The organism is Dactylosporangium sp. NPDC000555, from assembly GCF_040300025.1.
Classification (GTDB): domain Bacteria; phylum Actinomycetota; class Actinomycetes; order Mycobacteriales; family Micromonosporaceae; genus Dactylosporangium.
Genome location: NZ_JBEPDB010000070.1, coordinates 1 through 49,027, shown reverse-complemented (window position 1 = coordinate 49,027; position 49,027 = coordinate 1). Strand labels below are relative to the sequence as shown.

Genomic DNA, 49,027 nt, shown 5'->3' with positions numbered 1-49,027 from the left:
CGATCTCCGACCCGCCGACCCGCCGACCCGCCGACCCGCCGACCCGCCGACCCGCCGACCCGCCGACCCGCCGACCCGCCGACCCGCCGACCCGTTGGCCCCCTGGCCCCCTGACGCGCCGACGTGCTGGCCCGCCGACGTGCCGACCTTGCTGACCTGCTGACCCCGGTCGCGTTCCCTGGCGCGCTGACCCGCCGACGTGCTGACCTGCTGATGCGCTGGCCCCTGGCGCGCCGACCCGCCGACGTGCTGACGCGTTGGCCCCCTGGCCCGCTGACGCGCTGACCCGTCGACGCGCTGACCTACTGACGTGCCGGCCCCTGGCCCGCTGACCCGCTGACGACGTGCTGGACGGCCGTGCTGGAGAACTGCTGGGCCGCCGCGCCGCATCGGCAATGGTCCGAACCTTTCACCTCGTGCGGGCCGCGGACCGATGCGACGTCTCGGGCCAGCCGAGCGCAGCACGTCGCCGGGGACACGGCGGTGGTCGGTAGAGCGTGCGTACCAGTTGCCGCGGAAACGTGGTGCGGGAAATGAGTTCGCCGATCGGGGTTGCTGCTGATCGCCCCGACCAGACATCCGCGGCTCGGCGGCATCGCGCTCGCCGTCGGCCGGGCCGCGGTGCGCGCTTCCGCGCCTCGTGCGGGGGAGAGCAGGCATGAGGCGCGAGCGGCGCGTCCACCCGGACGATGCAGCCGTGCGCGGCCGGACCGCGCGGCGAGGGGACCGCCCTGCACGACGCCGAGCCCGGGCCGAACCAGGCCAGGTCCGGGCCGGCCGCGAATTGGCCCGGACCAGCGACACGGCCAACGCGGCCCACGCCACCGGCCGGATCGCTCCTGACCGCGGTCCGGGCCGCCGCCCAGGCCAAAAGCGCGGACAGCGACCCGATCCGGCCGGCCCGAACCGGCGGCGGAGCAGACGGGCGGCGGAAGGTCAGCGCGAGTTCTGCCGAGGGATGACGACCTCGCGGATGAGGAGCTGCACCGCCGCGACCACGGGGATCGCGACGAGTGCGCCGACGATGCCGAGCACCGCGACGCCGATGAGTACCGACAGGATCGCGGCCAGGTCGGTGACCTTCACCGCGCGGCGCATCACCGTCGGGTAGATCGCGTAGTTCTCGATCTGCTGATAGATGATGAAGAACACCACACATGCGATGCCGGCCTGGATCGATGTCGCGAATCCGACGATGCTCACCACGACCGCGCCCAGCGTGGCGCCGATCTGCGGGATCAGGTCGGTGATCGCGACGAGGACGGCGAGGGCGTACGGATACGAGACGCCGATGATCAGCAGGAACACGAACGACGACAGGCCCGCGACGACCGCGATCGCCAGTGCGCCGCCCAGGTAGGCGCCGACCTTGGTGAGGATCTCGTCGCCGAGCAGCCGGACGCGTTCGCGGCGCGACGCCGGCACCAGGCGGTAGCCGCCCTCCTTCAGCCGGTCGAAGGCGGCCATGAAGTACAGCGTCAGCACGATGACCATCACGATGTTGAACACCGCCGAGAACGCGACCTGCACGCCGCCCCAGACGCCACCGAGCGCCTTGGTGACGTTACCCGCCGTCGCGACGTCCTTGAGCCGGTCCAGGAGCTGATACTGCTCGTTGAGGCGGTTGAGCTGGTCGTTTCGTTGCAGGTTGTCGATGTAGTGGGGGAGGTTCTCGATCAGCGCGTTGCTCTGCTGCACCAGCGGCGGAATGAGCGCCACGATGCCGCCGCACAGCATCAGCATCGCGCCGATGCCGACCGCGGCGACCGCGAGCCCGCGTGGCACGCCCCACTTCCTCAGCCGTACCACCGCGGGATTGAGGCCGATCGCGAGGAACAGCGCGATGAAGATGAGGATCAGGATCGAGCGGATGTTCTGCACCGCCAGATACGCGGTGTACGCCAGAGCCAGGCCCAGCCCCGCGGTGAACCCGATGAGCAGCGGCGAGCGGCGCATCGGCGGCCCGGGCCGGCCGAACCGCGGCGGCGGCTCGACGACCACCACGCCGATGTCGACCGAGATCTCCGGCCCCACCGGTGCGGCGGGCGCCGACGTCTCCAGTGGCTCCAACGGCTCGGCCGGCTTGGATGGCTCGGGTGGTGACGAAGGTGGCGCCGGCGGGTCCTGCACCTCATCCTGCACTGTGAACTCCCTGGAATACACCTGTCCTTGAGGCAGGGTACCGGGTGCGCTCCACCGCGGACCGCTAGCGTATGGTCATGGCAGATCTGGTGTACCCGCCGGTTATCGCGCTCGCGCGGACCATGTTCCGGCTTCTCGACATGAGGATCACGATCGAGGGCGAGGAGCACGTGCCGGCTGACGGGGGAGCCGTCATCGCCTGTAATCACGTCTCATATCTGGATTTCATCTTCTGTGGCCTCGGTGCTCGCCGCTCCAAGCGCCTTGTTCGGTTCATGGCCAAGGACTCGATCTTCCGCCACGGCATCGGCGGGCCATTGATGCGTGGCATGCACCACATCCCGGTCGACCGCGACGCGGGCATGGCCTCGTACAAGGCCGCGCTGTCCGCGCTCAAGGCCGGCGAGGTCGTCGGCGTGTTCCCCGAGGCGACGATCAGCCAGTCGTTCACCGTCAAGGACCTCAAGAGCGGCGCGGCCCGCCTCGCCGCGGCCACCGGCACGCCACTGATACCCGTGGTGCTGTGGGGCACCCAGCGGTTCTGGACCAAGGGCCATCCCCGCGATCTCACACAGCGCGGCGTGGCGGTCACGATTCTCATCGGGGAGCCGTTGCACCCGGCGCGCCGCGACAACCAGGACGCGGTCAACGCCGAGCTACGCGCCCGCATGACGACCATGCTCGACCGGGCCCAGCGGGAGTACCCGCAGTCGCCGAAGGGCCCGGACGACGCGTGGTGGCTGCCGGCCCACCTGGGCGGCAGCGCACCGGCACCAGCTGTTTATGAACCGGAGGCCCAGTGAGCCCAGCCGAACCCACCGACCTGCTCGTACTACTGCGGGAACTCGAACCCGTCGTCGAGGAGAACCTCAACCGGCACCTGGCCACGGCCAAGGAGTGGTTCCCGCACGAGTACGTGCCGTGGAGCGAGGGCCGCGACTTCGACGGGGTCCTCGGCGGCGAGGCGTGGGAGCCGGGGCAGTCCAAGCTGTCCGAGGTCGCCCGGATCTCCCTCGTTGTCAACCTGCTGACCGAGGACAACCTGCCCAGCTATCACCACGAGATCGCCAGCGTCTTCGGGCGTGACGGCGCGTGGGGGACATGGGTCCATCGGTGGACGGCCGAGGAGGGCCGGCACGGCATCGCAATCCGTGACTATCTGCTTGCGACTCGTGCCGTCGACCCGGTCGCGCTCGAGCGGGCGCGCATGGCCCACATGGAGGGCGGCTTCCGAAACTCGTACGAGGGGCTGATCGAGTCGGTCGCGTACGTGTCGTTCCAGGAGCTCGCGACCCGCGTCTCGCACCGCAACACCGGCACCGTCTCCGGTGACCCGCTCTGCGAGCAGCTGCTGGCCCGCGTCGCCGCCGACGAGAACCTGCACATGATCTTCTACCGCAACCTGCTCGGCGCCGCGTTCGACCTCGCGCCCAACACCGTGATGCGTGCCGTGACCAAGGTCGCCTCCACGTTCCAGATGCCCGGCCACACCATCGAGAACTTCGGCCGCAAGTCGGTGCAGATCGCCAAGGCCGGCATCTACGATCTGCGACTGCACCATGACGACGTGCTGACCCCGGTGCTGCGTCAGGTCCGCGTGTTCGACCGGTCGCTGTCCGGCGACGGCGAGGCGGCGCGCGAGGAACTCGCTGCCTTCATGACCGACCTCGACGCCCAGGCGTCACGCTTCGTCGAGCGCCGCGAGGCGCAGCGTGCACGGGCCGCCGTCTGACGGCGTCCGCCTCCCGCACCCTTTCCGGGCGTCCGCGTTCTGCGGGCGCCCGTCCCTTTGGCCCCGCGCTTGAACGGGACGTCTCGAGCGCAGGCGGCGGGGGTTGTCGACCGTGTGTTGTCTCGGTTGGCGCGTTCGTTCAATACGACTGGTCGACGGCCGACCTAGCGTGAGGGGCGCAACGAGACGATGACAGGAGCGGCGGTGGAGGATTTCGCCAGTGCGGTACTGGTCTCGGCGGTACGGCACGTCTTGGCCGAGGACGGTCTCGCGCCCGTCGTGCCGCCACCGTCGGGGGCGTTGATGCCGTTGGAGACCAAACGCCGGTTGCTGACCGACGTCGCCGACGCCTATGGACTGCTGCCTCTGCTGCGTGTCGGCCGGGCGGTTGCACGGCTACCGCCCCACCCGCTCATCTCCGCGTTGCGCGCCGCGGACAACCCTCTCGATCTGTTCGGCCGGTGGAGCCGGTTGGAACGGTTCGCCCATTCGCGCCACCGCGTTGTCGTGCGTCACGCAGACGCGACCTGCGTCATCGCCGAGCACGTGGGAGCACCGGCGTCACCCCCGCACCCAGCGGAGGACGCGCTGATCCTCGGTGTGCTGATCGCGCTGCTGGAGGACATCGGTGCACAGGAGGTCACGGTCACCCTCGACCCTGATCCGGTCGTGTTCGCCGACGGCGTCTTCACCGCGCCGCCACCGGGCCACCACATCGCCCGGTGGCGCTTCGCGTGGTCGTCGCACGTGCCGCCGGTACGAAACACCGGGCGCCGCACCAGCGATGACCTGACCGCCCGGGCTCGCGTGCTATTGACCACCGACCTTGCCCGGCGGTGGACCGTCAGCGACCTGGCCGCCGAGGTGACGGTGTCGGTACGCACCCTGCAGCGGCAGCTGCGTACCGCCGGTGGTTTCACCGCGCTGCTCGGCGCCGTGCGCGCGGACCGGGCCGCCGACCTGCTCACGACCAGCGCCCATTCCCTGGGCGTCATCGGCTTCGCCTGCGGATACGCCGATCAACCGCACTTCACCCGTGACTTCAAACGCCGCACCGCGATGACCCCGGCGGCCTACCGGTCGGCGTTCCCCGACGCCCCGCCCCGCCCGGGCGGGCCTCACGACCAGCAGAGGCGACCCTGACATGAACCCGGCAGGCAGCACGATCCTCATCACCGGCGCCACCCGCGGCATCGGCCGCGAGCTGACCCACCAACTGCTCGGACTCGGCGCGCACGTCGTAGCCGTGGCACGCGACCGCGGGCAGCTGAAGTCTCTGACCGCCACCCACGGCGACCGCGTGACGCCCTGGTCGGTCGACCTCGCCGACCCCGCCGCCGTCGACGCGCTCGTGCACCAACTGCCCGAGCGGCACCCCACCCTCTCCATGGTGATCAACAACGCCGCCGTACAGACGATCACCAGCCTGTTCGCCGACGAGCCCAGCGCGATGCGACCGGTGCTGCGGCGTGAGATCGCTGTCAACCTCGACGCCGTCGTCGCGCTGTGCACGGGCCTGTTGCCGCACCTGAGCCGGCAACCGTACGCCGCGATCGTCAACGTCACCACCGGCCTCGCGCTGGCCCCGAAAGCCTCCGCGCCGGTGTACTGCGCCACCAAGGCTGCGGTGCGTACCTTCACCCGGGCCCTGCGCTACCAGTGCCAGGACACCGCCCCCCACGTGCGGGTCACCGACGTGATCTTGCCCCTGGCGGACACCGGCATGACCCGCGGCCGGGGCCGCGGCAAGATCACCGCTGCCGCCGCCGCGGGTGCCGTCGTCGCCGGCGTTCGCCGCGGCTCGGCCGAGGTGTACGTCGGCAAAGCCCGTGCCCTGCCCGCGTTGATGCGGGTGGCACCGGCACTGGGGTATCGGATCCTGCGCCATGGCTGACCGTGCGACCCCGCCCGCCCGCCTGTGCCCGGCCTTCGCGCGGGCGTCCGATCGCCGCGCCGCGCGGCTGTGTGCAGTGCTCGTGTGACTGCCGGATTACTCGGTGTAGATCTGGGCGGGGTGTCCGATAGCTCAGGGCGGCAGTTGCCTTCCGTGAGCGTTGCAGTAGGCTGCGACGACCGTTCCGTGCCCGTCACTGCCCGTCTGACCGATTTCACCGTGTCCGGCGGCGCCGTGTGGGCTGCGGAATTTCACTCCCCGTATCGGAAGGCAGTATCGCCAATGGCCAGACGCGTGATACATGAGCTGATCGACGATCTCGACGGCGGGCTCGCCGACGAGAGCCTCAGCTTCGGCCTCGACGGCGTGCAGTACACCATCGATCTGTCCGCGAAAAACGCGGCCGAACTGCGGGACGTGCTCGCGCCATTCGTCGCGGCCGCCGCGAAGCTCGGCCGGACGTCCGCGCAGGCGCCACCGGCGCGGGGCGGCCGTGGCCGTCCGGTCCTGACCGCCCGCGCCGAGCGGGAACAGAACCGGGCGATCCGCGAATGGGCGCAGAGCAAGGGGCTGGAGGTCTCCGACCGCGGCCGGATCCGCGCCGACATCGTCGAACGGTTCCACGCCGAAGCGGGAAGCTGAACACGGGGGCGCCCAGGTCTGGGCGCCCCCAACGTCGGCGGTCCAGCGGCTGGGGTTGCCGTCCGAGCCGGCTCAGGCCGAGTCGAGCGGATCGGCGAAGAGCGGCTCGAATGCCAGCTCCGCGGCGCCGAGCAGGGCCGCGTCCTGACCCAGCTGCGGGGTACGCAGGCGGACATGCTCGCGGCAGGCCGGCAGCCCGTTGCGGTTGAGGCGGCTGCGCACCTGGGCGGCTGAGGCGAGGTACACCTCCCGGAGCGTGCCCCCGAAGATCACCATTTCCGGGTTGAAGATGTTGACCAGATTGGCCACGCCGAAGCCGAGCCAGTCGCCGACCTGGCGCATCGCCGCCTGCGCGGCGTTGTCGCCCCGCGACGCGGCGTCGACCACGGTCAGGATGCCGTCGCGGCCGGCGGTCGGGTTGCGCCCGGCGGCGGACAGCAGCGCGTGCTCGCCGATCTCGGTCTCCCAGCAGCCGCGGGAGCCGCAGCTGCACGGCTTGCCGCTGGGGTTGACGACCATGTGGCCGACCTCGCCGCCGTATCCGCCGTGGCCGGTGACCGGGCGGCCCGCGGCGATGATGCCGCCCCCGACGCCGGCGTCACCGTAGAGGTAGACGAGGTTGTCGCAGCCGGCGGCGGCGCCGCGGGTGTGCTCGGCGAGCGCGGCGAGGTCGGCGTCGTTGCGCACGGCCACGGGCCGGCCGTCGCCGATGAGGTCGCCCAGGGCCTCGCCGAGGGGCTGGTCGGCCCAGCCGAGCTGGGGGCCGAGGCGGACGAACCCGTCCTCGCGGCGCGCCATGGCCGAGACCGCGGCGCCGCTGCCGATGAGCCGGGCTCCGGCGGGGACGGTGAGCCGCATCTTGCGCACGAAGTCGGCGATCGGCGCGACGACGGTGGCGGCGTCGTGCTCACCGCGCGGGCGGGCGGACTCGAACCGGTCGAGCAGCACCCCGCCGAGCCCGACCCGGGCGGCGACGATCCGGTCGACCTGGACGGCGAAGGCGTACACGTAGACCTTCTCCGACTCGGGCCGCACCACCAGGGAGGGGCGCCCGGCCCGGCTGCGCTGCTCGCGTGGTACCCCCTCGCTGACCAGACCGGCGGAGGTCAGGTCGGCGGTCAGCGCGCCGATCGTGCTGCGGTTGAGTCCCAGGCTCGCGGTGAGGTCGGCGCGGGACATGGCGCCGTGGAGGTGCACGGAACGCAGGAGCGCTCCGAGATTGCTCCGGCGGATCTCCTCCTGGCTGGGGCCAACGCGCATGCTCGGCTTTCTTGTGGGGTGCGGAACTGAGCCTAGTCGTTGCGTGTCATCGCAGTCCTGCCGCGGCCGCGCGTCGCCGCGTCACTGCGTCGATACCGGCGGCGAGCAGGAGCACGACGCCGGTGACGATGTACTTCGTGCCAGGGCTGTAGTCCATCAGGCCCATGCCGTTCTCGATGACGGCCACCACCGCACCGCCGAGGACCGCGTTGAGCACCCGGCCCTTGCCCCCGAAGAGGCTGGTGCCGCCGATGACGGCCGCGCCGACCGCGTACAGCAGCACGTTGCTGCCGCCGGTGTTCGGGTTGACCGAGGCGTCCCGCGACGCGGCCACGATCCCGCCGACGGCCGCCATGGTGGAGCAGATGACGAACACGGAGATGCGGATCGCGTCGACGTGGATGCCGGCGCGGCGGGCGGCCTCGCGATTGCCGCCGACGGCGTAGATGTGCCGGCCGAACGTGGTGCGGTTGAGCACGAACGTGCACAGCGCCAGCAGGACGCCGACGATGAGCACGATCATCGGCACGCCCCGCTGCGAGATCGTGTCGCTCTTGGAGCGCTCCAGGTTGAGCGTCCACACCGCGCCGCCGAGCAGCACGGCGACGGTGACGACGCGGATCGCGATGACCGACGCCGGCTCGGCGGTCAGCCCGTGGCGGACCCGGCTGTAGCGCTTCCACAGGTGCAGGGCGAGCATCCCGGCGACCGTGACGCCGTAGAGCGCCCAGCCCTGCTCCGGGGTGAACCGCCCGTCGAAGTTGATCTTCTTGATGGTCGGGTCGTCGACGGCGACGATCGTGCCGCCCTTCATCAGCAGCAGCACCGCGCCCTGGAAGGCGAGGAACGCGGCGAGCGTGACGACGAACGACGGTATGCCGAGCTTGGCGACGAGCAGGCCGATGAGCAGCCCGATCGCGGCGCCGGTGAGGATCGCGCCCAGCACCGCCACATACCACGGCAGGCCGAAGTTCGTCAGCAGTACCGCGAGGACGGAGGCGCAGACCCCGCTGGCGAACCCGGCGGACAGGTCGATCTCGCCGAGCAGGAGCACGAACACGAGCCCCATCGCGATGACCGTGACGGCCGCGCCCTGGTTGAGCAGGTTCGCCAGGTTGCCGGCGGTGACGAACCGCGGCCGGGCGACGGAGAACACGATGGTCAGCGTGAGCAGCCCCAGCACGGCCGGCAGCGCGCCCATGTCACCGCCGCGCACCCGGGCCACGTAGTTTCGGGTGTACGCCGAGAAGCCGTGCCCGGCCCGTTCGCCGGCGCGCTCCTGCGTCTCGAGAGTCGTCGACGCGTTCACGCCGTCACCTCCGCTTCGCTCCGGCAGCGGCATGAGCTGCACCCGCGTCCCTGATGAGCGGCCCCAACGCCCGGTCTGGCTCGATGAGGCTTCGCGCTGATCGACCCAGACCAGGCGCCGCTTCGCTCCGGACCGCTCATGCCGTCACCTCCGCTTCGCTCCGGCTGCGGCATGAGCTGCACCTGCGTTTCTGATGAGCGGCCCCAACGCCCGGTCTGGCTCGATGAGGCTTCGCGCTGATCGACCCAGACCAGGCGCCGCTTCGCTCCGGACCGCTCATGCCGTCACCTCCGCTTCGCTCCGGCAGCGGCATGAGCTGCACCTGCGTACCTGATGAGCGGCCCCTGCGCTCCGCTCCGGACCGCTCATGCCGTGGCTCCGTTGCGGCGCAGGCCGAGCTCGCCGCTGCGGCCGGTCGTGATGAGCTCGACCACCTGTGAGTGGGTCACGTCGGTGGCCCGGACCTCGGCGGCCATCTGGCCGAGGTACAGCGCGGCGATGCGGTCCGCGACGGCGAACACGTCGTTCATGTTGTGCGAGATGAGCACCACGGCCAGCCCGTTGTCGGCCAGGCGGCGCACCAGCTCCAGGACCTGGGCGGTCTGCGCGACGCCGAGCGCGGCGTTGGGCTCGTCGAGGATGACGATGCGGTTGTTCCACAGCACGGCCTTGGCGATGGCGACCGTCTGCCGCTGGCCGCCGGAGAGGCTCGAGACCGGCTGGCGGACCGACGCCACCGTGCGCACCGAAAGGCTCGCCAGGGTCTCGGCGGCCCGCTGCTCCATGGTGATGTCGTCGAGGACCAGCCCCCGGCGGATCTCCCGGCCGAGGAACATGTTCTGCACGATGTCGAGGTTGTCGCACAGCGCCAGGTCCTGGTACACGATCTCGACCCCGAGCGCGGCGGCGTCGCGCGGGCCGTGCACGGACACCGGCCGGCCCTCGAACAGGTACTCCCCGGAGTCGATCGAGTAGATCCCGCCGACGCACTTGACGAGGGTCGACTTGCCGGCCCCGTTGTCGCCGACCAGGGCGGTGACCTGCCCGGCGTGGACGGTGAAGTCCACGTCTCGCAGCACCTGGACGGGTCCGAAGTTCTTGCTGAGCCCGCGGATCTCCAGCAGGGGTGTATCGGTCACGATGCTCCTTCGGGCCGGCCCGCGGTGGCGGGCGCGGCGTCGCCCCGTCGGTCGCGACCGGCTCCGGTGCCGCCGTGTCCGCCGGGCTGGCAGATCCCCAGGTGTGAGATCCGGTACCTTACTTGATACCCGCCGCGGAACATTTCGCGGCGAAGTCGCCGGCACACACCTCGCTGGCCGCGACGTATCCGTCGTCGATGACGTCCTTGACGTTGTCCCTGGTGATCGCCTTCGGCTCGAGCAGGATCGCGTCCACGTTCCGCTTGCCCAGCGGGTCGTAGACCTTGCTGTCCGTGACGCCCGTCTCACCTCTGGCCAGGCCGATGGCCAGCTTCGCGGCCGCGGCCGCCTCGCGACGCACGTCCTTGTAGACCGTCATGCACTGGTCGCCGTTGAGGATGTTCTGCAGGCCCTGCGCGGTCGCGTCCTGCCCGGTGACCGGGATGCGCCCGTTGAGCCCCTGCTTCTTCAGCACGTTGATGGCCGCGTTGGCCAGCCCGTCGTTGGCGGCGATCACCCCGCCGATGTTCGGCTGGGCGGTCATCATCTGCTCGAACGCCGTCCCGGCCCGGGTGTTGTCCCACTCCTCGATCCACTGGTCCGGGCCCTTGATGTACTCGCCGGAGGCGAACTTGGGGCGCAGCACGGCGTCGTAGCCGTCCTTGAACAGCGTCGCGTTGTTGTCGGTCTGCGAGCCGTTGAGCTCGGCGACGACCGGCCGGCTGATCTTCGCGTCGGCGAGGCAGCGGACCAGGCCCTGGCCCTGGAGGGTACCGACGGCGGTGTTGTCGAACGACACGTAGTAGCGCGCCGAGCCGCCGAGTGTGAGCCGGTCGTAGTCGATGGTGGCCACGCCGGCGTTGCGGGCCTTGTCCAGCACCGCCTTGCCGGTGCCGGAGTCCAGGTTGACGATCATGAGCACGTCGACGCCCTGAGTGATCATCTGCTCGGCGAGCGTGGTGAAGGCGCTCTTGTCGTTCTGCGCGTTCTGGATCTCGTAGTCGACCCCGGCGGCCTTGAACGCGGCGGACAGGTACTTGCGGTCCGCGGTCTCCCAGCGCGCCGAGGACTTGCTGTCGGGCAGGATGACCCCGATGCGCGGCCGGGTGCCGCGCCCGCCGACGCCGGACACGTGCTCGGAGCAGGCGGCGAGCCCGCTCGCGGCCAGCACGCTCACCGCCAGCAGGGAGAGGATCCCTCTGCGCATTGCACGGGTCCTTTCGGTGTCGATCGGGGGTTCGGCGGTGCGTGTTGTGTCGGGCAACGTATTGCGTGCTGCCCGCGCACACAAGGGAGCATCGCCGGTCCACGGTCGCCGCCCGTAACGATTCCGCAAAGCGTCGGCGATCACGCCCGCTCACGTTGTGTGACAGATCCGAACTATTGTGGAGGCTCAGCGAGATTCGATGCGCACGGGGGCGCGCATGCGGCACCATGCCGAAGAGACCGCGGTCATCGTCGCCGTACCGGAGGCGGAGCCGGTCGTCGGCGGGTTCCGCGCCGCACACGACCCGGCCGCGGGCTGGGGCGTCGGCGCGCATGTGACGGTGCTCTCGCCGTTCCTGGCGCCCGACGCGCTCGACGCCACCGCACTGGCGGACCTGGCCGCCGCGATCGCCTCGGTGCCGCGGTTCACCGCCGAGCTCACCGCCGCCCGCTGGTTCGGCGACCAGGTGCTGTGGCTGGCCCCGGAGCCCGGCGACGCGTTCCGTGCGCTCACCGCCGCCGTCTGGGCGCGATTTCCGGCATGCCCGCCGTACGAGGGCCGCCACGCCGACGTGATCCCGCACCTGACGGTCGGCGACAGTGCCCCCGTCGAACGGCTGCGCGCCGCCCAGGCCGCGATCGAGCCGCTGCTGCCCGTGCGGTTCGCCGTCACCTCCGCCCGGCTGATCCGCGGCCGAGCGGCGCCGGACTCCTGGACGACGGTCGCCGAACTGCCGCTGTGCGCGCCACGGCCCGGCTGGAAGTCCGGCACCGGCCACCGGCACTTCGAGAGACCCGCGTAGATCCCGTTGCGCCGTTCGGATGACCCACGATCGGCTCATCGACCCCATACTGTGCGCATGTCACGTGTGAGTCTGTTCCGGCTCCTGGTCGCGGGGATACTGGTGCTCATCGTCGGCGGCATCGCGACGACCGCGTATGCGCTGCGCAGCGCCGGCTCGAGGTGGACCGCTCCGCGCACCGAGGCCGGGGCGCCCCAGGCCGTATCCGCCCCGCCGTCGTCCTCACCGTCGTCGCAGCCGCCGCCGTTCATCGGCTGGTCCGACCCGGCGCTGGTCGGCAAGCCGTACGGTACGAAGGTTCAGGGCCTGCTGACGTTCCGCGGCAACCCGACCCGCACGTACTACGGGCAGGGCCCCGTGCCCCGCACGACCCCGGTGCACAAGTGGCAGTTCCCGCGGTCGGGCGGGATGTGCTCGCTGTCGACGGACAAGGGCAAGACGACCGAGTGGTGTGGCAACGGCTGGACCGGCCAGCCGGCCGTGTTCGAGCGCGACGGGCGTACGTGGGTCGTTTTCGGCGCGTACGACCGCAGCATCCACTTCCTCGACGCGGCGACCGGCGAACGCATCATGCCCGACTTCAAGACCGGCGACATCATCAAGGGCAGCGTCACGGTCGATCCGGACGGGTTCCCGCTGCTGTACTCCGGGTCACGCGACAACTACTATCGCGTCATCGCGCTGGACCGGGGCACGCCGACCGAGCTGTGGAAGCTCTCCGCGGACGCGGTCAAGCCGACGCTGTGGAACGACGACTGGGACGGCTCGGGCCTCATCATCGACGACTACCTGCTCGAGGGCGGGGAGAACAGCCAGTTCCACATCGTGAAGCTCAACCGCTCGTACGGCCCGGACGGCAAGGTGACCGTCGACCCGAAGCTGGTGTTCCACACGCCCGGCTGGGACGACCAGCTGCTCAAGGACTTCGGCGACACCAACGTGTCGATCGAGAACTCGGTCGCCGTCTACAAGGACACCGTGTACTTCGCCAACTCCGGCGGCCTGGTGCAGGGCTGGGACCTCTCCGGCCTCAAGGAGGGCCGGATGCCGACGCGGACCTTCCGGTTCTGGACCGGCGACGACACCGACGCGTCCGTGGTCGTGGACTCCGACGGCTTCCTGTACATCGGGTCGGAGTTCGAGAAGGGCAACGCCCGCTCCCGCGAGGTCGGGCAGATGATCAAGCTCGACCCGTCCAAGCCCGACAACCCGGTGGTGTGGTCGGTGAAGGACCAGGGTTCCAAGCCGGCCGGGATCTGGGGGACGCCGGCGCTGTACAAGGACATCGTCGTCTACGACACCACGGGCGGCGACGTGCTGGGCATCGACCGGATCACGGGGGAGGTGCGGTGGCGCTTCCACGTGCCGGGCGGGGAGACGTGGCAGTCCCCGGTGATCGTCGACGACACGCTGTTCATCGGCGACTGCGCGGGCACGATGCACGCCTACGACGTGGCGGACACCCACGCCGACCCACGCCCGCTGTGGGAGGTGAAGATCGGTGGCTGCATCGAGTCGACGCCGGCGGTCTGGAAGGGCGCGTTGTACTTCGGCACCCGCGCCGGCGCGGTCCACTCGCTGTCGACGTCGTGACCGGGCGCCGCTGTCGGCTGCTGTCGGCCGCGGCGCCCGAAGTCTCATCCTAGCATCCTAGGACGCCGTAGGGGTGGGGCCGGTGCCACGGTCAAAGAACCCCTGACGGCCGGGGTGTGCGGGGCTGCGGAATGATGGTTCGCATGACGCTGGAGCGCAAGCCCGCGGAGCGGCTCGGCGACTTCCTCACCTCCTGGGTGCAGCGCCTGCCCCCGCGATTGCGCCGCGTCCTGCCGCGCGAGCTGGTCGGCTTCGCCATGCTCGGCGCCTTCACGTTCTGCATCGATCTCGCGGTGCTGGCGATGCTGCGGCGCTGGACGCACCTGCCGATGCCGGTCGCGGTCTCCATCGCGTACGTCGGCGCGTTCGGCCTCAACTTCGTGCTCAACCGCACGGTGAACTTCCGCTCGCACGCGCCGGTCGGCGGGCAGATCCTGCGGTACGCGGTGGTGATCCTCGGCGACTTCCTTATCACGGTCACGGTGACGACCGGCCTGTCGACGCTGGGCCTGGACTTCCGCGTCGCGCGCGTCCTGGCGTCGTTCATCGTGGCGGTGTTCACGTACTCCGCGTCGCGCTGGTGGGTCTTCCGCGACCGCCCGGCCCGCACCGAGCCCTCGGTACCGGCCGCCGCGACCGCCGGCCCGGCCGACGACGCCGTCGCCCCTTAGCCCAGCCCCTCAGCCATGGCCCGTGTAGCTCCTGGTCCGCGGCGCCGACGTCATTTCCTAGCATCCTAGGACGCGGTACACGACGTGGCTTCGCCACGTCTGAAAAGCACAATCGAGCCGCTGCGCGGCAGACTTTCGTTTTTCGGCGCGGTGCGTGGGCTACCTCGCGCTCGGGGAATGGGATTGGCCCCCGGACGGCGTGACCTGGTTCTGGCAGGCCACGACGGCGTCGAGGTACCAGCCGGCGCGCTTGTCGGCGCGGAACGTCAGCACGGCGACGGTCCGCGCCTGATGGTCGAAGCCGATGTCGACGCGGTCGGTGCTGTCGAAGAGCTGGCGCTGTCCGGCGATCAGCTCGGGTGCGCGGGTCCGCGCCCATGCCGCCGCGAGCTGCCCGGGGTCGCGGGTTTCGTGCGCGGTGGGGGCGGCGGTGGCCCGGGCGCCGGCGATTTGGGTGCCGTGGGCGCAGTGCAGCTGCGCGGCCGGGTTGAAGCGGGCGGCGTCGCGGTCGCCGCTCCAGTTGACGTAGGTGATGAGTGCCGTGACGGCGAGGCTGATGCCGAGAAGGCGGAGGATGGTGCGGCGCACCTACTCAGCGTGCTCTTTTCGCCACCAGTCGGCGCCGGTTTCGGGCAAGGTGTCGATGGGGTCGTAGTAGGGGTAGGTGCGGTCGAGCTGGGTGGCGTCGTCTTCGATGCTGGTCCGGTAGTTCTTGGTCCAGTAGCTGATGCCGCGTTCGCGGTCGTACTCGGTGACCATGTGAACCCAGCGTTTGCCGACGTAGGGGACGTCGCAGACGATGCGGGGGGTGGCGTATCCGGGCAGGTAGCCCATGATGTCGTGCTGGAGTCGCTGTGCCTGCCAGACGGCGACGCGCCAGTGTTCGGCGTTGGGGATCATGTCGCACATGTAGAAGTAGTAGGGCAGGATGCCGGCCTCGCCCTGGAGGGCGAAGCAGAGGTCGAGCAGGTCGGTGGTGGTGGCGTTGACGCCGCGCATGAGGACGCCCTGGTTGCGGACGTCGCGGACGCCGACTTCGAGGGCCGTGTGGGCGGCCTTGGCGACGAGTGGGGTGAGGGACTGGGCGTGGTTGACGTGGGTGTGGATGGCGAGGTTGACGCCGCGGCGGGCGGCGGTGCGGGCGACGCGTTCGAGGCCTTCGACGAGGGTGGGTTGCAGCCAGTGCTGGGGCAGGCCCATGAGGGCCTTGGTGGCGAGGCGGATGTCGCGGATGGTGTCGATGGCGAGCAGTTGCATGAGGAAGGCTTCGAGCTGGTGCCAGGGGAGGTTGGCGACGTCTCCGCCGGAGACGACGACGTCTCGGACGCCGGGGTGGGTGCGGAGGTAGTCGAGGATGGCGGTGTGGCGGTCGGTGGGTTTGGTGGCGAGTTTGAGTTTGGTGACGGTGGGGGTGTTGTTGCCGACGAGGTCCATGCGGGTGCAGTGGCCGCAGTACTGGGGGCAGGTGGCGAGGAGTTCGGCGAGGACTTTGGTGGGGTAGCGGTGGGTGAGTCCTTCGGCGACCCACATGTCGTGTTCGTGGAGTGAGTCGCGGGTGGCGTAGGGGTGGGAGGGCCAGTCGGTGAGGCGGTCGCTGGCGATGGGGAGCATGTAGCGGCGGATGGGGTCGTTGCGGAGGGTGTCGTCGGTGGGGGTGGTGGCGGGCACCATGGTGTTGATCATCTGTGGGGGGATGAGCATGGACATGGTGGCGTAGTTGGCCTGGTCGGTGGCGAGGTCGTCGTAGAAGGTGTCGGTGATGTGGTCGCCGAGCACGGTGCGGAGCTGGTTGATGTTCTTGACGCAGTGGGCGCGTTGCCATTGGGCGGATTCCCACTGTTCGCGGGTGATGTTCGTCCAGGCGGGGAAGCGGCGCCAGTCGGGTTCTTCGAGCGCGTGGCGCTGGTAGATGTACGGCTGCACGTTTCGCTCCCTGGTTTTCCGTCTCGTCGTGCTTGAAAGATATCCTGCCTTTGCGTTATTCTGCCGGAAAATCTTCGGCTTGTCGCGGGTGGTGCGGGAAATGAGTTCGCCGATCGGGTTGCATCGGGTGATTGCTCCGGCCGGGGTGCTGCCGCAGGCGGCGCTGCGCCTGGACGCGTCCCCGCGGATCGCCGACGACGAGGTCCGCGTCGGCGTGGAGCGGCTCAACCTCGACGCGGCGAGCTACCGGCAGCTGGCCGCCGAGCACGGCGGCGACGGGGACCGCATCCGCGCGGCGGTGCTCGGCATCATCGACACCCGCGGCAAGATGCACAATCCGGTGACCGGCTCCGGCGGGATGCTCATCGGCACGGTCGAGGAGGCCGGGCCCGCGTCGCCGCTCGGGCTGCGGCCCGGTGAGCGGGTCGCGACGCTCGTGTCGCTCACCCTGACGCCGCTGGCGGTCACCGACGGGCTGCGTCGCTGGGACGGTCTCGGTGAGCAGGTGCCGTGTGAGGGCCACGCGATTTTGTTCGCCCGGTCGATCGCCGCGGTGCTGCCCGCCGATCTCGATCCGCGGCTGGCCCTGGCCGTGTTCGACGTGTGTGGCGCGCCGGCGTTGGTGGCGCGCGGTCTGCGCGGCATCCTGGCCGTGCGTGACGGGCCGGTCCGGGTCGTGGTGCTCGGCGCGGCGGGCAAGAGTGGCAGCCTCGCTCTGGCCGCGGCCCGGGCTGCCGGTGGTGAGCGGGTGGTGAGCGTCGGGGTGGTTCGCGACGACGCCGAGCGTGACCTGCTCGCCGGGTCGGGGCTGGCGGGGTCGGTCGTGGTCGCCGACGCCCGGGACGCTGTCGGTCTGGCCGCGGCCCTGGAGGGGTGTGGCGGGCCGGGCGATCTGACGGTGGTGTGTGTCGATGTTCCCGGCTGTGAGCATGCGGCGATCCTGGCCACGGCGCCCGGGGGGACGGTGGTGTTCTTCTCGATGGCGACGTCGTTCCCGGCGGCGGCGCTGGGTGCGGAGGGCCTCGCGGCGGATGTGACGATGCTCATCGGCAACGGCTATGTGCCCGGCCACGCGGAGTACGCGCTGGGTTTGTTGCGGTCGGATGGCGGGGTGCGCGGGCTGTTCGAGGCGCGGCTGGGGCCGCGGTTGGCAGACTGGGCGGCATGAAGACCCTGTACCGCGGTGGCCTCGTCCACACTCCGGCCGATCCTTCCGCCACCGCGCTGCTTGTCGATGGTGGCCGTATCGCCTGGCTCGGTGCCGACGCGGACGCGCCGGGCGGCGCGGATCGGGTCGTCGATCTCGAGGGTGCGCTGGTGACGCCGGCGTTTGTCGACGCGCATGTGCACCTGACGGCGACCGGGCTGGCGTTGCGGGGTCTGGATCTGTCGGGTGCCGGGTCGGCGGCGGAGGTGCTGGACGCGGTCGCGGCGCATGCGGCGGGGCTGCCCGGGGATGCGGTGGTCATCGGTCATGGCTGGGACGAGTCGGGGTGGGCGGATCGGCGCACGCCGAGCGCCGCGGAGCTGGGCCGGGCCGGTGGTGGCCGGCGGGTGTATCTGACCCGCGTGTGTGTGCACGCGGCGCTGGTGTCCACGGCGCTGCTGAGCGATGGGGTGAGGGCGGCGGACGGGTATGACGAGGGTGGCTGGCTGCGCCGTGATGCCCATCATGTGGTGCGGGAGGCCGCGTATGGGTCGATCGCGGCGGCGCAGGTGGGTGTCGCGCAGCGGGCCGCGTTGCGTCATGCGGCGGCGTTGGGTATCGCCGCGGTGCACGAGTGTGGCGGGCCGGGCACGTCCGGGGAGGACGATTTTGTCGCGGCGCTCGGGCATGGGCCGGGGTTGCCGCTGGTGGTGGGTTTTTGGGGGGAGGCCGGGGCGGCGGCGAAGGCCCGTGAGCTCGGTGCGGCCGGTGCGGCGGGTGATGTGTTCGTGGACGGGGCGTTCGGTGCCCGTACCGCTCACTTGCGTGCGGATTATGCCGACGAGCCGGGTTCGTGCGGTCGTGGCTATCTCACCGTCGAGCAGGTCACCGATCATCTTGTGGGTTGTGTGGCGCACGGGGTGCAGGGCGGGTTCCACGCGATCGGTGATGGGGCGCTTGACACGGTTGTGGCGGGGTTCGCGGGTGCCGCGGCCAGGGTCGGTGTGGAGCGGCTGCGGGCGGGGCGGCACCGGGTCGAGCATGCCGAGTTGCTGGACAAGGCGGCGATCGCCCGGTTTGTCGAGTTCGGGGTTGTCGCGTCGGTTCAGCCGGCGTTCGATCGGTTGTGGGGCGGTGAGGACGGCATGTATGCGCGGCGGCTCGGTGCGGTGCGGGCGTTGGCGGCGAACCCGATCGGGTCGATGGCGGGTGTCGGGGTGTTGCTGGCGTTCGGGTCGGACAGTCCGGTGACGCCGCTGGATCCGTGGGGTGGTTGCCGGGCTGCGATGCGTCACCACAATGCGGTGCAGCGTCTGGGTGGTAAGGCGGCGTTCGCGGCGCATACCCGTGGTGGGTGGCGGGCGGCCGGGGTCGATGACGAGGGTGTGCTCAATCCTGGTGGCAGTGCCACGTTCGCGGTCTGGGACACGACCGAGGGTCTGGGTGTCGTTGTCGGTGGTGAGGTGGCTCCGGCTGCCCGCACGACGGTGTTGCGTGGCGTTGAGATTCATACGACATGAGGGGGAGGCGGCGGTGAGCGGGAAACTCGGGCTGGACGGGCGGATGGTTGCTCGTGCCCGGCGGCTGGCCGCTGCCGCGGGCGCGCCGGTGGTGGAGTTGGCCAGGACGCATACCACTGTCGCTGTGGAGCGTGCCACGTTGCGTCTGGCCGGGATCGCCGGTGCCGATCCGGACGGTATTCCGTGGGTCAATCGGCTTGTCGACGCGGTCGCCGCTGACGTGGGTCTCGGGCATGGGGTGTTGTTGCCGGTGTATGACGCGTTGGTTCGTGATGGGCACGCCGATCTGACGCTGCTGGCGCAGAAGGCGGCGGCGGGCAGTGTGCGTTTCGGGGTACCGGATCCGGTGAAGAGCGGGCGGGCCCGGCGGGCGGCGGCGGCGGCCGTGGGGCGCGGTGTTGCCCGGATCGACCGCAGGCGGCGGGAGCGGGAGCGGCTGGTGGCCCGGCACGGTGATCCGGGTCGCCGGCCGTGGGTGTATCTCATCGTCGCGACCGGGGACATCTTTGAGGATATTCCGCAGGCGCAGGCGGCGGCGCGGGCCGGCGCCGATGTGATCGCGGTGATCCGTTCCACGGGGCAGTCGTTGCTGGACTTCGTGCCGGAGGGTGCGACCCGGGAGGGGTTCGCGGGCACGTATGCCACGCAGGAGAATTTCCGGCTGATGCGGGCGGCGCTGGATGTGACGTCGAAGGAGGTGGGCCGGTATGTGCGGTTGACGAACTACGCGTCGGGGTTGTGCATGCCGGAGATCGCGGTGCTGGCCGGGCTTGAGCGGCTGGACATGATGCTCAACGATTCGATGTACGGGATTTTGTTCCGGGACATCAACCCGGTCCGCACCTTCGTGGATCAGCGGTTTTCCCGGCAGGTCCATGCCCGGGCGGGGATCATCATCAATACGGGTGAGGACAATTATCTGACGACTGCCGACGCGGTCGAGGCCGCGCATACGGTGACGGTGTCGCAGCTGCTGAACGAGTTTTTCGCGCGGGAGGCGGGGCTGCGGACGTGGCAGCTGGGGCTCGGTCATGCGTTCGAGATCGATCCGGATCTGCCGGAGTCGTTCCGGCTGGAGCTCGCGCACGCGTTGCTGGCGCGGGAGTTGTTTCCGGGTGCGCCGCTGAAGTGGATGCCGCCGACGCGGCACATGACCGGTGACGTGTTCCGCGGCAATCTTCTCGATGGGTTTTTCAATCTTGCCGGGATGCTTACCGGGCAGGGCATTCTGCTGGTCGGGATGATGACGGAGGCGGTGGTGACGCCGTGGCTGTCGGATCGTGACATCGCGTTGCAGAACGTTCAGTACGTGATGCGGGCGGCGGGGAACCTCCACGAGGACTTCACGCCGGGCGCGTTCATCAGGGACCGGGCGGCGGTCGTACTGGGGGAGGCGGTCGGGCTGCTGGAGCGGATCGTGGACGAGGGGTTGCTGTCGGCGATCGCCGACGGCACGTTCGGGATCATGCGTCGGCCCGCTGATGGGGGTAGGGGTCTCGACGGTGTCGCGCGGCGTGAGCCGGGCTACTGGAACCCGGCGGAGGCGTTGCTGAGCGAGGCGCCGGCGGTGCGGAAGGAGGGCGTGGGGTGAGCGATGTCGTCCGGCCGTACGGGGACACCACCGGTGATGGCATGGTGCAGGTCTCGTTCACGCTGCCGTTGCCGGCGGGCCGGCGGGGTGAGGGTGCGGCACTGCAGCTGGCGGGGAAGATGGGTATCGAGCCGGCGATGGTGGTGCACGCGCGGCCGATCGGTGACGGGCACACGTTCTTCGTGGTGTACGGGCGGGTCGGTCATCTGGTCGAGCCGGGGAAGGTGGTCGTCGCCGAGCGCGATTTTCCGCTGCTGTCGGCGAAGGATGTCAACGCCGCGATCCGTGGCCGGTTGCGTCGCAAGCTTGTCGTTGTCGGGGCGTGTATCGGCAGTGACGCGCACACGGTGGGCATCGACGCGATCCTCAACGTGAAGGGTGTCGCCGGGGAGAAGGGCCTGGAGTACTACCGGGAGATGCGGGTCGTGAATCTCGGTGCGCAGGTGGCGGTGGCCGATCTGGTCGCGGCTGCCGCCGGGGAGCGGGCCGACGCGGTCCTGGTCTCCCAGGTGGTCACCCAGCGTGATGCGCATCTGCACAACACGCGTGCGATGTCGGCGGCGTTCCGGGAGGCGTTCCCGCCGGCGCGCCGGCCGCTGCTGGTCGCCGGCGGGCCGCGTTTCGATGAGCGGATGGCCGCCGAGCTGGGTGTCGACCGGATCTTCGGCCGTGGGACGACACCCCGCGAGGTCGCGTCGTATCTCGCCCACGCCGCGGGAGGTGCCCAGTGAGCCGTGAGGGTTCGGTGAGCAGGGTCGGGACGACGGTCGTGCACCGCCGGTATGTGCCGTATGCGCATGCCCACTACGGCGGGAACCTTGTCGACGGTGCCTACAGCCTGGCGCTGTTCGGTGACGCCGCGACGGAGCTGTGCATCCGCACCGACGGCGACGAGGGGCTGTTCGCCGGGTACGGTGCCGTCACTTTCCACGCGCCGGTCCGGGCCGGTGACGTCGTGGAGGTCACCGCTGTCGTCACGCGGCAGGGCAGCCGCAGCCGCACCGTCGACTTCACTTGTCACGTCGTCTGCCGTGGTACTCCCGAGGCCGGCCCGTCGGCGGCGGCGGTGCTCGATCCGCCGCTGCTGGCCGTGTCGGCGACCGGCACCGTCGTCGTGCCCGCCGCGTGAGCCGCGTCGCCTGCCTCGACGTCGGGTCCACCGACACGAAACTCGCCGTCGTCGACCTGGGCGAGGGCCGGCTGGTGCGCACGGCGACGCATCCGACCACCCTGGGCGATGACGTTCTGGAGGGTGTCGACGCGTTGCTGGCCGCTGCCGGGCCGGTCGAGCGGGTGTACTGCTGCTCGTCGGCGGGTGGCGGGCTGCGCCTGGCCGTCATCGGTTACGAGGCGCTCGTGTCCGCCGACGCCGCTCGCCGGGTCGCGTTGTCCGCCGGTGCCCGGGTGGTGCATGTCGCCGCGGGGAGGCTCACCGCGGCGGCGGTGGCTGGGGTGCGGGCCGCCCGGCCCGATGTGGTGCTGCTGGCCGGCGGTACCGACGGCGGCGACACGGACACCATCGTGCACAACGCCGGGCGGCTGGCCGCGGCCGGGTGGCGGGTTCCGGTCGTCGTGGCCGGTAACGCCGACGCCCGTGATCACGTCGCCGGGCTGCTGGCGGCGCGGGGGTTGCCGGTCACCGCGACCGGGAACGTGCTGCCCCGGATCGGGGTCACTGACCCGGGGCCGGCCCGGGCCGCCATCCGGGACATGTTCATCGGCCATGTCATCGGCGGGAAGCGTCTGTCCCGCGGCGGGCGTTTCGCCCGGATGGTCGCGGCCGCGACCCCGGACGCGGTCCTGACCGGTGTCGGGGTGCTGGCCGCCGGTGCCGGCGGGGACCTGCTCGTCGTCGATGTCGGCGGGGCGACCACGGATGTGTATTCGGCGCTGCTGCCGCGGGAGACGGCCCCGGATGCGGTCGCCGGGGTGCTGTGGCATGCCCGGACCGTCGAGGGTGACCTCGGGGTGCGGTGGAACATCGACGGTATCCGTGCCGCCGCCGAGCTGGAGCGTGTCCTTGTCGCGCCGGGTCCGCTGGGGCCGGCGGCAGCGGCGGTCACCGTCGCCGTGCGCCGGCATGCCAGGGCTGGACGCGATCTGCGACACGTCGTGTCGGTTGTGGCGTCCGGTGGTGTGTTCCGGCATGCTGTACCGGCCGCGGCTGTCGCGGCGGTCACTGCGATGCTGCATGACCACGCCGGCGGGTGGGCGTTGCCCCGCGCGCCCCGGGTCGCGGTCGACAGTGACTATGTGCTGGCCGCCGCGGGGCTGCTCGCCGCCGACCATCCGGGTGTCGCCGCCCGGTTGTGTGAGGGGCTGGGGTGACTGCGGGGTGGTGGAGGGCCGGCGCCGGGGCCGGTGAACACGGACCGTAACCAGCCGGGCCGCGACACGGCGTGACCCAGTCGGCACGGAAAGCGAGCATGTGGGTGAACCGGGCCCGACACGCCTGGACGACACGCCGCCGTGCCGAATTCCATCCCGCGCGGCGGTTGACATCCACCCCGCGGCTACGCGTACCGTCTTTGCGTCCTACTTCGGGAAGGATGACCGCGGTTCGCTACTCCCCACTGCCGGCTGGCCGGACGTCCACCGTCAACCGACGGGACGCCCCGAGCGCAGGCGGCGGGGGTCGGCGGGGGCCGTGGACCGGGCATCCACCGGTGTCGGGTCAGGGGGGATCACGCGACCAGTAGACAACGGCACGCCACGGGCAGCCAGCTCGCGCCGCGCCGGAACGAAGGCCGCGCACGAACGTCACTGCCGCACCGGCCGGACACAGGGCCTGGGAGCGAGGGGCGCGACTCCGGTCGCGCCCCCATTGCAGCCCGGCCCGTCACCGTATTGTCGCCGCCGGCCCAGGTCAGCGCCGCGCCGCCACGCGGGTCGGCGCGGTTTTCCCGGCGCCGAGCCTCCCGCGATTCCACATTTGTGCGGCACGACCCGCATAATGGGCGCCGCACCGCACAACACACGTCGGACAACACGGGGATGGCGCAGGTGACGTTGGTCGAGGCACATTCCGCCGCCGCGCCCGCGGCGACCGGCACCCGGTCCGGCACCGTCGCGGCGCCGCCGCTGCCCACGTGGGCGGCGCTGCTGTGCGCCGCCGCGGCCGGCGGTGCCCTGCTCGTCGCGTTCCCGCCGTACGGGCTGTGGTGGGCCGCCCCGGCCGGTGTCGCGCTGCTCGCCCTCGCCGTGCACCGGCGGCGGCTGCGCGGCGGGTTCTGGCTCGGCCTCGTCACCGGCGCGTTGTTCTTCACCCCGCTGCTGTCCTGGACCAACCTGCACACCGGCATGGTGCCGTGGCTGCTGCTGTCCACGCTGCAAGCCCTCTACTTCGGGCTGCTCGGCGCCGCGTCGGCGTGGATCAGCCCGCTGCTGGACCACCGCGGCGAGCTGGTCCGGTTCGGCCGGGCCGGCGCCGTTTGGAACCGTGGCGGCTGGGCGTGGCCGCCCGCCGTCGCCGCCCTGTGGACCGCGCAGGAGGCGCTGCGCGACCGCACCCCGTTCGGCGGGTTCCCGTGGGGCCGGGTCGCGTTCAGCCAGGACACCTCGCCGCTGCTGCGCATCGCCGCCGCCGGCGGAGCGCCGCTGCTCACCTTCGCCGTCACGCTCATCGGCGCGCTGCTGGGCTACGCCGTGCTGCGCGGCGTCCGCGACGGCGCCGACCCCCGCCGGGCCGTCGCCCCCCTGGCCGCGGTCGCGCTCGCCTGCGCCGTGGCCGGTCTCGCCCAGGCCGTACCGCTGGGCGAACCCGGCGGCCGCGGCGTCTACGTCGCCGTCGTGCAGGGCAGCGTGCCCCGCCTCGGCCTGGATTTCAACGCCCAGCGCCGCGCCGTGCTCGACAACCACGTCAACGCCACCATCGCACTCGGCGAGCGGGTCCGCGCCGGCACCGCCCGCCAGCCCGATCTCGTCGTGTGGCCGGAGAACTCCAGCGACATCGACCCGCTGCGCAACATCGACGCCGGGCAGCTCATCGACCGCGCCGCGCAGGCCGTGCACGCCCCGATCCTCGTCGGTGCCGTGCTCTACAGCCCCGAGACCGGCGTCGAGAACGCCGGGCTGGTGTTCAACCCCGGCCGCGGCAGCGGCGACGAGGTCCCGACGTACGTCAAACGCCACCCGGTGCCGTTCGCCGAGACGATGCCGCTGCGGTCCATCGCCCGGCTTGTGTCCAAAGAGGTCGACCGGGTCAACGACATGACCGCCGGCACCAGCCCCGGTGTGCTGCGGGTCGGTCCCGCCACCGTCGGTGACGTCATCTGCTTCGAGGTCGCCTACGACGACCTCGTCCGTGACACCGTCGACGGCGGCGCGCAGCTGCTGGCCGTGCAGACCAACAACGCCACCTTCGACGAGTCCGAGGCCCGCCAGCAGCTGGCCATGGTCCGGCTGCGTGCCGTCGAACACGGCCGTGACGCGCTCATGGCCTCGACCGTCGGCATCTCCGCGTTCGTCGCCGCCAACGGCGCCACGAGCGGCGAGACCCGGTTCGACGAGCCCGCCGTCATCCTCGCCGAGCTGCGGCTGGGCACAGAACGTACGCTTGCAACGAGGCTGGGTGCGATCCCCGAGTGGGTGATCGTCGCCCTCGCTCTCGCCGGTATCGCCGCGGCCACCTGGCAGCGGCGCCGCCGCCATCTGGCGGCCGGCAACATCACCGACAGTGCGCCATGGCCGGACGACCGGTCCGGGGACAGCGCGACACCGAACGCCACCGAAGGCGGCAAGGAGGACCTGTGAGCACCACCGACCGAGGCGTGAACCAATACCCCGGGGTCGGCAGGGTCCTCGTCATCATTCCCACGTACAACGAGGCCGACAACATCAGGATCATCGTCGACCGGGTCCGTGAGGCCACGCCCGAGGTCGACATCCTCGTTGCCGACGACAACAGTCCCGACGGCACCGGCGACATCGCCGACGAGATCGCCGCCGGCGACCCGGCCGTGCACGTCATGCACCGCGCCGGCAAGCAGGGCCTCGGCGCCGCCTACATCGCCGGGTTCCGCTGGGGTGGTGAACGCGGCTACGACGCCGTCGTGGAGATGGACGCCGACGGCTCCCACGCCCCCGAGGAACTGCCGAAGCTGCTCGCCGCCCTCGCCGACGCCGACGTGGTGCTCGGCTCCCGGTACGTCAAGGGCGGCAGGACCGTCAACTGGCCCGTCCACCGGCAGGCGATCTCCCGCATCGGCAACAGCTACGTGCGCATCGCTCTCGGCATGCCGCTGCGCGACGCCACCGGCGGCTACCGCGCGTACCGCACCCCCGTCCTCGGGAAGATCGACCTCGACTCGATCGCGTCGCACGGGTACTGCTTCCAGGTGGACCTCGCCTGGCGCTCCCACAAGGACGGGTTCCGCGTCACCGAGGTGCCGATCACGTTCACCGAACGCGAACGCGGCCAGTCGAAGATGAGCTCCGCGATCGTCCGCGAGGCACTATGGAAAGTCACCGTGTGGGGCGCCGCCGCCCGGTGGGGCGCGCTCAAACGGGCCGTCGCCGGCAACGGACCGGCCAGACACCACCAGGGGCGCTGACAGAAGGAGGCGGCACCATGCGAGGGCTCGGCTGGGCGACAATCGGCGGGTTCGCACTCGTGGCCGTCGAGATCACCGTGTTCGTGCTGGTCGCCCACGCGATCGGCTGGGCGTGGGCGGTGCTCATCGGCCTCGCCACGATGCTCATCGGCGCCATGCTCGTCAAACGCGAAGGCGTCCGCGCCTGGCGCGGCTTCCGCGACGCCCTCGCCGAAGGCCGGCCCGCCGGCGGCGAGGTGTCCGACGGGCTCACCGGCCTGATCGGCGCGCTGCTGCTCATCGTGCCCGGATTCGTCACCGCCGCCGCCGGGCTGCTGCTGCTCGCCCCGCCGGTGCGCGCCTACACCGGCCGGCGGGTGCGCCGCGTCGCTGAACACCGCATCTCCCCGGCCGCCGCCGGTGACCTGTTCGGCCCCCGCGTCGTGCGCGCCGAACGCGCCGCCCCGGCACCGGCCGACCGGCCCGGCGACGGCGCCAGCGCCGGCACCGTCGACGGTGAGATCGTCGAAGGTGAGATCGTCGACCCGCACCCGCACCAGCGGTGAAGGCCGAACCGGTCAGCGTCCCCGCCCTCGCCGCCGGCCTCGCCGCGCGTGCCCTCGCCGCCGCCGGTGAGCACCCCGCCCGCGTCGCTGTCGACGGGGCACCCGCCGCCGGGACCGGCACCCTCGCCGGCGCGCTCACCCGTGTCCTGCACGACGCCGCGACGCCGGTGCTGCACGTTCCCGCCGGCGGGTTCCTGCGCGCCGCGTCGCTGCGCTACGAGCGCGGCAAGACCAACCCCGACGCGTACTACGAGGACTGGCTCGACCTGCGGGCCCTCACCCGCGAGGTGCTCACCCCCGCCGGGCCCGGCGGCACCGGCCGGGTCCTGCCGTCGCTGTGGGACCCGGCCACCGACCGGGCCACCCGCGCCGCTTACGTCCAGCTCCCGGCGCACGCCGTCGTCGTGGTCTCCGGCGTGTTCCTGCTCGGCGCCGGCCTCGACTTCGACGTCGCCGTACACCTGATGCAGAGCCCCGCGGCGCTGGCCCGGCGGACCCCCGCCGACCTGGCGTGGACGCTGCCGGCGTTTGACCGCTACCGGGACGAGGTCATGCCGCAGTACCAGGCCGACGTCGTCGTGCGGGCCGACGATCCCCGGCATCCGGCGGTCGTCACCTCACTCGGTTAGCGCCGCGTAGCGGCCGCCGACCGAGGCGGCGCGGTTCGGCATGTCAGGGATCTTGGAAGGTGACCTCCAGGCGCAGCCAGCCGTCCGCGTCGGTTTCCTCGGCGTGGCCGGCCAGCGCGGTGCCGGAACCGGGTGCTGCGTTCCTGCCAGGCCCGGTCCAGATCGACCCGTTCCGGTCGCTGTGCGGGTGGCGAACACGGCGCGCCAGGCCTCAGCCACGACGGCGTCGGGCACCTCCCTCAGCGGCCAGCCGGCGCGAGAGGAGGTCGGTCTCCGGGTCGATGAGGCGACCAGCAGGGTGAGCGCTTCGTCGTGGTTCAGTCCGGTGAGCTCGGTCCGGAACCCGGGCAGCAAGGCGAAACCGCCGTGCCGGCCGCGTTCGGCATGGACCGGGACGCCCGCCGCGGACAGCGCCTCGGTGTCGCGCAGCACCGTGCGGTCGACACCTCCAGCTCGCGGGCCAGCGTGTCCGCGGTCAGCCGGCCGCGCTGGCGCAGCAGCAGCGAAACCAGCCGGTCGGCGCGCACATGAAAACCCTACCGAAATACACGACACAGGATGTCGTGATTCATCGCGAGACTCATCAGCACGACGTCGACGACGTCCGTCCGATGAGTCAAATGGAGCTGATGTGGCAGTGCAGCGAACGGCGGTCAACCCGGTGACGTGGTCGTTGGAGATGGGATTCAACCAGGGTGAGGTCGTCTCCGGACACACCCGGACCCTGTACTGCTCCGGGCAGACCGCGATGAGCGGCGACGGCAAGCCCCAGCACGACGGTGACATGGCGGCGCAGCTGGCGCTGAGCCTCGACAACCTGGAGGCCGTGCTCGGCGAGGCCGGCATGTCGCTGGCGAACCTCGTCCGGCTCAACGTCTACACCACCGGCGTCGATCTGCTGTTCCCCCACTATGGCGTGCTGGCGGCGCGGCTGGGCGCCGCCGGGGTGGCACCGGCCACCACGATGCTCGAGGTGACCCGGCTGGCGATCCCCGGCCAGATGATCGAGCTCGAGGGAACCGCCGTCGCGTGATGCGACCTCGCGGCCTGCGCTGCTCGTGCCGGTGCACCCGGCACGGGTAGCGCAGGCGCCGCGGCCGGCGGTTCGGCTGTGCGCGGACGGGCCGGGCAACGACCCGGCGGCGGGCTACCGTCGGACTGGTGAAGACGTTCTGGCTGGACCGCGACCACGACCGCTACCACGAGCTGGTCCTCAGCGCGCGGAACGCGTTCGACGGCAGCCTCGGCGACATCGCCCCCGTCGCGTTCGCCTGCACCGCCTGGGCGCTGGCCACGCCGCCCGCCCTCGACCCCGGATATGTCCGCTGGCACCGCCGCGTGCTGTCCGCGGCCTGCCTGCGCAACCCCTTCGACGGCGGCCTCACCGCCCGCGTCGAGCTCGTCTCCCCGCTGCCCGCCGAGCTCACCGCCACCCGCGCCTGGTGGCGCGACCGGGGCTGGCGCGGCTGGCCGGAGCTGTTCGGGCAGTTCGTCCAGCCCACCGACCGGGACGTGAGCCGCAACCCGCACCTGCGCGCCACCCTGCTCGTCGAGGCGCCGCTGCCGCTGGAAGGGCTCCCCGCCGCCCCCGACACCGACGCCGACCCGCAGGACGTCGCCGCATCGGCGCAGCGCGCGGTCACCGTGCTCGTCCGTGACCTGTCCGACCTCATCGGCCCCGTCATCCAGCAGCTGGACACGTCCCGCGCCGTCACCTGACCGCCCGCCGCCCGGTCCCATCGCCGGCCGGCGTCTCCGCGACCTTCCTCGCGGCCCGGGTCGCGGCCGCGCAACGGCGAGCGAGGATCTCGATCTGCTCGACCAACTCCGGGGGATCGGTGACGGTGAAGTCGGTGTCGATGGACGTGATCATCCAGGACAGCCGCCCACGGGGAGTCGGCGCCCACATGGAGCAGGCAACTGGCGTCGTCGATCGCCTCCAGGACGCCCATACCCGTCCAGATCCGGTCGGTCAGTTCGGTGGCCGGGCGGTGCAGGGTGACGGTGGCACGGTAGGGCCACACGCGAGCGGAGAGCTGATGTGCGAGATAGGTGACCACATCGCCTTCCGGCGCCGCGCGGGGCGGGAAGCGCGGGCCGGTGGGTGTGCGAGGGTGCAGCCGGTCCACCCGATAGCAGCGCCGGTCCGCGGCCGCCGCGTCCCACGCGACCAGGTACCAGTGCCGGTTGAAGTTGACCACCGAGTGCGGTTCGACATCCTTGATCGATTGCTGGCCTTGGAAGTTCGTGTACTCGAAGCGCAGCCGCTCGTGGCGGTGGCAGGCGTCGGAGATGGCGATGAGGGTGTCGGGTTCCATGCGTGGCGCGGTCGCCTCCACGCGGATCAAGGAGCGCTGCAGGGCCCGCAGCCGGTGCCGCAGGCGTGAGGGCATGACCTGTTCGAGTTTGGTGAGGGCGCGCAGCGCGGAGTCCTCGAAGCCGGCCACGGTCCCGCCCGTCGTGGTGCGCAGGCCGACCGCGACGGCCAGCGCCTCCTCGTCGTCGAGCAGCAGCGGCGGCAGGGTGCTGCCCGCGCCCAGCCGGTATCCCGCCGTACCCTGGACGGCGTTGACCGGATAGCCGAGTTCGCGCAGCCGGTCCACGTCGCGGCGCACGGTGCGGGTGCTGACACCGAGGCGTTGCGCCAGGTCGCCGCCTGACCAGTCGCGACGCATCTGCAGCAGGGACAGCAGGCGCAGGAGCCGAGCCGAGGTTTCGAGCATGATCCGAGCATGCCGCGGACTCAGGACCGGATCTGTCCTAAGGCGCTTCTGCGGTGACGACATGACGGAACTGGCTCCCTTTCGTATCGACATTCCGGACGCCGACCTCGCCGATCTGCACCGGCGGTTGGCCGTAGACGACATGTCGCCGACGCCATGGCATCCCGGTCGGCTGGTGGCGTCCGGCCGCACGTCCTCCGGTCTCTGACTGAAAGGACGAGGCGTTTTGCGCGCTTTGCGGCTTTTCGCTACATAGTGTGATCGCGTCATCACGACATGAGGGGGAAGTCACGATGCAGAACGCGAAGCGAATGCTGGCGTTGGGCGCCATGACCCTGACCGCCGGCGCGGTCTTCGGCATGACGGCCACCGCCGCGTCAGCGGCCACCACGCATGACGGCCACGCCACCGTCACCCAGAGCAAGCCGAAGGACAAGCCCAAGGACAAGCCGAAGGCCGGCCCCTGGGACAAGGGCGGCAAGTGGGACAACGGCAAGGGCTCCCGCGACCGCACCTGGATCGCCGGGCAGTACCGCAACAAGAAGACCTGCCAGTTCTTCGCGTGGGCGGGTGCGGCCTCCGGCCGGTTCGACCACGGCGTCTGCGTGCCGGGGTTCGGCAAGGGCTGGATCCTGGTCGCCCATGACAACGGCAAGGTCGCCCATGACAACGGCAAGCACCGCCACCGCTAGGCAGCGGCACCGAACGAGCGACACCGAACGAGCGGCATCCCCCGTGGATGCCGCTCGTTCGCGTTGTGCCGGTACACGCCGTGCTCACGGCCGCAGCAGCTGCCGCACCCGCGCCGCCTCCCGCGTGAGGTGGTCACGCTCCGGCACGCTGGCAGCGGTGCGGGACGCCTCGGCATACAGGTCGGCGGCACGCTCGAGGTCACCGGCGCGTTCGTGCAGGTATGCCGTCACCGCGGCGTACCGGGGCAGCTCGGGGCGCACGCCGGCCAGCGCCGCCAGACCGGCCCGCGGTCCGTCGGCCTCGCCGACCGCCACCGCGCGGTTGAGCCGCACCACCGGGCTGCCGGTGAGGCGCAGCAGTTCGTCGTACCACTCCACGATCTGCACCCAGTCCGTCTCGGCGGCGCTGCGGGCATCCGCGTGCAGGGCGGCGATCGCGGCCTGCGCTTGGTACTCGCCCAGCCGGTCACGGGCCAGCGCGGCCTGCAGCAGCACCACCCCCTCGGCGATCAGGCCGGTGTCCCAGCGCGATCGGTCCTGCGCACCGAGCGGCACCAGCCGACCTCCCGGGTCGGTGCGAGACGCGCGGCGCGCATGGTGCAGCAGCATCAGCGCGAGCAGCCCCGCGACCTCGGGCTCGTCGGTCAACGCGGCGAGCTGGCGGGTGAGACGGATCGCCTCGGCCACCAGGTCGACACTGCCGCCGTACCCCTCGTTGAACACGAGGTAGAGCACGCGCAGCACCGTGCCGAGATCGCCGGGCTGGTCCAGCGGCAGCCCCGCGATGTGCCGCTTGGCCCGGCTGATCCGCTGCGCCATGGTCGCCTCGGGCACGAGGTAGGCCGCCGCGATCTGCCGGGTGGTCAGGCCACCGACCGCGCGCAGCGTCAGGGCGACGGCCGAGGTCGGCGGCAGGGTGGGGTGCGCGCACAGGAAGTACAGCCGCAGCGTGTCGTCCGTGGCGGGCGCCGGACCGGCCGGAGGCTCGACCTCCACGGCGAGTTCCCGGCCCCGCCGCGACGCCTCGGCGCGGGCGGCGTCGAGGAACTTGCGCCACGCGACCGCGACCAGCCACGCCTTCGGATCGCGCGGCGGGCCGGCCGGCCAGGTCTCCAACGCCCGGATCAGGCCCTCCTGCACGGCATCCTCGGCCGACGCGAAGTCGGCTCCGCGCCGGACGAGGATGCCGATCACCGCGGGCACGAGCTCCCGCAGCAGCGACTCGTTCACTCGGTGACCGTGGGCGGCTCGGTGAGGAACGGCCGCACCTCGAGCCACTCGTGGATCGGCTCGCCGCCGGGCCCGGGAGCGGCGGACAGCTCCCCGGCCAGCTGGACCGCGCGATCCCAGGACTCCACGTCGATGACCATCCAGCCGGCGATGAGATCCTTCGTCTCGGCGAACGGGCCGTCGGTCACCGGTGGGCGCCCCTCGCCGTCGTACCGCACGAACGCCCCCTCCGGCGCCAGCGCCTGGGCGTCGACGAACTCACCCGTCTGCTCCAGACGGGCCGCGAAGTCGCGCATGAACTGCACGTGCGCGTCGACCTCATCCGGTGTCCACTGATCCATCGGCGCCCAGTCGACCGCGGGGGCCGGGCCACCTCGGTAGTGCTTGAGCAGCAGGTACTTCATGGTGGTGCTCCTTCGTCGTCGCGCGGCCCGTCGTGGCCGCTCGTGTCCCTGGGACGGAGCCGGTGCCACATTCTCGACACTCCGACACGACTACTTTGACGATGACCTCAGCCGGTCGTCCATGGGAGCGGGCCGGGCGGGAGCGTGGTGAGGGCCGAGCCCATGCCGACCGCGAGCGCGCCGGCGGCGAGCCACTCGGTCACCTCACCGGGCGCGATGCCCCCGGTGGGGATGCAGCGCAGCGACGGCAGCGCCTCCAGCATGCCGGCGAGGCTTGCCGGAGTCCACAGCGAGGCCGGGAAGATCTTCACGGCGTCCGCTCCCCACTGCGTGGCCTGCCACATCTCCGTCGGCGTCAGGCAGCCGGGCATGGCCACGATCCCCCGCTCCCGCGCCGCGGCGATCACCGGCCGGCTCAGCGTCGGGGAGATGACGAACTCGGCCCCCAGGTCCGCCGCCCGGGCGACCTCGTCGGGCGTGTGCACGGTACCGACGCCGACCGTCACGTCGTCACGGCCGGCGCACAGCGTGACGAGCCGCTCGATCGCCTCCCACGCCCCGGGGGTCGTCAGGGAGATCTCGATCACGCGCAGGCCGGCGTCGAGCAGGGTGCGGACCTGTGCGAGCGCGCTGTCGGCGTCGCGCTGGCGGACGACCGCGACGACCCGGTGGCGCCGCAACGCTTCGAGAACTGGGTTACCGGTCAACGTCGCCTCCTGGCAGCAGAACCTGGTCGCGTTCGCGGGGAGTGGGCAGGCCGGCGATGTCGGTGGGGACGCCGACCACGAGCGAGGCGACGGCGGCCGCCTCGCGCAGCGCGCCGGCGCTCGGCAGCCCGCGCAGCCGTGCGGACAGCCAGCCGGCGGTGAACGCGTCGCCGGCCCCGACCGGATCGGCCACGGCGACGGCGCGCGCCCCGACCCGGTCCGTGCCCTCCGCCGTGGTCGCCGTCGCGCCGCCGGCGCCGTGGGTCACCACGACCGTGGTGGTACGGCCCCGCAGCAGGCGCGCGGGATCGGCGGGCAGCTGCAGCACGTCGAGCTCCTCGCCGCTGACGAGCAGGGTGTCCATGCGGGTGGCGAACCGCGCGTACGCCCGCCGCCACTGCTCCGCGCCGGCCAGCCGCAGCCGGACGTTCGGGTCGAAGGCGACGTGGACGCCGGCTCGCGTCGCGACGGACATCAGCCGGTCGACGAAGTCCTCGGCCGAGGGCGAGAGCATCGCCGTGATCCCGGAGACGAACAGCAGCCGGGCCGACGCCACCAGCTCCTCGTCGACGTCCGCTGTGGACAGTGCGGAGGCGGCGCTCCCGCTGCGGTAGTACGAGACGGACACGGGCCGGCCGGTGCCGGGGCTGTCGCGCAGCAGTACCGCGGTCGGCCGGTCCGGGTCCTCGAGCAGGGCACGTACGTCGACGCCCTCGGCCCGCAGGGTGTCGCGGACCCAGCCGCCGGCGGCATCGGCGCCGATCCGGCCGCAGAAGGCCACGCTGTGGCCCAGGCGCGCGAGCCCGATCGCGACGTTGCTCTCCGACCCGGCGACGCTGCGCACGAACCGGTCCGCCCGCCGCAGCGGCGTCGCCGACTCGGCCAGCAGCAGGCCCATGGCCTCGCCGGCCGTCACCACGTCCACGCCCACTACCAGTCCACCTCGTTGAGCTGCCGGGACCGCACGAAGTCCTCGTCGACGTCCACGCCGATGCCCGGACCGTCCGGAACGGACACCGTCCCGTCGGCGGACAGGCTCAGGTGGTCGCGGGCGACTCCCCGGCTCAGGCGGCTCTGCGCCACGTTGAACTCGACCCAGGTCGCGGCCGGCAGCGTGGCCAGGTAGTGCAGGCTGTAGGCGTGTAACAGGTCGGTGAGCCAGGAGTGGGTGACGATCTCGCGGTCGGCCGTGCCGGGTTCAGCGGCCAGCTGGGCCGCCACCGTCATGCCGCCGCACCGGGACAGGTCGGGCTGCAGCACGTCGACCCGGGACTCGTGGATGAGCCGCCGGAAGTCCCAGATCGTGGACTGCTGCTCGCCCGCCGCGAACCGCAGATCGGGGAAGTCCCGCTTCAGGTCCCGGTAGGTCCCGAACTCCTCGGGGTGCACGAAGTCCTCCACCAGGGGCAGGCCGAGGCGATGCTGCGCACGCTGAGCGAGGTCCACCCGTACGCATGTCACGTTCATGCCGCGCCTCCGGGCAACCGGGCCAGCGAGGCGGCGAGGCCGCCGTCGACGGTCATGAAGCTGCCGGTGACGTAGTGGGCGTCCTGCGAGCACACGTAGCCGACGGCCGCGGCCACCTCGTCCGCGGTACCGAACCGGCCGAGCGGCAGCAGCGGCGAGACCCGGTCCAGGTGGTCCGCGCCGTACAGCCCGTCCTCGCCGGCGGTGCGAATCCAGCCGGGTACCACGGCGTTGACCCGGACGCGGCGCGGCGCCCACTCATTGGCCAGGGTCCGCACGATCTGGGCGAGCGCGCCGTGGGCGGCGTTGTAGCCGACGCAGCCAGGAAACGGGACGCTCGCGTGCAGCGAGCCGATCGCGACCAGCGACGCCCCGCCGGCCAGCGCGTCGCCGGACACGAAGGCACGGAACAGGCAGAACGCCGCCACCGGCCCGACGATCAGGCTCTGTACGACGCTGCGGCGGGACATGCCGGCCGCCGCAGCGTGCTCCTCGTGGGCGACCGCGTGGACCATCGACGCGGTGCGGCCGAACGCGAGGGCGCCCGCCCGTACCGTGTCGGCGAACGCCTCGTCGGCCGCGTCGGCGGTCAGCGCCTCGGCCCGGTGGCCGCGTGCGAGCAGCGACGCGGCGGCCGACTCGGCGCGGGCCTCGTCCCGGTCCACGCACAGCACGACGTTGTGGTCGTGGGCGAGGCGGTGGGCGCAGGCACCCCCGATGTCACCGCCCGCGCCCACGACAACCGCCACCCGGTCAGACATCGTCGACCGCCTGGCGCAGCAGGTCGATGAGGCGGTACATCTCCTCGGCCATGTGGGCGTCGACCGGTGCGCCGGTGGGTCCCCGCATGGTGTCGGCCGGGAGAACTCCCTGCCGCACGAGCAGCCGCTTCTCCACGGCCACGAACAGGTCGAGGCTGGTCTGCTGCGACACCAGCAGGGCCAGGGGACCCGCGATCCGGTACGCCCGGTCGAAGTCGCCGTCGCGCAGCGCCCGCCACAGCGCCGCCTGCGCCCAGATCGTCTCGCCGGCCGGCATGGTGCCCACCGCACCGCGCCGGAAGCTGTCGATGAGGTACAGGCCGCCGGTGCCCTCGAAGATGCGTGCCCTGCCGCCGGTGGCCTCGAACAGCGCGGTGACCCTGGGGCCGATCGGCGGGGCCTCGGGCTTGAACATGACCCGGTCGCCGAACTCCGCGTGCAGCCGCGACTGCAGCGAGATCGACAGTGACGCGCCGACATAGCCGCTCGCGTCCTGGACGACCAGCGGCACGTCCACCGCCTGCACGATCGCGCTGAAGTAGCCGAAGAGCTGGTCGTCGTCGGCGGGGAACAGCGCCGGCGGGGTGGCCATCAGGGCGGTGGCGCCGCAGGCGGCCGCGTGCCTGGCATGGCGCAGGGCGACCGCTGTGGACTCGGCCCCGACGCTGATGACGCAGTGACCCCGGCCCTCCGCCAGCTTGCAGGCCAGCCGCGCGACGTCGTCGCGCTCCTCGGAGGACAGCCGCAAGACCTCGGAGACCATGCCGAAGACCACGCCGTCGGCGCCGTTGGCGAACAGCCAGTCGAACTGTTGCTCCATGGCGGGCCGGTCGATCGCCCCATCGGCGGTGAACGGGGTCTGGAACACGGCGAGCACGCCGCCGAGGACCGCGCTCATCGGGCGCCGCCCGGGCAACGCCGCCGGTGGCCGCATGAACTCAGGGGGAACTGCACGGATCCTCCTACTGGGACGAACTTCTCTCAGGTGCTCTGTGATGTCTGTGGCGGTCGCAGGCCGAGCAGGTCCAACGCGTCCCGTTGGCAGATCGCGTCGATGTCGGCATCGGTCACCTCGGCGATGCCCAGGCGCCGGCACATCGCGGCGGCCTCACGCAGCCCCGCGACGGTCCGCTCGACCGTCGAGAATGGATAGTCGCTGCCGAACAGGACCCGGTCCAGCACCCGGTACTCCGCCGCGCTGGCGAGCGCCTGTGCCAGCTGCCACGGCCTGGTGTCCATGGCCGACGGGTCCACGTAGAAGTGCTCGTGGCGGCGCACCACGCTGACGCACTCGGCCATCCACGGATGCCCGAAGTGGGCGATCCACATGCGCAGGTTCGGGAACGTGCGGGCCGGCAGGTCCAGCTGCAGCGGACGCGCGTACTCGGCGACAGCCGCCGAGGTGAACGTGGTCCCCTGGTGCCAGATGACCGGAATCCGGAGATGGTCGGCGGCCTCCAGCAGGTCCAGACAGGCCCTGTCGTGGGGGTGGAAATGCTGGTAGGTCGGCCCCAGCTTCAGCCCGCGCAGCCCCAGGTCGCGTACCGCGGTCTCCAGACGATCCACCGCGTCCGGGCGGTTCGGGTTCACGCTCGCGAACCCGATCAGCCGTTCGTTGCCGCGAACCGCCTCGGCCACGTACTCGTTGGGTACGACGACGCCGACCGGTTCCGCGTCGAACGCCAGCACCACGGAGCTGCGCGCGGATGCCGACGCGCCACCGTGCTGCTGCTCGGTCACGTCCCAGCTGACCTTGCCCCAGGCGCGGATCTCGTGCTCGGCGAGCGGCGCGTGGACGTGCGTGCCGTGCCGGCCCAGGTGGGTGTGAACGTCGACGGCGACGAGCGGGTTGTCCGAGTCCACGTGGTTCACCGCCCCTCGCGACGGCCGTCGCCGACCGAGCGCGCGACGCTCTTGAGCGCTTCGATCGCCTCGGTCAGGTGCTCGTCCATCCGGGCGGTGGGGCCGCTGATGCTCAGCGCGTACGTGTACCGCCCGTGCGGGTCGCGGATCGCCACTCCCACGCACTTGAGACCGATCTCGGCCTCCTCGTTGTCGAGCGCGTACCCGTCGCGCCGCACCGTTTCCAGGTCGGCGAGGATCGCGTCGAGGCCGAGCAGCGTGTTCCTGGTCAGCGGCTTCGGCCGGTGTCGTTCGTACAGCTGGCCGATCTGCGAGTCGGGCAGGTGGGCCATGATGGCCTTGCCCAGGCTCGAGGTGAACCACTCGTCGCGGTCGCCGACGCTGGCGCCGCGGCGGATCGAGTGGCCGCCCTCCAGGGCCTCGACGACGACCACCTCGCCGGACTGGTGGACGGCCAGGTTCACGGTCTCGTCGAACCGGCTCACGAGCTCCCGCATGTGCGGCAGAATCCGGTCGCGTAGCGGCCGCGCAGACCGGGCCGCGTGGCCGATCGCGATCATCCGGACGCCGAGGCTGTAGGTCCGGGTGTCCTCGTCGCGTTCCAGCCAGTCGTGCTCGACGAGCTGGCGAAGGTACCGCGTCGTGGTGGACGGCTCGATGCCGACCGCGGCGGACACCTCGGACAGGCTCTGCCTGGGCGCGGTAAGAAACGATTCCACGATCGCGATGAGCCGGTCCCCGAGGCGAATCGGCGGCGTTGCAGTCACCTGGTCTCCATAATGGACTGAGGGGAAGGGTGTCCGGTCGCTTCCGCGGACCGGGCCGGGTAGTGGCAGGCCACCAGCGTTGCCGTGCCGCCACAGCCCGCCATCGAGACCAGCCCAAGGACGGCTGCCGAGCAAAGGATCCAACGAGGTTTCACGGACAACTCCCTCTGATTTTCATTCAGTGGAAGGATATTCCACTCAATGCAAGCATGGCATTTTGCGGGGCGTCAAGAGTGCAATTGCGTCCTCCCGCAGCTACGCGCCGTGGTCCACCGACCCGGTCGGCGGCGGTCCGCTCAGCCCCGGTACGGGCGCACCGGCTGGCCGGTGACGCCGGGGCAGGCGCGAAACAGCGAGCCGGCGGCGGTATCGTCGGCGGGGCCGAGCCCCCAGCCGCGAAGTGGTGATGAACAACTCGTCGAGGCGCGGCCCCCCGAAGGTGCAGGAGCTCACCAGCGCGGCCGCCACCTCGATGACGTGGTCGAGGCGGCCGTCGGGCGTGTACCGGTGGACCGCCGATCCGCCCCACAGCGCGACCCAGATGCCGCCCTCGGCGTCGACGGTGAGCCCGTCGGGGAGGCCCAGCCGCGGATCGATGGCGGCGGCCGTGCGGCGGCCGGTGAGTCCGAGCCCGCTGTCGTAGTCAAATTGATCGATGCGGCCCGTCGCCGAGTCGGCAAAGTAGGCGGTGTCGCCCGATGCGGTCCAGTCCAGGCCGTTGGAGATGGTGAGATCGGTCAGGACCGGGTCGATCCCGCCGTCGGAGTCGAGGCGGAACAGCGTTCCGCTGCCCGGCTCCGCGGACTCGTGCATGCTGCCGCAGTAGCAGCGTCCGTCCGGGTCGCAGGCGCCGTCGTTCATGCGAATCGCGACGTCATCGAGGATGTCGTATCGATGGGTCGGCGTGCCATCGGATGCCTCGAGGAGGAATCCGGTCGCCGTGCCGATGACCGCGCCGCCGGTCGACCGCGGCCGCAGCGCCGAGGCGACGTGGCGCCCGCGTCACGCCGCCGTCCCGGTCGAGCGACAGGATGTCGCCCGCGAGCATGTCCACCCAACGAAGTCCGCCCCATTGTGGCGACTACACGGCACCCTCGCCGTGGTATGCGATCGCATCGGTGATCCGTTCGGCCTGCACGGATGTCCCCTCTCGTGCCCAGCTTCACTGAGCTTTCGCTCAGTGAAAATAGTTTTCGTTCAACGCAAACACATCTCCCGACCGTCGTCAACGCCATCGCAGGAACGCATGCAGCCCGTTCGCGCCGCCGCGGCGATGCCCGAGGTCTTGACGGGGCGCCGTCGTGGCTGCTTCCATTTGCTGTGAATGAGAATGACTTTCAGTCAATGAAAATCACGGAGACCGCAAGGCCGTTCTCTGCCCCGGCAACAAGTCGTCGCCCTGCCCGCTCGGGATAACCTCGGTTCCCTGTTGGTGACGGCAACCTCGTGTACCGGGAGGTGTGCGGCAACCCGGCCGGCAAGCCCGCGCTCGTTGTCCACGGCGGACCCGGGTCAGGGTGTTGGACTGGACAACACCACCTGGCATCTGATCGCCGACATGGAGCGGCTGCGCGCGCACCTGGGCAGGCGATCGAAAACGCGGGGCATCTCGGCACCGCCGAGACGCGTGAGCACGTTCTTCACGCCCTCGACCGGTTCACAGCCAACGATTGAGCCAGTGGGCCCGGACGTTGGCCGTGCCCCGAACGTCACTCGATCGGGGCGTGGCGTCGCCGCGGAACGTCGTCGTCACGGGGAGAATCGGAATATGCAGGTTGCAGTGACCAACCGTGAAGACGGCGTCGCCGTGGTGGCGGTGTACGGCTCCATCGACGTCGACACCGCGCCGGAGCTCCGCAAGACCATGCACGCACTGTTCGACGCTGGTGGCACCCGGGTTGTGATCGACCTGTCCGGCGTCGAGTTCTGCGACTCGATTGGCCTCGGCACGTTCGCGTACGGCCATAATCACTGCGTCGCCTCCGACGGCTTCCTGCGGCTGGTCGGACCGTCGCCGTTCCTGGCCCGGCTGCTGCGAACGGTCGGCATCGCCGGCCCGGTCCCGGTGTACGACACCCTCGGCGACGCCCTGAGCGCAGGCCCACCGACCGCCTGAGCATCGGCGAGTCACGTCCGTCGCTCGAGCCGGGCCGGTTGTCCGGGGCCGCCGGTTGTCCGGCTTCTGTTGTCCGGCCGCGCCGCGCCGACCCTGGACAACCCCGATCCGGTACCAGTGGAACCGAGCCATCCGGCACCGACTGGCCGGGGAGGCTCGCAGGTCACCTCGGGTGTACCGGTTCGGGCGGCGGCCGCGCATCCCGCTGGTCGCCGGGCTCAGTCCCGCTGGTCAGCCACCCGACGCGCGGCGCGCTCGTGGCGGTCGACCGCTCGGGCGTGAGCGATCGCGAGGAGCCGGTCGATCTCGGGCAGCATCTGCGGGCCGGGCATGACGATGCTGCCGAAGCCGTACAGCGCGTAGCCCGGGTGCGGCACGAGGGTGTCGAGCCGGGCGAAGTCGAACTCGTGCCGGTGGTCCTCGAAGTCCTTGGGCGGGAAGCCGAACAGCCGCTCGAACTCGGCTCGGCCCAGGTCCAGGTTGAGGCGGAAGACGCCGGGACGGTCGAGCTGGGAGGTGTCGTCGAAGCCGGGCACGTCGTGTTCGACGATGGTGGCGAACGGCTGGCGGTGGTCCGGTCCGACGGAGAAGAACCGGTCGCCCCAGGCGCCCTCGGGTGATCCGTTCTCCTCGCTCGCCACGATCTGCTCGACGCCGGGTAGCGCGAGAATCCGGTCGGCGAGCACGGCCGCGTCGACGCCGGTCGGGATGTGCAGCACCGCGTCGGCGTGTTCGATGGTGGCCTGATCCAGCGGGAAGTAGCGGTAGTCGTGCGTCCTCCGCTCGGCCGGTGCTATCTCGCAGGCCCGGACGTACCGAGGAAGGCCGGTCTCCTGCTGGAGTCTGCCTTCGTAGGTCGACGGGGCGGGCGCCTCGATGCCGAGCGTGGGGCTCGCGCCGAGGCTACCGACGATCACCGCGTACCGGTCATCCAGCAGCGATGCGATGATCGCGCCGGCGCCGGCCCACGACATGTCCGTTCCGGCCATGGTCATCGTGCTCGAGTGGCGCTGGAGGTGCGTGTTGTGCGCGAAGACCAGCGTGGGCCCGCGGTGCGCCTCGGCCGACCGGATCGCGAGCAGGTTCTCCGCCATCAGCGCGTCTCGGACCCCGGCGAGGCGGGCGAAGCGTTCCTCCCGCGCCAGTGGTGCGGCGGCCGCGGCGTGGTAGCGCAGCAGCGCGACCGCGGACGCGGCGTGTACGAACGCCGCCCGCCAGCCCTCGCGCTGCCGGGGCGCCCGCAGGTACAACTCGGTCAGCAGGTCGTCGGCGATCACCCGCAGGCGCTGGGCGTCCGCCGAGCGCCCGATCGACCTGCCCGGCTCCCAGATCGCGGCCGAATCGCTCCACCGAGCCTCGTCCCCGACCAGGTCGTCGATCTCCGCTGACCGGTCGAGGCCGAGGAAGTCACAGACCTGGGTGAAGTGGCGCCGTGGACTCGGGGCGCCCTCGATCTCCAGCGGGGCGTCGAAGCCGTGGAACGTCAGGCGCTCGGAGGCCGGCCGCCCGGCGTTCCACTCGCGCATCCGCAGCAGCAGGTCGCGGTTGGCCGGGGCGGCGCCGAACCCGTGGCTGAACCCTTCGACGAGCGCGCGATCGAGCGTGACGGCGGCGGCGCCTTGAACGAACTCGTCGGCGATCAGCCCAGCGGCCCGGTCGCTCTCCAACGCGATCGACCGGTAGCCGTGCTCGGCCAGCGACATGAAGACCTCGTTGCGGATCTGCAGGAAGGCGGACTCGCCATGCGTCGGCTCACCGAGCGCGAGCAGCGTTGGCGGTACGGCAAGCAGGTCGAGAAGGGATGTCATTCCATCAACCGTATCGTTGAACCACCGGTTGAAACTCGCGAGCGATGCAGCACGGCAGCAGCCACGAAACCCTCAAACCGCAGGGTTAGGTCGATCAGTGAACCTCGCGCGCTGAGCGCCTCTCAGCGCTTGTTTTGGGCTGGGAACTCCGGGCGGTCCGGTTCAGCCCCGCGACACGTCCGGCGCCGGAGGGCGTTACCGTTGCGGCGATCACCGGCGGCGGGGGTGGCGCGTCTTCGCGGTGGCCTGGGCGGCGCTCCAATGCGCCGGGTGGCTGAGCCGGGACGGAAGCTTCGTCGTGGCGTCGCCGGATGCGGAGTCGAGCTGGGACTGGATCAGGAACAGCGACGTGCTCAGATCGGCGCCGGCGAGGTTCGCGCCGCGCAGGTCCGCGCCGATCACGTCCGCGTTGCGCAGGTCGGCGGCTCGAAGGTCGGCTCCGATCAGCAGCGCGCCGCGCAGATCTGCGCCCCTCAGGTCCGAGCCGCGCAGTTTGGCGCCGATCAGGTTCCGGCCGGGTGATTTCGAGCGGGTGAGACGGGCGGCCGCGCTCACCTCGCGCAGCAACGGGGCGATGCGCTCCCGGTGACGCTCGGCGTGTTCGGGGGTCAGGTCATCGACGGCGTCGCGCAGCGCCAGCGTCGTTGACAGAGCGTCGTCGAGGGTCGCGTGCAGCGGCGTGGACTGGGGGAGGCCGCGGGCCTCAGTGAGGTACCACATCAGTTCATGAAGGATTCGGACCGCGGCGAACACCTCGAACATCCGCCGCGCGGACGCCGGATCGCGACGCCAGTCGCGGCCTTCGTGCACGACCTGGGCGACGTGTTGGCCGGCGCCGAAGCAGTCGTAGACGGTGCAGCCGGGGAAGCCGCGCTGCCGCAGCCGGGTGTGGATGCCGCAGCGGAACGCCTCGTCGAGGTTGGGGCACGCGTGCCCGGCCGGTTTGTCGATGGCGAAGTCGGCGGACCGGGCGAACGCCGGGGCGACGCAGCACAGCCCGAAGCACCGGGAGCAGTCGGCGCGTAGCTCTAGGGTCATGATGCCTTCCTCGGGCCCGGCGTTCGGGTCATCACGCCCGGCCACGACACCGTCACCTCATCGGGTAAGAAGTTCGTCTTTCGGGATCGTTCGCGGTCGGGGCGGATCGAGCGGGTATTCGCCGATCGTGCCGGCTCCAGGCCGCAGGCGACTGTTCGACGGCGTCCGCGTCGACGCCCGGTGTCGCGACCGCCACCGCATGGTCGCTCCGTGACGCCTTTGCCGAGTCGCTCGGCGGCGCTGTTGGCTTGTGGTGCTGCGGTGCGGCCTCGTGGGTTCGGGTCCGTGGGCCGGTGGCCGCGCGTTCGGGAATGGGACGAAAGCGATGGCGATGCGGTCGCCGGACCGGAGGTCGTCCGGGTGGACGGCGAAAAGCCCCGGCGGGCTGGCCGGGGCTTTTGACGACGTTCGCTGTCTTACGCGGAGCGGCCGCGGCGCAGGCGAACCTCTTCGAGCCGCTCGTTGAGGATGTCCTCGAGCTCGGCGATCGTGCGCCGCTCGAGCAGCATGTCCCAGTGCGTGCGCGGCGGCTTCGCCTTCTTCTGCTCGGGCTCGCTGCCGTCGACCAGCCGCGCCACGCTGCCGTCGAACTTGCACTCCCAGGTCATCGGGACCTCGGCGTCGACAGCGAATGGGACCTCGAACTGATGCCCCTTGGCGCACAGGTATTCGCGGGTCTGACGCGGAGCCAGCTCGGTATTGCGGTCGGACTCGTAGCTGACGGCTCCGAGACGGCTGCCGCGCAGCATGCGCTCGCCCATGGTCGGTCTTCCCCTTCGAATCATGTTGCGCTTCGCTGTAACCAACGACGCCAGGTGGTCTGACGATTCCCACCGCGGGCGGGCAGATTACACGAGCTACCCGGGACGGCGGTAGGTTAGTCGCCGGGTCGGTACCCTGATTTTACGTTGGGTTTCAATGATCGACCAGTTGGGTCACATCGTGGCGTGTCTCACCCCAACGTAGTTTCGGCAGTTCACCCTGGATGTTGACCGTTGTCACCCACCGGCCGGTGGGGTACCTCCGGCGGCGGTGATGCGGGTGAGAGCCGCAGTGAGTTGCGTCACCTGGCCGCGGAGATCGTCCGCCCATCCGTGCGCACGGTCGGCCTCGGCCCGCAGCCGCACCAGTTCCTCACGCGCCGAGATCAGCCCGGCCTCCGCCGCCGCGGCGCGCGCCCCCTCGGCGTCGAGGCGCCGCTGCAGCCTGCTCTCGGTCTCCGCGCCCTCGCGCAGGGCCCGCTCCACCGCGGTATGCGCGACGTCGCGCTCACGCAGCGCGCTGCCGGCGAGGTCGCGGGCGGCGTCGCGTTCCCGGTACGCCTCGGCACGCAGCGCCGACTCGGCCGCGGCCTCCCGGCGGGCCGCGTCACGCTCCGCGGCGGCGCTGTCGACGGCCTCCCGGAACTGCGCGATCGCCTCGTCGGCCGCGGTCTGCGCCTCCGCGACCCTGCGGTCACCGTCGGCGCGCGCCTCGGCCACCGACCGGTCGGCGTCGGCGCGGACGTCCGTGGCCATACGGGCGGCCGCCGCGCGGGCCTCGGCGACGGTGGCCGCCGCTGCCGCCTGCGCCTCGGTGACCGCCTGGTCGGCGTCGGCGCGGGCCTGCGCGACGGTCGCCGCCGCGGCGGCGTGTGCGTCGGCCACTCGCCGTTCGGCCCGCTGCTCCGCCGCGCTCACCTGGGCCTCCGCGTCCGCGGCGGCGCGCCGGGCGCGTTCCTCGGCCGCGTCGAGGCGCTGCTGGGCCTCGGCGAGTCTGGCGATGCTCTCGCCGCGGACATGCTCGGTCTCGTCCTGGGCCGCCTGCAGGTCGGCCTGCGCCTGCAGCAGTTCGCCGCGGGCCTGCATCGCCACGGCGTGGGAGTCGTCGGCCTCCGCGCGCAGCCGGGCCGTCTCGGCGCGGGCATCCTGCAGCGCCGCCCGCGCCTTGCGGGTCTCCTCGCGCGCGTCGTCGCGTTCGGCGTGCGCCGCGACCAGTCCCGCCGCTGCCTCCGCCCGGGCCTCGGCGACCTGGCGCTCGATCCCGGTGGGGGAGACCTCGGCGTGCAGGGCGTCGACGAGGTCGCTGAGCGCCTGATCGAGCCGCTCCGCGATCTCGAACGCCCGGGCGACCTGCCCGGTGAGTCCCGGCGACGTGCGCTGCCGCATCCGCGCGTTGCGGGCGTTGCGCTGGCATTCGCCGTCGTTGTCGCGGCAGTACCGGAACGGCCGTCCTGCGGCGCTGCGCTGCGGGACGGGCCGGCCGCAGTAGCCGCACGGCCGGTCCTCGCCGGCGCGATCCTCGACCGTCCACTCCGCGGCCGGGTTCTCATTGGCGTCGAGCCGCACGTCGATACGAGACTCAGTCACGGGGCACAGCGTAGGCGAAGTGGAGCCGCCGACGGCGTCGCTCATACGCCGGCCTGGTGAAGGTCGATGACGTAGAAGATGAGGGGTCCGCGGTCATCGTGGTCGGTTCGATCGATGTGCATGCCGAGTCGCTCAACAATGCGGCGGGAGGGCGTGTTGTGGGGGCGGATGCTGGCCCAGACGCGTTCGATGCCCGCTGATCGGCATTCGTTCAGGACGGCGTATGCGGCCTCTGAGGCGAAGCCCCGGCCTTGGTGAGTCTTGCGGATCAGGTAACCGATCTCGGGTTCGGCATAGCTGGTGCGTCCTTTCAGCATGCCGCAGTTCCCGATCAGCGTATTGGTGTCGACGTCTCGTAGCGCATACCAGCACAATCCGTGTTCTTTCTGGGTGCTGATGCGGTTGCGGATCCACTGTTCGGTCTGGGACAGCGCGGTGAAGGGTCCCGATCCGATGGTGTGGGTCAGCGGGTCGGAGAAGAGGCCGTGCAGTTCTTCGGCGTCGTCCAGGGTGAAGGGGCGAAGGCGCAGTCTCGGCGTGGTCAACGAGGTTCGCATCGGCGTTCCAAGATCATATGGGAGGGTGACCTTGCTGGTGTTTCCGGCGGCCGGACGGCAGCGGTACGCGAGTACGTGGCAGGCGGCGGAGTAGCACTTGGTTGCGATTAGAGTCTCGGACATGGGTGTTGACGTCGAGGTCGCGCAAAGTGTGACGGACGAAGTGCTCAAGGCGCTCGGCCGGTTGCTTCCACAGCTTTCACCATCTGCTGAACCGCTCGATGCCGACGCACTGCAGACGCTGGTGGCCTGGCCGGGCAACCGGTTGCTCATCGCTCGCGCCGGCGGCGACATCGTGGGCGCGTTGACCCTGGTGATGTTTCCGATTCCGACCGGGTGGCGGGCGTGGATCGAAGACGTCGTCGTGGACGAGGCAGCGCGTGGCCAAGGGGTTGGCGCGGCATTGACCCGGGAGGCCGTCCGGCTGGCCCGGGCCGATGGTGCTCGAACCGTTGACCTGACGTCCCGGCCGTCGCGGGAAGCGGCGAATCGACTGTATGAGCGGCTGGGATTCCAGCTGCGCGATTCGAAGGTGTATCGGCTCGCGGCCGAGCTGTGACTCGGGTGTGCCATAGCCGCGGGGTGTCGGTGCCGTCGCTGGGCAGCGTGATGCGCTGTGCGGGTGAAGCTGGGGTTTGGGGACCAGTGCTCCCCAAACGGCGATAAGGTCGAAGTCGGGAAAAGTGGAGGCCCCCATCACGTTGGCGGTTTCCACATCGACCCGTTCCGCGTGTGGCCGCAGAAGATGCGTCAGCACGCTGAAACGCTGACTGCACACGGGTACAAGGTAGAGGTCCGTGAGTACTTCGACGGCGAGATCCCACAGGTCACACCCCCAGCCCCGCGGCCGCGTGGGGCGTGGTTACGGAGACTCTTCCGGGGATGAGAATCCCCTAAATTAACGGATACGCCTGCCGAATGTCATGCGGCGCGGCTGCGCAGCCTCCGCAGCATCCGTGCGTCCTCGAAGCCGACTGCCCGGGCCGCTGCCTCCACCGTGGCGCCGTGCCCGATGAGGTGCTCGGCGCGTTCCAGCCGCAGTAGCTGCTGGTAGCGCAACGGCGTCATGCCGAGCGCCCGACCGAATAGCCGGGTCAGCGTGCGTTCACTGACTCCACCGGACGCGGCCAGCTCCGCCAGGGGGAGGCTTTCGGCGTACCGCATGTCTATGACGTCTTGGACCCGATGCACGGCGTCGCTGACGTGGGTCCGGTGCCGTAACATCGCGCTTTCCTGCTGTTCGTCGCCGTTGCGCCGCACGTAGACCACCATCTCGCGGGCGATGCGCGCGGCGAACGCGGGCCCGTGCCGCTGGGCAAGCAGGTGCAGGGCGAGGTCGATGCCGCTGGCGATGCCCGCGGAGGTGACTACCGCGCCCACGCGGCAGTCGACGACGTAGAGGACATCGCGGACGACGACCGCGGCCGTATAGGTGGTGGCCAGTTCGTCCTGCAGGTCGTGGTGGGTGGTGCAGCGGCGCCCGTCGAGCAGCCCGGCCTCCCCGAGGGCGAACGCTCCTGCGCAGACGCTGGCCACTGTCCCGCCCTGGCGGTGGTGTTCGCGTAGCCGTTCTAGCGTCCGTGGCCCGAACTTCACCCGGTGATCTGATGTCCCAGCACGCCAGCCCGGCACGACGATGAGATCGTCTGCGGTCAGCGCCGGCCACTCGGTCGCCGCCCGTAGCGGCACGCCCTGCCTCGTCGGGATGTCCTCCTGCTCGCCCACATAGCGCAGCTCGTAGTGCTGGCCGTGGTCAGACGCGGACGAGAACGCCTGGGCGGGTCCGGCCAGATCGAGCAGGTGCACGCGCGGGGCGAGCAGGAAGACGACGGTGGTCACGCGCCTGTCAGCTCCTCGACGGTGCGGATCGTGGCGAACCGGCCCGCCAGGGCGTACTCGGTGCGCGCGAGGATCTCGTCGACGCCGAGCGTCCGCGGATCGGCGAGGATCTCGTCGACCGGTCGCCCAGCCGGGGCGTCCCGGTGCTCGATCGGGTTGGTGGCGGTCGCGTCGGTCACGAACGTCACGGCGTAGCCGAGGTCCGAAGCGACCCGCGCGGTGGTCTCGACACACTGCTCGGTCCGGATGCCGCAAACCACTACTTCGCCGATGCCCGTCTCGGTCAGCATCTGCTGCAGGTTGGTCGTGGTGAAGGCGTTGTGCGACGTCTTCACGATCACCGGCTCCCCCTCGGCCGGGGTGAGTCCGTCGATCAGCCGGACGAAGCCGGAGGCGGGATCGAAGGCGCTGCCGGTGCCGGGTTCCGCGTGTAACACCCAGATGATCTTCTCGTTGCCGGCACGGAACGTTTCGGCCAGCCGGTAAACCTGCTTGGCGATATCCGGGTTGGAGATCGCCGCCCAGATCGGCCGCTGCCGGAAGGACTCCTGAACGTCGATGACGACGAGTGCTCGCTTCTCCATGTCATTGATCCTGCCTGCGGACGGGTCGCCGCGTCAGACAACATCATGCCCCGAAGCGGACTGATCTGGTCACCGACGGCCCTGGGCGCTTCCATCATCTCGGCCCACGCTATCTCGCGGGATACCGCCTCCAGGCGGTCGAGTCGGGCGAGATGACGTCGCCCGTTGGCCCACTGGCACGCTGATTGTGGCGCTTCGCTCGCCTGTCCGTTAGGGGCTTGGTCTTGGCCCGCTCCAGGTATGCCTTCACACACGACGGGTCCGCGACTCCGACCTGGGACGCCACGTAGTCGACGATCACGGTGGGAACGTCAAGAGGATCCTCCAGGAACCTCCCCAGGTGACGCACAGTCACGAGCTGGAGAGCGAAACCGAGACGATTGTGATCACCACGCCGCTTCGCCACCAGGTCCCGGTCGGCGTCATCCAGGAAGAAGAACCGCTCCAGCACCGACTGGTCCGGGGACCGGTGAAACACCCGTAGACCGCCTCTTCGGCAGTATAAGAAATTTGCTCACGACCGGCCAGACCAGGCTGCATCCACCGCTATCACTAGATCATCTCTAGCGTAACTGTTCAGCTGGTTTTGGGCGTCCAGGCTTGTCCGTTGTGGAGCTGGGTGAGGGCGTCGAGGGCGTTGACGCCGTGTTTGCGGGCGGTGGCCAGGTAGCTGCGGACGGCGCAGAAGGTTTCGGCGCCGGTCCAGGTGCGTAGGCCGCCGCTGATCTTCTGGCGGAGTTTGACCATGCGGATGTCGCGTTCGGCGAGGTTGTTGTCGAACGGCACGCGTAGGTCGTGGGCGAAACGCAGGACGTCGGTGGCGAA

The 49,027-nt window shown here is 71.1% G+C and carries 50 protein-coding genes and 2 pseudogenes; 24 read left to right on the top strand and 28 right to left on the bottom strand.

The window, feature by feature from the left end; translation table 11 throughout:
* Nucleotides 1-936 precede the first annotated feature (936 nt).
* Nucleotides 937-2,142, bottom strand: coding sequence for an AI-2E family transporter (locus ABT297_RS32095; RefSeq protein ID WP_350556152.1), 1,206 nt, complete (start codon nt 2,140-2,142; stop codon nt 937-939).
* 77 nt (nt 2,143-2,219) lie between these two features.
* On the opposite strand from ABT297_RS32095, the gene ABT297_RS32090 reads away from it, so the two are divergent.
* The 5 genes from ABT297_RS32090 to ABT297_RS32070 all read left to right on the top strand — a co-directional run bounded on the left by ABT297_RS32090 (nt 2,220) and on the right by ABT297_RS32070 (nt 6,410).
* Nucleotides 2,220-2,945: a lysophospholipid acyltransferase family protein gene (locus tag ABT297_RS32090; RefSeq protein WP_350556151.1), complete on the top strand. Its 726-nt coding sequence runs from the start codon at nt 2,220-2,222 to the stop codon at nt 2,943-2,945.
* A complete protein-coding gene (locus ABT297_RS32085) occupies nt 2,942-3,874 on the top strand; it encodes an acyl-ACP desaturase (protein ID WP_350556150.1) in 933 nt (310 codons plus the stop codon). Before ABT297_RS32090 ends, ABT297_RS32085 begins: the two co-directional genes overlap by 4 nt.
* A gap of 204 nt (nt 3,875-4,078) precedes the next feature.
* Nucleotides 4,079-5,017, top strand: coding sequence for a helix-turn-helix transcriptional regulator (locus tag ABT297_RS32080; protein ID WP_350556149.1), 939 nt, complete (start codon nt 4,079-4,081; stop codon nt 5,015-5,017).
* Between the two features lies 1 nt (nt 5,018).
* Nucleotides 5,019-5,768: an SDR family NAD(P)-dependent oxidoreductase gene (locus ABT297_RS32075; RefSeq protein ID WP_350556148.1), complete on the top strand. Its 750-nt coding sequence runs from the start codon at nt 5,019-5,021 to the stop codon at nt 5,766-5,768.
* 186 nt (nt 5,769-5,954) lie between these two features.
* Nucleotides 5,955-6,410: a histone-like nucleoid-structuring protein Lsr2 gene (locus tag ABT297_RS32070; RefSeq protein ID WP_350556147.1), complete on the top strand. Its 456-nt coding sequence runs from the start codon at nt 5,955-5,957 to the stop codon at nt 6,408-6,410.
* A 72-nt stretch (nt 6,411-6,482) separates the two neighbouring features.
* On the opposite strand, the gene ABT297_RS32065 is transcribed toward ABT297_RS32070, so the two are convergent.
* The 4 genes from ABT297_RS32065 to ABT297_RS32050 form a co-directional block, all read right to left on the bottom strand.
* Nucleotides 6,483-7,670, bottom strand: a complete 1,188-nt coding sequence (locus ABT297_RS32065; RefSeq protein WP_350556146.1) for an ROK family protein — start codon at nt 7,668-7,670, stop codon at nt 6,483-6,485.
* Between the two features lie 46 nt (nt 7,671-7,716).
* Nucleotides 7,717-8,979, bottom strand: coding sequence for a sugar ABC transporter permease (locus ABT297_RS32060; protein ID WP_502885681.1), 1,263 nt, complete (start codon nt 8,977-8,979; stop codon nt 7,717-7,719).
* A gap of 365 nt (nt 8,980-9,344) precedes the next feature.
* Complete coding sequence (locus tag ABT297_RS32055) at nt 9,345-10,118, bottom strand: ATP-binding cassette domain-containing protein (protein ID WP_350556145.1); 774 nt, start codon at nt 10,116-10,118, stop codon at nt 9,345-9,347.
* 118 nt (nt 10,119-10,236) lie between these two features.
* Nucleotides 10,237-11,325 (bottom strand): sugar ABC transporter substrate-binding protein, encoded by a 1,089-nt coding sequence (locus ABT297_RS32050; RefSeq protein WP_350556144.1) that lies wholly within the window; start codon nt 11,323-11,325, stop codon nt 10,237-10,239.
* A 199-nt stretch (nt 11,326-11,524) separates the two neighbouring features.
* Here ABT297_RS32050 and ABT297_RS32045 point away from each other — a divergent pair, with 199 nt between their 5' ends.
* The 3 genes from ABT297_RS32045 (at nt 11,525) to ABT297_RS32035 (ending at nt 14,391) form a co-directional block, all read left to right on the top strand.
* On the top strand, nt 11,525-12,127 hold the full coding sequence (locus tag ABT297_RS32045; protein ID WP_350556143.1) for a 2'-5' RNA ligase family protein: 603 nt from the start codon (nt 11,525-11,527) through the stop codon (nt 12,125-12,127).
* Nucleotides 12,128-12,184: 57 nt separating this feature from the next.
* Nucleotides 12,185-13,720 carry an outer membrane protein assembly factor BamB family protein gene (locus ABT297_RS32040; protein WP_350556142.1) on the top strand — a complete coding sequence of 512 codons (1,536 nt, stop codon included), beginning with the start codon at nt 12,185-12,187 and terminating at the stop codon, nt 13,718-13,720.
* 143 nt (nt 13,721-13,863) lie between these two features.
* Nucleotides 13,864-14,391, top strand: a complete 528-nt coding sequence (locus ABT297_RS32035) for a GtrA family protein (RefSeq protein ID WP_350556141.1) — start codon at nt 13,864-13,866, stop codon at nt 14,389-14,391.
* Nucleotides 14,392-14,550: 159 nt separating this feature from the next.
* Here ABT297_RS32035 and ABT297_RS32030 read toward each other — a convergent pair whose 3' ends face one another.
* Complete coding sequence (locus ABT297_RS32030; protein WP_350556140.1) at nt 14,551-14,979, bottom strand: hypothetical protein; 429 nt, start codon at nt 14,977-14,979, stop codon at nt 14,551-14,553.
* Nucleotides 14,980-16,314 (bottom strand): KamA family radical SAM protein, encoded by a 1,335-nt coding sequence (locus ABT297_RS32025; RefSeq protein WP_350556139.1) that lies wholly within the window; start codon nt 16,312-16,314, stop codon nt 14,980-14,982. It abuts the gene before it with no gap.
* Between the two features lie 100 nt (nt 16,315-16,414).
* On the opposite strand from ABT297_RS32025, the gene kdd reads away from it, so the two are divergent.
* The 12 genes from kdd to ABT297_RS31960 all read left to right on the top strand — a co-directional run bounded on the left by kdd (nt 16,415) and on the right by ABT297_RS31960 (nt 29,017).
* Nucleotides 16,415-17,482, top strand: coding sequence for an L-erythro-3,5-diaminohexanoate dehydrogenase (kdd, locus tag ABT297_RS32020; protein ID WP_350556155.1), 1,068 nt, complete (start codon nt 16,415-16,417; stop codon nt 17,480-17,482).
* On the top strand, nt 17,470-18,981 hold the full coding sequence (locus ABT297_RS32015) for an amidohydrolase (protein ID WP_502885682.1): 1,512 nt from the start codon (nt 17,470-17,472) through the stop codon (nt 18,979-18,981). Before kdd ends, ABT297_RS32015 begins: the two co-directional genes overlap by 13 nt.
* A gap of 13 nt (nt 18,982-18,994) precedes the next feature.
* A complete protein-coding gene (gene kamD / locus ABT297_RS32010) occupies nt 18,995-20,572 on the top strand; it encodes a lysine 5,6-aminomutase subunit alpha (protein ID WP_350556137.1) in 1,578 nt (525 codons plus the stop codon).
* The gene (gene kamE, locus ABT297_RS32005; protein WP_350556136.1) at nt 20,569-21,303 is read left to right on the top strand and encodes a lysine 5,6-aminomutase subunit beta; all 735 of its coding nucleotides are present in this window, start codon (nt 20,569-20,571) and stop codon (nt 21,301-21,303) included. Before kamD ends, kamE begins: the two co-directional genes overlap by 4 nt.
* Before the next feature lie 14 nt (nt 21,304-21,317).
* Complete coding sequence (gene kal / locus ABT297_RS32000) at nt 21,318-21,701, top strand: 3-aminobutyryl-CoA ammonia lyase (protein WP_350556135.1); 384 nt, start codon at nt 21,318-21,320, stop codon at nt 21,699-21,701.
* Nucleotides 21,698-22,900: a glutamate mutase L gene (locus tag ABT297_RS31995; RefSeq protein WP_350556134.1), complete on the top strand. Its 1,203-nt coding sequence runs from the start codon at nt 21,698-21,700 to the stop codon at nt 22,898-22,900. The genes kal and ABT297_RS31995 overlap by 4 nt, the downstream gene beginning before the upstream one ends.
* A gap of 666 nt (nt 22,901-23,566) precedes the next feature.
* Nucleotides 23,567-25,324 carry an apolipoprotein N-acyltransferase gene (gene lnt, locus ABT297_RS31990; RefSeq protein ID WP_350556133.1) on the top strand — a complete coding sequence of 586 codons (1,758 nt, stop codon included), beginning with the start codon at nt 23,567-23,569 and terminating at the stop codon, nt 25,322-25,324.
* A complete protein-coding gene (locus ABT297_RS31985; RefSeq protein WP_350556132.1) occupies nt 25,255-26,124 on the top strand; it encodes a polyprenol monophosphomannose synthase in 870 nt (289 codons plus the stop codon). Before lnt ends, ABT297_RS31985 begins: the two co-directional genes overlap by 70 nt.
* Before the next feature lie 17 nt (nt 26,125-26,141).
* Nucleotides 26,142-26,669 (top strand): FxsA family protein, encoded by a 528-nt coding sequence (locus ABT297_RS31980; RefSeq protein ID WP_350556131.1) that lies wholly within the window; start codon nt 26,142-26,144, stop codon nt 26,667-26,669.
* Complete coding sequence (locus ABT297_RS31975; RefSeq protein WP_350556130.1) at nt 26,666-27,298, top strand: nucleoside/nucleotide kinase family protein; 633 nt, start codon at nt 26,666-26,668, stop codon at nt 27,296-27,298. Before ABT297_RS31980 ends, ABT297_RS31975 begins: the two co-directional genes overlap by 4 nt.
* Before the next feature lie 631 nt (nt 27,299-27,929).
* The gene (locus tag ABT297_RS31965) at nt 27,930-28,331 is read left to right on the top strand and encodes a RidA family protein (RefSeq protein WP_502885680.1); all 402 of its coding nucleotides are present in this window, start codon (nt 27,930-27,932) and stop codon (nt 28,329-28,331) included.
* A gap of 128 nt (nt 28,332-28,459) precedes the next feature.
* A complete protein-coding gene (locus ABT297_RS31960; protein WP_350556129.1) occupies nt 28,460-29,017 on the top strand; it encodes a hypothetical protein in 558 nt (185 codons plus the stop codon).
* Here the strand turns inward: ABT297_RS31960 and ABT297_RS31955 are convergent.
* Nucleotides 29,010-29,171, bottom strand: coding sequence for a hypothetical protein (locus ABT297_RS31955; protein ID WP_350556128.1), 162 nt, complete (start codon nt 29,169-29,171; stop codon nt 29,010-29,012). The genes ABT297_RS31960 and ABT297_RS31955 overlap by 8 nt on opposite strands.
* A gap of 301 nt (nt 29,172-29,472) precedes the next feature.
* Nucleotides 29,473-29,973 (bottom strand): annotated as a pseudogene (locus ABT297_RS31950) (helix-turn-helix transcriptional regulator); the annotation flags it as partial.
* A gap of 109 nt (nt 29,974-30,082) precedes the next feature.
* On the opposite strand from ABT297_RS31950, the gene ABT297_RS31945 reads away from it, so the two are divergent.
* The gene (locus ABT297_RS31945) at nt 30,083-30,229 is read left to right on the top strand and encodes a hypothetical protein (protein WP_350556127.1); all 147 of its coding nucleotides are present in this window, start codon (nt 30,083-30,085) and stop codon (nt 30,227-30,229) included.
* 85 nt (nt 30,230-30,314) lie between these two features.
* Entirely contained in the window at nt 30,315-30,713 is a 399-nt protein-coding gene (locus tag ABT297_RS31940; RefSeq protein WP_350556126.1) for a hypothetical protein, read from the top strand.
* A gap of 84 nt (nt 30,714-30,797) precedes the next feature.
* Here the strand turns inward: ABT297_RS31940 and ABT297_RS31935 are convergent, their stop codons facing one another.
* The 10 genes from ABT297_RS31935 to ABT297_RS31890 form a co-directional block, all read right to left on the bottom strand.
* Nucleotides 30,798-31,943, bottom strand: coding sequence for an RNA polymerase sigma factor (locus tag ABT297_RS31935; protein ID WP_350556125.1), 1,146 nt, complete (start codon nt 31,941-31,943; stop codon nt 30,798-30,800).
* A complete protein-coding gene (locus ABT297_RS31930) occupies nt 31,940-32,347 on the bottom strand; it encodes a YciI family protein (protein WP_350556124.1) in 408 nt (135 codons plus the stop codon). The genes ABT297_RS31935 and ABT297_RS31930 overlap by 4 nt, the downstream gene beginning before the upstream one ends.
* Nucleotides 32,348-32,454: 107 nt before the next feature.
* The gene (locus tag ABT297_RS31925) at nt 32,455-33,054 is read right to left on the bottom strand and encodes a bifunctional 4-hydroxy-2-oxoglutarate aldolase/2-dehydro-3-deoxy-phosphogluconate aldolase (protein WP_350556123.1); all 600 of its coding nucleotides are present in this window, start codon (nt 33,052-33,054) and stop codon (nt 32,455-32,457) included.
* Nucleotides 33,044-33,985 carry a sugar kinase gene (locus ABT297_RS31920; protein WP_350556122.1) on the bottom strand — a complete coding sequence of 314 codons (942 nt, stop codon included), beginning with the start codon at nt 33,983-33,985 and terminating at the stop codon, nt 33,044-33,046. The genes ABT297_RS31925 and ABT297_RS31920 overlap by 11 nt, the downstream gene beginning before the upstream one ends.
* On the bottom strand, nt 33,985-34,521 hold the full coding sequence (locus ABT297_RS31915; RefSeq protein WP_350556121.1) for an enolase C-terminal domain-like protein: 537 nt from the start codon (nt 34,519-34,521) through the stop codon (nt 33,985-33,987). The genes ABT297_RS31920 and ABT297_RS31915 overlap by 1 nt, the downstream gene beginning before the upstream one ends.
* Entirely contained in the window at nt 34,518-35,282 is a 765-nt protein-coding gene (locus ABT297_RS31910; RefSeq protein ID WP_350556120.1) for an SDR family NAD(P)-dependent oxidoreductase, read from the bottom strand. The genes ABT297_RS31915 and ABT297_RS31910 overlap by 4 nt, the downstream gene beginning before the upstream one ends.
* Nucleotides 35,275-36,180, bottom strand: a complete 906-nt coding sequence (locus tag ABT297_RS31905) for a dihydrodipicolinate synthase family protein (RefSeq protein ID WP_350556119.1) — start codon at nt 36,178-36,180, stop codon at nt 35,275-35,277. The genes ABT297_RS31910 and ABT297_RS31905 overlap by 8 nt, the downstream gene beginning before the upstream one ends.
* Before the next feature lie 83 nt (nt 36,181-36,263).
* Nucleotides 36,264-37,145: an amidohydrolase family protein gene (locus tag ABT297_RS31900; RefSeq protein ID WP_350556118.1), complete on the bottom strand. Its 882-nt coding sequence runs from the start codon at nt 37,143-37,145 to the stop codon at nt 36,264-36,266.
* A gap of 5 nt (nt 37,146-37,150) precedes the next feature.
* A complete protein-coding gene (locus ABT297_RS31895; RefSeq protein ID WP_350556117.1) occupies nt 37,151-37,912 on the bottom strand; it encodes an IclR family transcriptional regulator in 762 nt (253 codons plus the stop codon).
* Between the two features lie 255 nt (nt 37,913-38,167).
* Nucleotides 38,168-38,890, bottom strand: a complete 723-nt coding sequence (locus ABT297_RS31890) for an SMP-30/gluconolactonase/LRE family protein (protein WP_350556153.1) — start codon at nt 38,888-38,890, stop codon at nt 38,168-38,170.
* Between the two features lie 790 nt (nt 38,891-39,680).
* Between ABT297_RS31890 and ABT297_RS31885 the strand changes: the two genes are divergently transcribed.
* A complete protein-coding gene (locus ABT297_RS31885) occupies nt 39,681-40,028 on the top strand; it encodes an STAS domain-containing protein (RefSeq protein ID WP_350556116.1) in 348 nt (115 codons plus the stop codon).
* Between the two features lie 218 nt (nt 40,029-40,246).
* Here ABT297_RS31885 and ABT297_RS31880 read toward each other — a convergent pair whose 3' ends face one another.
* From ABT297_RS31880 to ABT297_RS31860, 5 genes are all read right to left on the bottom strand, one after another.
* A complete protein-coding gene (locus ABT297_RS31880; RefSeq protein ID WP_350556115.1) occupies nt 40,247-41,836 on the bottom strand; it encodes a DUF6194 family protein in 1,590 nt (529 codons plus the stop codon).
* 210 nt (nt 41,837-42,046) lie between these two features.
* Nucleotides 42,047-42,874 (bottom strand): pentapeptide repeat-containing protein, encoded by an 828-nt coding sequence (locus ABT297_RS31875; protein ID WP_350556114.1) that lies wholly within the window; start codon nt 42,872-42,874, stop codon nt 42,047-42,049.
* Nucleotides 42,875-43,290: 416 nt separating this feature from the next.
* Nucleotides 43,291-43,635: an RNA polymerase-binding protein RbpA gene (locus ABT297_RS31870; RefSeq protein ID WP_223092257.1), complete on the bottom strand. Its 345-nt coding sequence runs from the start codon at nt 43,633-43,635 to the stop codon at nt 43,291-43,293.
* Between the two features lie 237 nt (nt 43,636-43,872).
* A complete protein-coding gene (locus ABT297_RS31865) occupies nt 43,873-45,222 on the bottom strand; it encodes a coiled-coil domain-containing protein (RefSeq protein ID WP_350556113.1) in 1,350 nt (449 codons plus the stop codon).
* 41 nt (nt 45,223-45,263) lie between these two features.
* Nucleotides 45,264-45,779, bottom strand: a complete 516-nt coding sequence (locus ABT297_RS31860; RefSeq protein ID WP_350556112.1) for a GNAT family N-acetyltransferase — start codon at nt 45,777-45,779, stop codon at nt 45,264-45,266.
* Nucleotides 45,780-45,900: 121 nt separating this feature from the next.
* On the opposite strand from ABT297_RS31860, the gene ABT297_RS31855 reads away from it, so the two are divergent.
* Complete coding sequence (locus ABT297_RS31855) at nt 45,901-46,338, top strand: GNAT family N-acetyltransferase (RefSeq protein ID WP_350556111.1); 438 nt, start codon at nt 45,901-45,903, stop codon at nt 46,336-46,338.
* Nucleotides 46,339-46,700: 362 nt separating this feature from the next.
* On the opposite strand, the gene ABT297_RS31850 is transcribed toward ABT297_RS31855, so the two are convergent.
* The 4 genes and pseudogenes from ABT297_RS31850 to ABT297_RS31835 all read right to left on the bottom strand — a co-directional run.
* Nucleotides 46,701-47,618, bottom strand: coding sequence for a GlxA family transcriptional regulator (locus ABT297_RS31850; protein WP_350556110.1), 918 nt, complete (start codon nt 47,616-47,618; stop codon nt 46,701-46,703).
* Nucleotides 47,615-48,202 (bottom strand): cysteine hydrolase family protein, encoded by a 588-nt coding sequence (locus tag ABT297_RS31845; RefSeq protein ID WP_350556109.1) that lies wholly within the window; start codon nt 48,200-48,202, stop codon nt 47,615-47,617. Before ABT297_RS31845 ends, ABT297_RS31850 begins: the two co-directional genes overlap by 4 nt.
* 220 nt (nt 48,203-48,422) lie before the next feature.
* A pseudogene (locus ABT297_RS31840) lies at nt 48,423-48,680 on the bottom strand (DUF4158 domain-containing protein); the annotation flags it as partial.
* A 98-nt stretch (nt 48,681-48,778) separates the two neighbouring features.
* The coding region (locus tag ABT297_RS31835; protein ID WP_350556108.1) for an IS66 family transposase at nt 48,779-49,027 on the bottom strand (249 nt) is incomplete at its 5' end.

Coding starts and splice junctions, on each gene's coding strand:
- ABT297_RS32090 (WP_350556151.1), top strand. CDS start 2,220: ATGGCAGATCTGGTGTACCCGCCGGTTATCGCGCTCGCGCGGACCATG.
- ABT297_RS32075 (WP_350556148.1), top strand. CDS start 5,019: ATGAACCCGGCAGGCAGCACGATCCTCATCACCGGCGCCACCCGCGGC.
- ABT297_RS32065 (WP_350556146.1), bottom strand. CDS start 7,670: ATGCGCGTTGGCCCCAGCCAGGAGGAGATCCGCCGGAGCAATCTCGGA.
- ABT297_RS32050 (WP_350556144.1), bottom strand. CDS start 11,325: ATGCGCAGAGGGATCCTCTCCCTGCTGGCGGTGAGCGTGCTGGCCGCG.
- ABT297_RS32045 (WP_350556143.1), top strand. CDS start 11,525: ATGCGCACGGGGGCGCGCATGCGGCACCATGCCGAAGAGACCGCGGTC.
- ABT297_RS32040 (WP_350556142.1), top strand. CDS start 12,185: ATGTCACGTGTGAGTCTGTTCCGGCTCCTGGTCGCGGGGATACTGGTG.
- ABT297_RS32035 (WP_350556141.1), top strand. CDS start 13,864: ATGACGCTGGAGCGCAAGCCCGCGGAGCGGCTCGGCGACTTCCTCACC.
- kdd (WP_350556155.1), top strand. CDS start 16,415: ATGAGTTCGCCGATCGGGTTGCATCGGGTGATTGCTCCGGCCGGGGTG.
- lnt (WP_350556133.1), top strand. CDS start 23,567: ATGGCGCAGGTGACGTTGGTCGAGGCACATTCCGCCGCCGCGCCCGCG.
- ABT297_RS31985 (WP_350556132.1), top strand. CDS start 25,255: ATGGCCGGACGACCGGTCCGGGGACAGCGCGACACCGAACGCCACCGA.
- ABT297_RS31980 (WP_350556131.1), top strand. CDS start 26,142: ATGCGAGGGCTCGGCTGGGCGACAATCGGCGGGTTCGCACTCGTGGCC.
- ABT297_RS31955 (WP_350556128.1), bottom strand. CDS start 29,171: ATGATCACGTCCATCGACACCGACTTCACCGTCACCGATCCCCCGGAG.
- ABT297_RS31945 (WP_350556127.1), top strand. CDS start 30,083: ATGACGGAACTGGCTCCCTTTCGTATCGACATTCCGGACGCCGACCTC.
- ABT297_RS31940 (WP_350556126.1), top strand. CDS start 30,315: ATGCAGAACGCGAAGCGAATGCTGGCGTTGGGCGCCATGACCCTGACC.
- ABT297_RS31930 (WP_350556124.1), bottom strand. CDS start 32,347: ATGAAGTACCTGCTGCTCAAGCACTACCGAGGTGGCCCGGCCCCCGCG.
- ABT297_RS31915 (WP_350556121.1), bottom strand. CDS start 34,521: ATGAACGTGACATGCGTACGGGTGGACCTCGCTCAGCGTGCGCAGCAT.
- ABT297_RS31910 (WP_350556120.1), bottom strand. CDS start 35,282: ATGTCTGACCGGGTGGCGGTTGTCGTGGGCGCGGGCGGTGACATCGGG.
- ABT297_RS31905 (WP_350556119.1), bottom strand. CDS start 36,180: ATGAGCGCGGTCCTCGGCGGCGTGCTCGCCGTGTTCCAGACCCCGTTC.
- ABT297_RS31885 (WP_350556116.1), top strand. CDS start 39,681: ATGCAGGTTGCAGTGACCAACCGTGAAGACGGCGTCGCCGTGGTGGCG.
- ABT297_RS31880 (WP_350556115.1), bottom strand. CDS start 41,836: ATGACATCCCTTCTCGACCTGCTTGCCGTACCGCCAACGCTGCTCGCG.
- ABT297_RS31875 (WP_350556114.1), bottom strand. CDS start 42,874: ATGACCCTAGAGCTACGCGCCGACTGCTCCCGGTGCTTCGGGCTGTGC.
- ABT297_RS31870 (WP_223092257.1), bottom strand. CDS start 43,635: ATGGGCGAGCGCATGCTGCGCGGCAGCCGTCTCGGAGCCGTCAGCTAC.
- ABT297_RS31860 (WP_350556112.1), bottom strand. CDS start 45,779: ATGCGAACCTCGTTGACCACGCCGAGACTGCGCCTTCGCCCCTTCACC.
- ABT297_RS31855 (WP_350556111.1), top strand. CDS start 45,901: ATGGGTGTTGACGTCGAGGTCGCGCAAAGTGTGACGGACGAAGTGCTC.
- ABT297_RS31845 (WP_350556109.1), bottom strand. CDS start 48,202: ATGGAGAAGCGAGCACTCGTCGTCATCGACGTTCAGGAGTCCTTCCGG.